Source organism: Collinsella aerofaciens (genome assembly GCF_039836695.1).
In the GTDB taxonomy this organism is placed as follows: domain Bacteria; phylum Actinomycetota; class Coriobacteriia; order Coriobacteriales; family Coriobacteriaceae; genus Collinsella; species Collinsella aerofaciens_BD.
Genome location: NZ_JBDPAC010000018.1, coordinates 1 through 50,282, shown reverse-complemented (window position 1 = coordinate 50,282; position 50,282 = coordinate 1). Strand labels below are relative to the sequence as shown.

The 50,282-nt window shown below is 57.1% G+C and carries 45 protein-coding genes and 1 riboswitch; of the genes, 31 read left to right on the top strand and 14 right to left on the bottom strand.

Features of this window, described 5'->3' with window-relative positions:
- The 6 genes from ABG996_RS08485 to ABG996_RS08460 form a co-directional block, all read left to right on the top strand.
- A partial coding sequence (locus ABG996_RS08485; RefSeq protein ID WP_347500979.1) for an aldo/keto reductase occupies positions 1-1,211 on the top strand: 1,211 nt, incomplete at its 5' end.
- 91 nt (positions 1,212-1,302) lie between these two features.
- On the top strand, positions 1,303-2,322 hold the full coding sequence (locus ABG996_RS08480; protein WP_347478591.1) for a Gfo/Idh/MocA family protein: 1,020 nt from the start codon (positions 1,303-1,305) through the stop codon (positions 2,320-2,322).
- A gap of 151 nt (positions 2,323-2,473) precedes the next feature.
- Positions 2,474-3,340: a deoxyribonuclease IV gene (locus ABG996_RS08475; protein WP_347478590.1), complete on the top strand. Its 867-nt coding sequence runs from the start codon at positions 2,474-2,476 to the stop codon at positions 3,338-3,340.
- Between the two features lie 147 nt (positions 3,341-3,487).
- On the top strand, positions 3,488-4,348 hold the full coding sequence (locus tag ABG996_RS08470; RefSeq protein ID WP_347478589.1) for an ABC transporter substrate-binding protein: 861 nt from the start codon (positions 3,488-3,490) through the stop codon (positions 4,346-4,348).
- A 117-nt stretch (positions 4,349-4,465) separates the two neighbouring features.
- Positions 4,466-5,827 (top strand): ABC transporter permease subunit, encoded by a 1,362-nt coding sequence (locus ABG996_RS08465; RefSeq protein WP_347478588.1) that lies wholly within the window; start codon positions 4,466-4,468, stop codon positions 5,825-5,827.
- A 12-nt stretch (positions 5,828-5,839) separates the two neighbouring features.
- Positions 5,840-6,589 carry an amino acid ABC transporter ATP-binding protein gene (locus ABG996_RS08460; protein ID WP_347478587.1) on the top strand — a complete coding sequence of 250 codons (750 nt, stop codon included), beginning with the start codon at positions 5,840-5,842 and terminating at the stop codon, positions 6,587-6,589.
- 117 nt (positions 6,590-6,706) lie between these two features.
- On the opposite strand, the gene ABG996_RS08455 is transcribed toward ABG996_RS08460, so the two are convergent.
- Positions 6,707-7,126: a flavodoxin gene (locus ABG996_RS08455; protein ID WP_347478586.1), complete on the bottom strand. Its 420-nt coding sequence runs from the start codon at positions 7,124-7,126 to the stop codon at positions 6,707-6,709.
- A gap of 46 nt (positions 7,127-7,172) precedes the next feature.
- Positions 7,173-7,877 (bottom strand): DUF3793 family protein, encoded by a 705-nt coding sequence (locus ABG996_RS08450; protein ID WP_347478585.1) that lies wholly within the window; start codon positions 7,875-7,877, stop codon positions 7,173-7,175.
- Between the two features lie 173 nt (positions 7,878-8,050).
- On the opposite strand from ABG996_RS08450, the gene ABG996_RS08445 reads away from it, so the two are divergent.
- Positions 8,051-8,434, top strand: coding sequence for a heavy-metal-associated domain-containing protein (locus tag ABG996_RS08445; protein ID WP_347478584.1), 384 nt, complete (start codon positions 8,051-8,053; stop codon positions 8,432-8,434).
- A gap of 26 nt (positions 8,435-8,460) precedes the next feature.
- Here ABG996_RS08445 and ABG996_RS08440 read toward each other — a convergent pair whose 3' ends face one another.
- Positions 8,461-8,886, bottom strand: coding sequence for a hypothetical protein (locus tag ABG996_RS08440; protein WP_347478583.1), 426 nt, complete (start codon positions 8,884-8,886; stop codon positions 8,461-8,463).
- Positions 8,879-10,405, bottom strand: coding sequence for a Y-family DNA polymerase (locus ABG996_RS08435; protein WP_347478632.1), 1,527 nt, complete (start codon positions 10,403-10,405; stop codon positions 8,879-8,881). Before ABG996_RS08435 ends, ABG996_RS08440 begins: the two co-directional genes overlap by 8 nt.
- Before the next feature lie 234 nt (positions 10,406-10,639).
- On the opposite strand from ABG996_RS08435, the gene ABG996_RS08430 reads away from it, so the two are divergent.
- Both ABG996_RS08430 and pgi read left to right on the top strand, forming a co-directional pair.
- The gene (locus tag ABG996_RS08430) at positions 10,640-11,143 is read left to right on the top strand and encodes an iron-containing alcohol dehydrogenase (protein WP_347478581.1); all 504 of its coding nucleotides are present in this window, start codon (positions 10,640-10,642) and stop codon (positions 11,141-11,143) included.
- A gap of 199 nt (positions 11,144-11,342) precedes the next feature.
- Complete coding sequence (gene pgi / locus ABG996_RS08425) at positions 11,343-13,037, top strand: glucose-6-phosphate isomerase (RefSeq protein ID WP_347478580.1); 1,695 nt, start codon at positions 11,343-11,345, stop codon at positions 13,035-13,037.
- 141 nt (positions 13,038-13,178) lie between these two features.
- Here pgi and ABG996_RS08420 read toward each other — a convergent pair whose 3' ends face one another.
- From ABG996_RS08420 to ABG996_RS08410, 3 genes are all read right to left on the bottom strand, one after another.
- Positions 13,179-14,483: a VirD4-like conjugal transfer protein, CD1115 family gene (locus ABG996_RS08420; RefSeq protein WP_347478579.1), complete on the bottom strand. Its 1,305-nt coding sequence runs from the start codon at positions 14,481-14,483 to the stop codon at positions 13,179-13,181.
- Positions 14,476-15,093 (bottom strand): ATP-dependent Clp protease proteolytic subunit, encoded by a 618-nt coding sequence (locus tag ABG996_RS08415; RefSeq protein ID WP_347478577.1) that lies wholly within the window; start codon positions 15,091-15,093, stop codon positions 14,476-14,478. The genes ABG996_RS08420 and ABG996_RS08415 overlap by 8 nt, the downstream gene beginning before the upstream one ends.
- Positions 15,094-15,156: 63 nt before the next feature.
- Positions 15,157-16,047: a hypothetical protein gene (locus ABG996_RS08410; RefSeq protein ID WP_347478576.1), complete on the bottom strand. Its 891-nt coding sequence runs from the start codon at positions 16,045-16,047 to the stop codon at positions 15,157-15,159.
- A gap of 490 nt (positions 16,048-16,537) precedes the next feature.
- Here ABG996_RS08410 and ABG996_RS08405 point away from each other — a divergent pair, with 490 nt between their 5' ends.
- The 8 genes from ABG996_RS08405 (at position 16,538) to ABG996_RS08370 (ending at position 25,034) form a co-directional block, all read left to right on the top strand.
- A complete protein-coding gene (locus ABG996_RS08405; RefSeq protein WP_347478575.1) occupies positions 16,538-17,380 on the top strand; it encodes a Cof-type HAD-IIB family hydrolase in 843 nt (280 codons plus the stop codon).
- A 63-nt stretch (positions 17,381-17,443) separates the two neighbouring features.
- Complete coding sequence (locus tag ABG996_RS08400; RefSeq protein ID WP_347478574.1) at positions 17,444-18,103, top strand: HAD family hydrolase; 660 nt, start codon at positions 17,444-17,446, stop codon at positions 18,101-18,103.
- Positions 18,104-18,253: 150 nt separating this feature from the next.
- Positions 18,254-18,997, top strand: coding sequence for a GntR family transcriptional regulator (locus ABG996_RS08395; protein WP_035138851.1), 744 nt, complete (start codon positions 18,254-18,256; stop codon positions 18,995-18,997).
- A 218-nt stretch (positions 18,998-19,215) separates the two neighbouring features.
- On the top strand, positions 19,216-20,679 hold the full coding sequence (locus ABG996_RS08390; RefSeq protein ID WP_347478573.1) for a YfcC family protein: 1,464 nt from the start codon (positions 19,216-19,218) through the stop codon (positions 20,677-20,679).
- Between the two features lie 9 nt (positions 20,680-20,688).
- Positions 20,689-22,272: an amidohydrolase gene (locus ABG996_RS08385; protein ID WP_347478572.1), complete on the top strand. Its 1,584-nt coding sequence runs from the start codon at positions 20,689-20,691 to the stop codon at positions 22,270-22,272.
- A 1-nt stretch (position 22,273) separates the two neighbouring features.
- Positions 22,274-23,125: a sugar phosphate isomerase/epimerase family protein gene (locus tag ABG996_RS08380; RefSeq protein ID WP_117745875.1), complete on the top strand. Its 852-nt coding sequence runs from the start codon at positions 22,274-22,276 to the stop codon at positions 23,123-23,125.
- Positions 23,126-23,187: 62 nt separating this feature from the next.
- On the top strand, positions 23,188-24,156 hold the full coding sequence (locus ABG996_RS08375) for an SIS domain-containing protein (protein WP_238022805.1): 969 nt from the start codon (positions 23,188-23,190) through the stop codon (positions 24,154-24,156).
- Positions 24,157-24,170: 14 nt separating this feature from the next.
- Positions 24,171-25,034 (top strand): PfkB family carbohydrate kinase, encoded by an 864-nt coding sequence (locus ABG996_RS08370; protein WP_347478571.1) that lies wholly within the window; start codon positions 24,171-24,173, stop codon positions 25,032-25,034.
- Positions 25,035-25,313: 279 nt separating this feature from the next.
- Here the strand turns inward: ABG996_RS08370 and ABG996_RS08365 are convergent, their stop codons facing one another.
- Together ABG996_RS08365 and ABG996_RS08360 are read right to left on the bottom strand one after the other, a co-directional pair.
- Positions 25,314-26,096, bottom strand: a complete 783-nt coding sequence (locus ABG996_RS08365; protein ID WP_347478569.1) for a TatD family hydrolase — start codon at positions 26,094-26,096, stop codon at positions 25,314-25,316.
- Between the two features lie 14 nt (positions 26,097-26,110).
- On the bottom strand, positions 26,111-26,908 hold the full coding sequence (locus ABG996_RS08360; protein ID WP_347478567.1) for a tRNA threonylcarbamoyladenosine dehydratase: 798 nt from the start codon (positions 26,906-26,908) through the stop codon (positions 26,111-26,113).
- Between the two features lie 459 nt (positions 26,909-27,367).
- Here ABG996_RS08360 and ABG996_RS08355 point away from each other — a divergent pair, with 459 nt between their 5' ends.
- From ABG996_RS08355 to ABG996_RS08335, 5 genes are all read left to right on the top strand, one after another.
- Complete coding sequence (locus tag ABG996_RS08355) at positions 27,368-27,646, top strand: autorepressor SdpR family transcription factor (RefSeq protein ID WP_022094448.1); 279 nt, start codon at positions 27,368-27,370, stop codon at positions 27,644-27,646.
- Positions 27,639-28,343 carry an SdpI family protein gene (locus ABG996_RS08350; protein WP_347478566.1) on the top strand — a complete coding sequence of 235 codons (705 nt, stop codon included), beginning with the start codon at positions 27,639-27,641 and terminating at the stop codon, positions 28,341-28,343. Before ABG996_RS08355 ends, ABG996_RS08350 begins: the two co-directional genes overlap by 8 nt.
- 185 nt (positions 28,344-28,528) lie before the next feature.
- The gene (gene ettA / locus ABG996_RS08345) at positions 28,529-30,208 is read left to right on the top strand and encodes an energy-dependent translational throttle protein EttA (protein WP_347478564.1); all 1,680 of its coding nucleotides are present in this window, start codon (positions 28,529-28,531) and stop codon (positions 30,206-30,208) included.
- Between the two features lie 280 nt (positions 30,209-30,488).
- The gene (locus ABG996_RS08340) at positions 30,489-31,616 is read left to right on the top strand and encodes a hypothetical protein (RefSeq protein WP_148345610.1); all 1,128 of its coding nucleotides are present in this window, start codon (positions 30,489-30,491) and stop codon (positions 31,614-31,616) included.
- The gene (locus tag ABG996_RS08335) at positions 31,594-31,986 is read left to right on the top strand and encodes a hypothetical protein (RefSeq protein WP_347478562.1); all 393 of its coding nucleotides are present in this window, start codon (positions 31,594-31,596) and stop codon (positions 31,984-31,986) included. Before ABG996_RS08340 ends, ABG996_RS08335 begins: the two co-directional genes overlap by 23 nt.
- A gap of 53 nt (positions 31,987-32,039) precedes the next feature.
- Here ABG996_RS08335 and ABG996_RS08330 read toward each other — a convergent pair whose 3' ends face one another.
- Together ABG996_RS08330 and ABG996_RS08325 are read right to left on the bottom strand one after the other, a co-directional pair.
- On the bottom strand, positions 32,040-33,347 hold the full coding sequence (locus ABG996_RS08330; RefSeq protein ID WP_347478560.1) for a hypothetical protein: 1,308 nt from the start codon (positions 33,345-33,347) through the stop codon (positions 32,040-32,042).
- 140 nt (positions 33,348-33,487) lie between these two features.
- Complete coding sequence (locus ABG996_RS08325) at positions 33,488-34,441, bottom strand: hypothetical protein (RefSeq protein WP_347478559.1); 954 nt, start codon at positions 34,439-34,441, stop codon at positions 33,488-33,490.
- A 494-nt stretch (positions 34,442-34,935) separates the two neighbouring features.
- Here ABG996_RS08325 and ABG996_RS08320 point away from each other — a divergent pair, with 494 nt between their 5' ends.
- From ABG996_RS08320 to ABG996_RS08280, 9 genes are all read left to right on the top strand, one after another.
- On the top strand, positions 34,936-35,217 hold the full coding sequence (locus ABG996_RS08320; protein WP_055251466.1) for a DUF2087 domain-containing protein: 282 nt from the start codon (positions 34,936-34,938) through the stop codon (positions 35,215-35,217).
- Positions 35,195-36,379 (top strand): MFS transporter, encoded by a 1,185-nt coding sequence (locus ABG996_RS08315; protein WP_229055561.1) that lies wholly within the window; start codon positions 35,195-35,197, stop codon positions 36,377-36,379. Before ABG996_RS08320 ends, ABG996_RS08315 begins: the two co-directional genes overlap by 23 nt.
- Before the next feature lie 7 nt (positions 36,380-36,386).
- Positions 36,387-36,929 (top strand): hypothetical protein, encoded by a 543-nt coding sequence (locus ABG996_RS08310; RefSeq protein ID WP_196022590.1) that lies wholly within the window; start codon positions 36,387-36,389, stop codon positions 36,927-36,929.
- Positions 36,926-38,707, top strand: coding sequence for a B12-binding domain-containing radical SAM protein (locus ABG996_RS08305; RefSeq protein WP_347478557.1), 1,782 nt, complete (start codon positions 36,926-36,928; stop codon positions 38,705-38,707). The genes ABG996_RS08310 and ABG996_RS08305 overlap by 4 nt, the downstream gene beginning before the upstream one ends.
- Before the next feature lie 312 nt (positions 38,708-39,019).
- Positions 39,020-41,020, top strand: a complete 2,001-nt coding sequence (locus tag ABG996_RS08300; RefSeq protein ID WP_347478556.1) for an NAD(+) synthase — start codon at positions 39,020-39,022, stop codon at positions 41,018-41,020.
- 118 nt (positions 41,021-41,138) lie between these two features.
- Positions 41,139-42,302: a pyridoxal phosphate-dependent aminotransferase gene (locus tag ABG996_RS08295; RefSeq protein WP_347478555.1), complete on the top strand. Its 1,164-nt coding sequence runs from the start codon at positions 41,139-41,141 to the stop codon at positions 42,300-42,302.
- 201 nt (positions 42,303-42,503) lie between these two features.
- The gene (locus tag ABG996_RS08290) at positions 42,504-43,454 is read left to right on the top strand and encodes an L-lactate dehydrogenase (RefSeq protein ID WP_022094138.1); all 951 of its coding nucleotides are present in this window, start codon (positions 42,504-42,506) and stop codon (positions 43,452-43,454) included.
- A gap of 114 nt (positions 43,455-43,568) precedes the next feature.
- Positions 43,569-44,729, top strand: coding sequence for an Mbeg1-like protein (locus ABG996_RS08285; protein WP_347478553.1), 1,161 nt, complete (start codon positions 43,569-43,571; stop codon positions 44,727-44,729).
- Positions 44,730-44,840: 111 nt separating this feature from the next.
- On the top strand, positions 44,841-45,845 hold the full coding sequence (locus ABG996_RS08280; RefSeq protein WP_022094136.1) for a nucleoid-associated protein: 1,005 nt from the start codon (positions 44,841-44,843) through the stop codon (positions 45,843-45,845).
- Between the two features lie 254 nt (positions 45,846-46,099).
- On the opposite strand, the gene dapD is transcribed toward ABG996_RS08280, so the two are convergent.
- From dapD to dapA, 3 genes are read right to left on the bottom strand one after another with little or no spacing between them, the layout of a single operon-like run.
- Positions 46,100-46,819: a 2,3,4,5-tetrahydropyridine-2,6-dicarboxylate N-acetyltransferase gene (dapD, locus tag ABG996_RS08275; RefSeq protein WP_271741649.1), complete on the bottom strand. Its 720-nt coding sequence runs from the start codon at positions 46,817-46,819 to the stop codon at positions 46,100-46,102.
- A gap of 39 nt (positions 46,820-46,858) precedes the next feature.
- Positions 46,859-47,599: a 4-hydroxy-tetrahydrodipicolinate reductase gene (gene dapB, locus ABG996_RS08270; RefSeq protein WP_347478552.1), complete on the bottom strand. Its 741-nt coding sequence runs from the start codon at positions 47,597-47,599 to the stop codon at positions 46,859-46,861.
- Complete coding sequence (dapA, locus tag ABG996_RS08265) at positions 47,592-49,901, bottom strand: 4-hydroxy-tetrahydrodipicolinate synthase (protein WP_347478551.1); 2,310 nt, start codon at positions 49,899-49,901, stop codon at positions 47,592-47,594. Before dapA ends, dapB begins: the two co-directional genes overlap by 8 nt.
- 65 nt (positions 49,902-49,966) lie before the next feature.
- Positions 49,967-50,135: riboswitch (Lysine riboswitch) on the bottom strand.
- Between the last annotated feature and the right edge of the window lie 147 nt (positions 50,136-50,282).

Here is a 50,282-nt window from a genome sequence, read left to right as displayed (position 1 = left end):
TGATGGCGAAGGGAGGGGCCGTGCAATATCGCGTTGACCCCAAAAGCGGCAACCGTATCTCGGCGTTGGGTCTGGGCTGCATGAGGTTTCCCGGTGCGCCGGGACGTCCGGATGCGAAGACAGCCGATGCCATCATTTCCCGTGCGGTGGAGCAGGGGATTAATTATCTGGACACCGCGTATCTCTATCCCGGTAACGAGGCGTGCGTGGGCGCCTCGCTTGAGCGCTTGGGGCTGCGTGACCGGGTGTTGCTGGCGACCAAGTTGCCGCATGCTTCGTGCAAGTGCGCGGAGGATTTCGACCGGTTCTTCGATGAGCAACTGCGGCGCCTGCGGACCGACCATATCGACTATTACCTCATGCATAACATTACCTCGCCCGCCCAGTGGGAACGTGTGGTGGCGTTGGGCATTGAGGACTGGATCGCTCGTCAAAAGGCGGTGGGGCGCATTCGCCAGATCGGTTTTTCGTACCACGGCAGCGCGGCGGACTTCCTCACGATGCTCGATGCGTATGAGTGGGACTTTTGCCAGATCCAGTACAATTACGCTGGAGAGCGATATCAGGCGGGAACAGCGGGGCTCATGGCCGCCGCCGAGCGAGGCCTCGCGGTGTTTGTGATGGAGCCGCTTTTGGGCGGACGCTTGGCAGGCAAATTGCCTCCGCGGGCGCGCGCTGTTCTCGACGGTGCATGCGACCGGCATTTGCATACGCCTGCCGCTTGGGGGCTCTCGTGGGTGTGGAATCATCCCCAGGTGACCATGTTGCTTTCTGGTATGACCGATACCACGCAGGTGGATGAGAATTCGTCACTGGCAGACCTCGCGTTGCCGAATTCGATGACTGCCAACCAGCTCGACACGATCGCGCACGTGCTGGATGAGTTTGAAAAATCGAATCGCGTGCCCTGCACGGGATGCGGCTACTGCATGCCATGTCCCAAGGGTATCAACATTCCCGGCTGCTTTGCCGCCTACAACGCGAGCTATGCGCACAGCTGGTTTACGGGGCTGTCGCAATACTTTACGGCGAGTGCGGTGCGCACGAGCGAGCCCAAGCTGGTGAGCAATTGCGTCAAGTGCGGCAAATGCGCGCGTCACTGCCCGCAGCATATCGATATCCCCGAGCGTCTCGATGACGTGCGCCGACGCTTCCAGCCGGGCCCCGTAACGGCCATGCTTAAAGTCTTCGGCAAAACACGCTCCTCATGACCCTTTTATATCTTGTGATGGAATAGTTCCTGTTTGCGGCAGAATAGGGCGGTAGCAGGAACTATTTCGCCGCAACTGATGGGAGGCTATCGTGGGTGACCGAGGTTTACGTAATGATTCGCGTGAGGTTCGTTGGGGCATTTTGGGCGCTGGGCACATTTCTCATCGATTTGCATCGTCTCTCAAGAAGGTCGATGGGGCACGGCTGGTGGCTGCGGCCGGCCGCACTCCTGCACATGTCGAGGAATTTTGCCGAGCGTTTTCGATCGATGCTGCGCATGGCCATGCCTCGGTCGACGATAACGGCGATGCGGCTTATGACGCGCTGATTGCCGACCCCGATGTCGACGCAATCTACTTGGCTCTTCCGCATGGCATGCATACGCGTTGGGCCTGTCGCGCGCTGTGCGCCGGAAAGGCCGTGCTGTGCGAAAAGCCGGCCGTTTTGAGTGAGGAAGAGGCTCTCTCGATTGCCTCCACCTCTCGCGAGCGCGGCGTGCTGTTTATGGAGGCGATGAAGAATCGGTTTTGCCCGATGCACACTCGCGTGAAAGACTTGCTTGCGTCGGGTGAGCTTGGCCGTATTGTCTCGATTGAAAGCGTGCAAAAGCTCGATTACGGCGAGTCTCCTTCGGGCTATCTGCTTGATCCGTTGCAGGGCGGCTGTCTATATGACATGGGCTGTTATGCGGTCGGTTGGTTTGAGGATTTGCTCGCGGGCGCGTGCGAGGTTTCGTCCCGTGAAGTTCGCTGGCGTGACGTATCGGGCGGCCGCGTCGATTGGGCCGACGAGATCCGTATGAGCGTCGGCGGTATACCCATTCATATGGTGTGCGACGGCAAAGCAACATATGAAAGCCGCTTAACGATTGCCTGTGAGCGAGGCTCGTTGGAAATCGAGCGTCTCCATCGCCCCGAGCTCGCCCATGTGAAGTATTCCGACGGTCGAACGCTAGAAATAAATGCCCCGTTTGAGATCGATGATTTCTACGGCGAAATCCAGCATGCGACGCGGCTCATTCAGGCGGGGAAACTCGAGAGTCCCGTCATGCCCCTTGCCGCCACGCAGCGCTGTGCACACATCATCGATGCGATTCGCTTGAAACTTTAGGGCGTGGGGGCATGGCGCCAGCGCTTGGAATGCCTGGAGGCCTTTGCTCCTGATGCCCCTTTTATAACTTGCGGTGGAATACGGTCTGTTTGCGCCAAAATAAGGCACCAATAGACCGTATTTCACCGCAACTGATGAAGGGGAGTTGGAGATGCTGACGATCGGATGTCATCTTTCGACGACGAAGGGCTATCGGGCAATGGGGGAGACGGCGTTGTCCATTGGCGCCAATACCTTTGCGTTCTTTACGCGCAACCCGCGCGGTGGCAAGGCAAAAGACCTTGACATGGATGACGTGGCGGCTCTGCGCGAGCTTATGGCGCAAAACGACTTTGGACCGCTGGTGGCGCATGCCCCGTATACCTATAACCCCTGCTCCGCTAAGGAGCGGGCGCGAGAGTTTGCCTTGGAGGCTATGGCGGAAGATTTGCAGCGTCTGGAAGCACTGCCCGGCAACTACTACAACTTCCACCCCGGTGCGCATGTGGGACAGGGGGCAGACGCCGGCATTCAGATGATTGTCGACACGCTGTGCCAGGTGATGTTTGAGGGACAGCAGACGACGGTATTGCTCGAGACCATGGCGGGCAAGGGCACCGAGGTGGGCCGTAGCTTTGAAGAACTGGCGTGCATTATCGAGGGCGTTGCCGCCAAGCGCCCAGAGCTGTCCGATAAGCTGGGCGTTTGTTTGGACACCTGCCATGTGAGCGATGCCGGCTACGACATCATCCATGATCTGGACGGCGTACTCGACGAGTTCGACCGCGTGGTGGGTACCGATCGCTTGCATGCCGTACACATCAACGATTCGAAGAACCCTTGTGGCGCCCATAAAGATCGTCACGAGTGCATCGGCAAGGGATGCCTTGGCAGCGAGGAATTTGGTGGCGGTATGCAGGTTATGCAGAATATTGTATCGAATGGCCGTTTGCGTTCGCTGCCGTTTATTTTGGAGACTCCGAACGAACTTGCAGGTTATGCAGCTGAAATTAGACTATTAAGGTCATTGCAGCAGTAACGACTGTCACAAAGTAGAGTATTCAATTCACGTTTTGGGTTTGTTTCAATCAGTTTTCTCATTGCAGATTCGTAATTCCGGGTGCATAATAACCCTCAGTTTTTGCAGACCTCTGAATCACGTGGGGTCATTGGAAGGAGACTGATTATGAAGCTGAAGAAGCTTGGCGCATTTGCCGCCACGGGTGCTATGGCGCTCGCCCTTGCTCTGACGGGCTGTGGTTCGTCCAACGCCACATCTGGTTCTGATGCCGGTTCCAGCAGCTCTGACGACGCTAAGGTCGAGAAGGTTGACGGCTCCAAGGAGTACGCGCTCGTCAAGGACGGTACGCTGACCGTCGGCACCTCTGCCGAGTACGCGCCGTTTGAGTACAAGGATGACAACGGCGATTATCAGGGCTTTGACCTTGAACTCATCAAGGCTGTCGGCGACAAGCTGGGCCTGGATGTCGAGTATGTCAACAATGACTTTGACACGCTCGTCCCCGGCGTTGCTTCGGGCGCCAAGTATGACGTCGCCATCGCGGCTATCACCGACACGCCCGAGCGTGAGAAGGAAGTCACTTTCTCCGATTCCTACTACATGGACGATCAGGCTATCGTGACCAAGGTCGATAACACCGACATCACGGCCGACAACTACAGCGAGAAGCTCAACAACGCCGACGCTACCATCATCGTCCAGTCTGGCTCGACCGCCGAGGCCTTTGCCCAGGAGAACTTCCCCAAGGCCAAAATCGTCCCCTACAAGGACGCCACCGAGTGCTTCAGCGCCCTGCAGTCCGATAAGGGCGACGCCGTAGTCACCAACCGCTCCGTTGCCAGCCAGCTGACCGCCGAGCAGTTCAACACCTGCCATACGGTTAAGCAGGTCAGCACCGGCGAGGAGTATGCCATCGCCATCAACCAGGGCAACACCAAGCTCAAGGACGACATCAACCAGGCCATCAAGGACCTGACCGACGACGGTACCGTTGACGCCCTCATGGCTAAGTACAACATCAAGTAAAATAGCTACTTGATTGCGCGCGGGCCCTTTCCGTTTTGCGGAGAGGGCCTTTCCGCTTCTCTTGACGGAGAGCGTTTCCGTCTCGTTTTGCCGGCAACTTCTACGATAGGAGCCACCTTGTCTCGACTGAACAAAGGGGCCGCAGAGCAGCGTTTTCCACTGCCTGCCTTGCTCCAAAAGCTGGCCTGCGTCATGGCCGTGGCGCTCGCGCTGGTGTGCGCGGGGGCATATGCGCCCACGACCGCCCAGGCGCTTGAGACCGCAAAGATTACCGCCCGACCCAACACCGGTTCGGGTAGCGCTGTGGTCGGCGGCACCGAGACGCGTATTACCTGGGAAGTTCAGGCCGATGCCGACGAGGAGCTGAGCGGTCTTTCGCTGACGTTTGTCGACGGCACGACGTTTGGCACCGATGACACGCGATTGACGATGCTCTCGGGCGAGGACCTCATGGATCGTACGCCCATGAAACCCACGTGCACGGCTGATGGCCAGACGCTCAAGATCGACTTTGGCGAGACGGCGCCTGCCGGCGGCTTTTTCCGTGTCGAGGTTTACGGCGTGACGTTTCCCGTCGAGGGCGGCGACGAGGCCTTTAGCGGAACCTACACCTTGGCTGACGGCTCGACCAAGAAGATCTCCAAGATTCCCTCGGTGGAGATTAAAGGCGTCACGGCTTTTGATAACTTCTTGGCCGACCTTAAAGAGCAGCCGTGGGTCGAGGCTTGGAACTCCAATATGTTCCTCCGCCTGTTCTTGAACCCGGTCATTTTGGTCCAGAGCCTGCCGATCGTCTTTAAGGGCTTCCTTATGTCGCTCTCGATCGTGCTCGTGGCATTTCCGTTGGCTATTCCCTTTGGCTTTGCGCTGTCGCTCATGCGCATTTCCAAGTCGCGCATCCTTCGTTGTCTTGCCGGCATCTATGTGAATATCATCCGCGGCACGCCGGCGTTCTTGCAGATTTACATTGCGTTCTTTGGCTTGCCGCTGGCCGGTGTCAAAGTGGACGACTATGTGCTGGGCGTTATCGTCATGGCCATGAACTCGTCTGCGTACCTGTGCGAGATCTTCCGTGCCGGTATTCAGTCGATCCCCAAGGGCCAAAACGAGGCTGCTCGCTCCCTGGGCATGAATGCCTTCCAGACGCTGCTCTACGTTATGATTCCGCAGACGTTCCGCAATGTCCTGCCTACGCTGACCAGCGAGTTTATCCTGCTTTACAAGGATACGTCGCTGCTCGCCGCCGTTGGCGTGGTCGAGATCGTCATGAACGCCCGCACCATCGTGGCCACGACGGGCTCCATCACGCCGTATGTGGTTGCCGCCCTGTTCTATCTGGTCATTACCCTGCCGCTTGCTCGCTTGGTGAGCGGTCTTGAGGCGAAGCTGCTGGGTACGGCCGAGACCAAGAAGAAGCGTCCCGCCAAGAGCGCCGGACAGGTTGTCGCGACGCCCGCCGATCATATCGCCGGTCTGTAAGGAGGTCCTGTCATGAGTGAAACGAATTCCAACGAGGTCGTTGTCAGCATCAAGAACCTCCAAAAGGCTTTTGGCGATAACGTGGTTCTGCGCGATATCGATCTGGACGTGCACAAGGGTGAGGTCGTTGTCGTTCTGGGGCCCTCGGGCTCGGGTAAATCGACGATGCTTCGTTGCATTAACCGTCTCGAGGAGCCCACGAGTGGTTCGATTGTTGTCGAGGGCGTGGATGTGTGCGCCAAGGGCGTTGACCTCAATAAAGTGCGTACGCACTTGGGCATGGTCTTTCAGCAGTTCAATCTGTTCCCGCACCTGTCAGTCAAAAAGAACGTCATGCTTGCGCAACAAAAGGTGCTCAAGCGCAGTAAGGAAGAGGCCGAGAAGATTGCCGTCGAGGAGTTGACCAAGGTCGGCCTTGCCGAGCGTATCGACTTTATGCCGAGCCAGCTCTCGGGCGGCCAGCAGCAGCGTGTGGCCATCGCCCGCGCCCTGTCGATGAACCCGCACGTGATGCTCTTTGACGAGGCCACGTCGGCGCTCGACCCCGAGCTTGTCCGCGACGTCCTTGGCGTTATGCGCGATCTGGCACGTGACGGCATGACCATGATCGTTGTGACGCACGAGATGGGCTTCGCCCGCGACGTCGCCGACCGCGTCGTCTTTATGGACGGCGGCGTTATCGTGGAGGATGGCACGCCGAGCGAGGTCTTCGACCATCCTAAGAGCGAGCGCACCAAGGCGTTCTTGGGCAATATTTCGTAGCCGCTTTATATGACTGACATAGCAGAAAACGGGAGCCGGATGTGATCCGGCTCCCGTTTTTGTTGGGACGCGAATGTGTTTTGGTGCAGAGCGCGTTACGGGCGGAGCTCATTGCCACTAGGCGAGCTCGGCTCCAAGGGCGCGGCAGGCCGCCTCGCCCTCATCGTCGGGGGCGTCGTAGCAAATGACGGAATCGACGACGTTGACACCTGCCTCATCGGCGTCCGCCTTCCAGTTTTCCATCCATTCGCCTTCGGCCCACGAATAAGAGCCAAAGAGGACGACCTTCTTGTCGCCGAGGGTTTCCTTGACTTCGTCCCACATCGGCTGGAACTCATCGTACTCGAGCTCCTCGGAGCCCATGGCGGGGCAGCCGAAGGCGAAGGCGTCATAGCCGGCGGCCTTGTCGGCAGGGAAGTCGGCGCAGGAGATGACCTCTGCCTCGGCGCCGACTGACGCCGCGCCTTCGGCAACGAAGTTTGCCATGGCTTCGGTGTTGCCTGTGCCGCTCCAGTAGACGACTGCGATCTTGCTCATGTTGAGTCCTTTCGCTTGTGCGGCGTGCGGCCGCGGTTTGTATGCTCTATCGGGTTGCCTGGGCAAGTTTTGCTAGGCTGTGGCCCTGCTGATAGACATGGGTGAGGTGCTGCGTGCAAGCGCGGTAGGATTCGAACGTCAAAAGTGCTTGCCCGACATTCGTGTAGACCTTCCAAGGTCCAAAGACCTTGTAGTTCTCGCCATGCTGGACGATGAACTCGTGGACGTCGTCGTAGGGATATCCCAGGAAATAACCAATTTCGTGTGGGAACTCACAGGTGCAGCCGTCGCCGCAGTTGGCTTGATGGTCCAATGCGCATCGGGTTTGGCCGCACGCGCATTCTGCAGCGTTATTGCTTGCGAGCGTGATACGCGATGCCAGGTGCGCTAGGCATAATGGCAGATTGTCGGTGTCGTAGCCCTCCTTGGCGAGTGTCGTTTTGGCGCGGGGGTCAGCAAGGTAAGTGGTGAGGCTATTGGGCCGATATGCGTATACGAGCGCCCCGCAGGGGCGCCAGACCAAAACGCTCAGATGGATGCCGAACGGATTAAGCTCGTGATTGCACCGGGCGATAACGTTGAGCAGGCGTACTCGGCGATCTGTGATTGGCGCGGTCGCGCTCGAACCATCCTGATGGGCGTAGACGCCGGGATAGGTAAAGAGCGATGCCGGTTTGATGCCCGCGAGCGTGGGGGAGCAGTTGCGCACGACTGCCGCCTGAAACGTTGGGATGTCTATGGTTCGAGTCATGGTGCCCTACTATCCTTTTGAGTTAGCCTAGGAAAACATATACCTGAAAGTAAGCCAAGGTCAACAAAAAAGTATGAAGAGGGAAACTAATTGACTGAACCGACACGAGTTTGGAGTAAGATGGGAACACCCCATGGGGGTATAGGCATCAGTATTTGGAGAAAGGGGAGCGCATGGAAGATTTGCTTAACCCCGCGAATGCCATCGTGCTTGCCGTGATTGTCGTTGGCATGTTCTTTGGCCTGCGTCGTATTGTCGCTTCGACACACGGAAAGAGCTGCTGCAGCGATGGCGCGAGCGGCAAGAAGGCCAAAAAGGTTGTTGTGGTGGATACCGATGCGTCGCACTATCCCTATAGCGATGAGCTGCTCATTGGCGGCATGAGTTGCGACGGCTGCGCTCAGAGCGTGGCCAATGCCCTCAATGCGCTGGATGGTGTGTGGGCAACGGTGACGTACGCGGACCACACGGCCCGCGTACGCTCCAAGCGGCCGATCGATCGCGGTGTCCTTGAGGCGGCCGTGAGAGATGCGGGTTACTACGTCATGACGCTGTAAGCGCCGCCCTGGATTCGCTTCCTTGGCTAGGCCCGTCCGCGCAGTTCGATGTCTTGGATGTCGTCGAAGTCGATGGCGATATCCCTGAGTTTGAGCAGCTTGAATGTGGGTAACACTTCGTCGAGAATGCCCGTGCGGCTACGATAACCGTATGTATCGTAATAGGTGACACGCACCAAGTCGCCGCGTTTGAGGCCCTCGAGCTTTTCCGAAAGCTCGAGGGCTTTTTCTTCCGTGAGTTCGCATTTTGGTTCGACGGTGATCTCTTGTTTGCGCACGAGTTCGTAGTATCCCGTGAGGGCGGCGAAGGGCATAAACTGCGCGGCACGGCCGGCGCGGACGGCGCCGTTGGCGGTGAGCTTGGGGTCGGCGGAGCGACGTCTTCCCTCGGGGTCCGCTAGGCGTTCAAAAGGTGTCGGTGGCCGCATCGGCTGTTGCTGGGACTTAGGCACGATGTCCTCCTACCTGATCGTTGCGTTCGCGCGCGGTGGCGCCAGTGGTAAAGCTTAATCCCTTGAGCAGGGCGTTCTTGCCGTACTTGCCCTTTACGGCCAGGACGGCGCGCGCCAGGTCGCGCTCGCGCTCATCCGCCTCGATATCGCTGAACAGATCGATGGTGACAAATTCCTCAGGCATGAGGTTGCCAAAGCCCAGATTGATACGCTTGACCGGTCGTTTGGGATCGACAGTCTGCGCCCAGAGCTCATCGAAATAGCCCATGATCTTCTTAAACGAATTGGTGCGCTCGGGCAGCTTTCGCGAAGCGTTGGAGTGCGCAAAGAGTGCGGCATAGCCACCGCGCGGTTTGCCGCCATGCTCTCCCACAAAGATGCCATCGATTGCCTGCGCCTCGCGCACCAGGCGGCGCCGTTCGTCATCGCGCTGGACGGGCTTGGGCGCACGGGGTGCGAGCTCAGGGCCGGTGGTTGCGGTGGGCTCGATGCTCGACGTGCTCGAGCGCAGGTGCCCGCATCCGTCCACATATTGCGCTGTGCCGCTGGCGTCGAGGCGGCGTATGTCGGCTCGTTCGCTCGCATAACCCACAAAGAGCGAGATGCTGTCGCACACCACGTGCTTATCGATCAAGTCCAGCACGGCGTTGTCGACCATCTCACGCAAGACGGTGTAGGCCTGTTCATAGGCATAGCCTTTCGAGAGCACCTGTCCTGTGGTAGTCGAGGTTGCCTGCGGGCGATAGGCTTGGATATCGGCGATAGTTGTCGGCTCGCGCCCAAAGGCGTGGTCGATAAGATACTCGGCATTGACGCCGAGCTCGTCGTAAAGCAGGTTTTCGTCGAGCGCGGCGACACCCATCAGATCGTAGACACCGTACTTTTCGAGGCGGGCTGCCACGCCGGGGCCAATGCCCCAGATATCGGTGATGGGACGATGGGGCCAGATCTCCTTGCGAAAGGTCTCGTCGTTGAGTATGCCGATGCGGCTGGGTACGTGTTTGGCGGTAATGTCGAGCGCTACCTTGGCCTGGAATAGGTTGGGGCCGATGCCGACCGTCGCCGTGATGCCGGTGCGTGCGAGGACCTCGTCGCGCAACATGCAGGCAAAGCCTTTGGCATCGGTATGATAGAGGTCTAGATAGGGCGTCACGTCGATAAAGCATTCGTCGATGGAATAGACGTGCACGTCTTGCGGACTGACGTATTCCAGGTAGATACCGTAGATCTGCGCCGACACCTCCATGTAGTGCTGCATGCGCGGTACGGCCTTGATGTAGTCGATGCCGTCGGGAATCTCGAACAGGCGACAGCGGTTATGGATTCCGAGGTCCTTCATGGCCTGGGTAATGGCGAGGCAGATGGTCGTACGCCCGCGTGATTCGTCGGCAACGACCAGGTTGGTGGTGAGCGGGTCGAGCCCACGGTCGACGCACTCGACGCTAGCGTAAAACGTCTTGAGGTCGATGCAGATGTAGGTGTGCTGCTCGTGTGCCACGCGGCCTCCCATCAAACACATGTTCTTATCGAATGCATGTTCGATAATACCCGCTCGTCCGGACATCGTCAAAACCTGCCAAAAAGGGACTGGTTTGTTTTGGCAGGTACGGTCGTGCGGCTGCATCGGGTTTTAACGCAGCTCTAAAGAGTGCGAAACAGCTCGGAAAACCTCGCTTCGTAGCATGGACCTAACGATTGATACCGCCTATACGCACGGAAGGTTGTGGAAAAGATGGTCAATTATGGGTTTGGTATGCCGACACGCTTGGTTGCGGATGGGGATGTGGCTCGCTGGTGCGGGCGATTGGTTGCCCACTATGGCGGCACTAAGGCACTGGTCGTGCTGGGAGGCGACAAGCACACGCGTGATGAGCTTGTCTCGGCGGCACTCGGCTCGCTTGATCGAGCTCTGCTCGAGCGCGTGCTTTTCCACTGCGGCTCGGTTGAGGGCGACGGGGGAGACGAGCTGATCGACGAAGCCGTGGCCCTGGCGACCGACGAAGGGGTTGACTTTGTATTGGCGATTGGCGATGCCGATACTGCCGGCTTTGCGCGCGAACTCGCGCGTCGCATGGCGGCGCTCGATGCCGGCGAAGACGGTTTTGTCCCTTATGGATGTATTGTCTCGGAGGGCAAAGTGCCTGCCGTCGTGGGGGCCGGTGAGGTTCCCGTTTTTGCCATCATCGCGCCCGAACTGCTGGAGGGCATTGGGTCTCCTCTGCGTGAGTTGCTCGGCAGTGTGTGCGCCGCGGCCTAATATCTGCCATAAAGGGATGGGTTATTTTTGGTAGGTAAAGCGTTTGACCTGCCAAAATAAACCTGTCCCTTTTTGGTCGGTTGCCGTTTGGGGGCGGATTGGCAACGCTCGCTGATTACGGTCTTGACCTGCGCTAGAATAGTGGCATCTGAATGTCCGGGCGCATGGAGGCATGCGCCCGTATGCTGAGGAGGACTTTATGGCAACTGTTGCCGCACCTATCGATGCTACGTCGACCGCCGCTTGGAAGGCGCTCGAGGCCCATCAGGAGAAGCTCGAGGCCGAAGGTATCGACCTCAAGGCCTGGTTCGCCGCCGATGCTGAGCGCGTGAACAAGCTGAGCTTTGACGCCGGTGACCTGCACTTCGATCTGTCGAAGAACCTGGTGACCGATGAGACCGTCAAGCTGCTATGCGATCTTGCTCGCGAGGTGAAGCTCGAGGAGCGCCGCGACGCCATGTTCTCCGGCGAGCACATCAACACCACCGAGGACCGCGCCGTCCTGCACACCGCGCTGCGCCGCCTGGCAACCGAGAAGGGCCAGCTCATCGTCGACGGCCAGGATGTCGTCGCCGACGTGCACGAGGTTCTCGATCGCATGTATGCCTTCGCCGAGCGCGTGCGCTCCGGTGAGTGGAAGGGCGTTACCGGCAAAAAGATCGAGCACCTGGTGTCCATCGGCATCGGCGGCTCCGACTTGGGCCCGGTCATGGCTTACGAGGCCCTGCGTCCCTATGCCGACGCCGGTATCGACTGCCGCTATATCTCCAACATCGACCCCAACGACCAGGCCGAGAAGCTCAAGGGTTTGGATCCCGAGACCACGCTCGTGATCATCGTCTCCAAGACCTTCACCACGCTCGAGACCCTCACCAACGCTCGCGAGGTCAAGACCTGGATGCTCGAGCAGCTCAAGGCTCAGGGCGCCATCGACGGCTCCGATGAGCAGAACGCCGAGGCCGTGGCCAAGCACTTCGTCGCTGTCTCCACCGCACTCGAGAAGGTCGAGGCCTTCGGTATCGACCCCGCTAACGCCTTTGGTTTCTGGAACTGGGTCGGCGGCCGCTATTCCGTTGACTCTGCCGTGGGCCTGTCGCTGATCGTCGTGCTCGGCCCCGAGCGCTTCCAGCAGTTCCTCGAGGGCTTCCACGCCATCGACGAGTACTTCTGCAACACGCCGCTCGAGAACAACGCCGTCGCGCTGATGGGCCTGCTCAACGTCTGGTACGTCAACTTCTTCGGTTCCAAGAGCCACGCCGTGCTTCCGTACTGCCAGTACCTGCACCGTTTCCCGGCCTACCTGCAGCAGCTCACCATGGAGTCCAACGGCAAGCACGTCCGCTGGGACGGCAGCGCTGTGACCTCCGATACCGGTGAGATCTTCTGGGGCGAGCCCGGCACCAACGGTCAGCACGCCTTCTACCAGCTGCTGCACCAGGGCACCGTGGTGGTCCCGGCCGACTTTATCGCTTTCGCCAATACCGCCAACCCTGCGACCGACAGCGGTCAGGACGTGCACGAGCTGTTCCTGGGCAACTTCCTGGCTCAGACCAAGGCGCTCGCCTTTGGTAAGACGGCCGATGAGGTGCGCGCCGAGGGCACGCCCGAGCAGATCGTCCCGGCCCGCTGCTTTGAGGGCAACCGTCCGACGACCTCGATCTTTGGCGACACGCTGACCCCGTTTGCGCTCGGCGAGCTCATCGCCCTGTACGAGCACATCACGTTTGTCGAGGGCACGGTCTGGGGCATCGACTCCTACGACCAGTGGGGCGTCGAGCTGGGCAAGCAGCTTGCCAAGCAGATTACCCCGGCCTTCCACGACGACGCCGCCAAGGCCGAGCAGGACGCTTCGACCCAGGCGCTCATCGAGTTCTACTGCGCTCACCGCAAGTAATCGCTGCTGTTAACGCATCGCGCCTTATAGTCAGGGGCCCGTATCCTATCGGATGCGGGCCCCTTTGCTTTGCCGTGGTCCCGGGGCGCACGGCCTTTGTGGAACATCGCCGGGGCGCCGCGCGCTGCGAGAACCCTGCGCCTAGATCTCGGCCTCCGTATGGCCTCGCTGCGCCTCGGGCAGCTCCCCGTAGAGCGGATGGTCTTCGAGCCTAAAGCGCTCGACCTGTTCGGGAGTGCGACCGCGTACAAAGAGCCACGAGCGATCGACCGGCGTCGCCATGAGCGTGCTGGGCAGCGCGTCGGCGCGGTCGGAAAACACCCGGGCACTCTCGGGATCCTGGAACGCCAGCACCAGATGCGTGTCGCAGTTGCCCATGATGGAGCGTGCGCGTGCCTCGCCATAGAGCGCATCGAGCTGGTTGGTCGACTGCAGCAGCAGCGTTGCCCAGATGTTGCGGCTTCGGATAATCGAGAGCACGTTGTCGATCTGGGGGATCTGCAGATTTGCGAAGTCATCGAGCATAAAGCGCACGGGCACGGGCAGGCAGCCGTCGGGCTGCCTATCGGCCTCACGAATGAGGCCTATAAACGCCTGCGAAATAAAGAGGCCGGTCAGCGGATCGAGATTGCGGTCAATATCGCTCACGGTTACAAACAGGGCGCAGGGGGTGTGTCCCATAGAAGCGAAGTCCACCTGATGGCACTCACGATAGAGCTGTGCCGCACCGTCGAATCCCAGACACATGACCTTTTCGGCAAGGATGCCGACGATGCTCGCGTGCATGCGCTCGGCATTTTGCGTAATGGCGTAGCGCCGCCATAGCGAGAGGGCATAGCTTTGGGGGTCGGTCGTGATCAGGTCGTCAAACAATCGACCCGTGGCACCGTCCTGCAGGTGCTCGATCAGCTTGATGACCGAGCTGATCGTCTGCTCGTCGGCGGGTAGCTGTTCGGTGACGTAGGCGATAAGACACGACAGCAGGTTTGCTGCTGCATGATCCCAAAAAGGCTGGTTGTTGTCCTCGATGGGGCAGATGGCCTTTGCCACCGAGAGGATGTCCTGCTGGTTGGGCCTGCCGTCCGCCTTGCGGCGAATGTGCCTCAGGGGGTTGTAGCCGCAGCGCTCGATGCCGGGCGCAAGGGCCGGGACGGTGTTGAGGTCGGCGAAGTTGAGACATTGCACGCGGTAACCATGGGCTGCCAGCACGGGTCCCACTTCGCGACAGAGCGTGCCTTTGGTGTCGAGCACGATGTAGCTTGCGTTCATTTGCAGCAGGTTGGGCTTGAGGACGTTTCGGGTCTTGCCGGCTCCCGAGGGGCCGATTACAAGTGCATTGTTGTTGAGTCCCGTTTGGCGGGTGTCGCAGGAAAGCGTTCGATCCTTGGCGAGGATGGTGGACGATGCGGACTCAGACGCGGCGAGACGGCTGGCGAGGTTAGACATGGGCGACCTCCTTGGTGGTCGAGAGGATTTCGTGGGCAAAGCCGAGCTCGACGGCGCGCTCGGCCGAAAGGTAGGTGTCTTTTGCAGTGAGGGACTGGATGCGCTTGGGCGTGAGGCCGCTGCGGTCCGAGAGGATTTGCGTGAGGGTCTTGCGGGTTTGCATGAGACGCCGGCTGGTTTCCTGCAGCGCAAGTGCCGAGCCGCCTGCCCCCTGGGGGATCAGCGGGTCGTGAATCATGAGCTCTGCATGGGGCGCCATACGGCGATTGTCGCCGCCCATAAAGATCACGGCGCCCATGGACGCGGCGAATTCCAGGCAGACGGTGCGGATGGGGCACGATGCGAGGCGCATGGCGTCATAGATCGCAAGACCCGATCGCACGCTTCCGCCGGCGCTGGCGACAAATATGGTGATGGGGCGGCCGGGGTCGGTGGCATCGAGCAGGCGGATCTGCTGGCATAGGTCGTGAGCCATCGGGGTTTCGATGTTTCCCATGACGGAGAGCTCGCGACGGGCGAGCATCTCATCGTAAATGCTGGTAAGCGTGATACCTCGGGCGGATTCACGCATGGTGAGGGGGCTGATGATGGGGGAATGATTGGTGTCCATGAGGACTCCTTTCTGTTGGTTGTGTTGTGGAATAGGATTGTTGCCCGCGGAGGGGCTGGCGGGCTACAGGGTTCGTCCGAGCCTGAGATCGAGCTCGGTTGTGGGGCAGGCTGCCTGTTCGTGCGGCTCGCAAGCGCCAAGGGCTCCAAAGCGATGGAGCGTTGCGACGGGCGTGGTGTAGGCGAGCCGCAGCTGATGCTCGACAGGGGCACATCCGTCATTTTTGTAATGAGCCGCGTAGTACTGCGCGATGCTGGCGTTCATCTCGCTGCCATTGCGATGGCGCTCAAACTGGCGTCTGCAGGTCTCGATGATCTTTGCTACCGACTTGGGTGCCGTCGCGGGAACAAGGGCGAGATAGCCCTCAAATAGCTCGTTGATGCTCAGGAGGCACAGCAGGTCGATCAGCGTCCTTATGGCTGCTCCCTCGGCGGAAAAGTGCGCGGTCATGCGGTTATATCGGTTGCGGTCGACGATGGCCGCATGGGGTCTTGGAGTCTTCTGCCCCGTGGTCCCAGGCTTTTGCCGCGCCTGTGTATTGAGCTCGACGTTGCAGCGCTTGAGGCCGTCCAACGGAAGGAACAGTGCGGTGCGCAGGGTGTTCCGCTTGCTTTCGAGTTCATGACGCTCGTCGGGTTCCCATTCGAGCTTGAGTTTCGTGTCGAGCGCCGTAAGCATATGGGCTAGGCAGCCTACGGTAAGAACGCACGAATCGTTGTCGCGTTTTGGGGCATAGGGGTCTGTCAGCTTGCGAATGTCGGGGTCGCCCATGATCTTTGTGCAGCGCTTCAGCAGTTGAGGGTGGTCGGCCAAGATCGTCGCGAGCGGTAGCGACGCGTAGTTCTTGATGGTCGCGGCGGCAAAGGCGGCGTCATATTCGTTTGCATATGCTCGCTCAATGCGGGCATCCAGAATGCTTTTCTTATCGCCGTCTTCAGCGTGGTGGTTTGTCATAGCTTCTCCAATCGGTTGATGTTCGTGCTGTTTGTTGATGTGTTGGTTGTCGTGAGTGATGTGCTTGCCGTGGGTGATGTGCTGACGTTGGGGTGCTATGCGGTTTTCAATGAGCCCGTGAGGCGGTTGCTGCAGGGGCGGGATGGAACGGCCCATGCAAGGCGGAAGGCATCGTGCTCAAAATCGAGACAGCAATGCCCTGGGCGCCTCACATGTGGCAGTTACCTCATTAAGTTGTCATTGCGTTTGGGGTTGTACTTTGCCGATCTTCCTTCTCTTACACGCTAAAACTCAAACTTCATATGCTCGATCTACTTAAAACCGCAACGGCGGTCTTTTATCAACTTATATGTCGGAACGCGTCTTTGCAAGTACTTTTTTTGCCTTTGTTTCAAATGGGGTGGTTTTGCAACCGTCATACGCGCGCTGTGCGAACGTGCCCCGGCTCGGATAAGATAGTGCGCGATAAAAACGATGCAAGGAGGCACATATGGCAATCAAAGCCATCGCGATGGATATCGACGGTACGCTCACCAACGACCAGAAAGTGATTAGCCCGCGTACGCGCGAGAAGCTGCTTGCGGCGCAGGAGTCGGGCATTAAGCTCATTTTGGCTTCGGGCCGTCCCGCATGGGGGCTGCACGCCTTGGCGCAGGAGCTCGACCTTCAAAACCATGACGGTCTGCTGGTGGCCTTTAACGGCGCGCATGTGGTCGACGCTCAGACCGACGAGGTGCTGTTCGATCAGGCTATGCCTGCCGACGAATTGCATCGCATGATTGATCACCTGCGTAATTTTGACGTGATCCCTATGATTTCGCTCGGTCGTGATTTGCATGTCGAGGACTCGTACCATTGCATGATCACGCTGCCTGACGGCTCGCAGAAGAATATCGTCAAGTATGAGCGCGACGCGTGCGATCTTAAGATTCGCGAGGTGGAGAGCCTGCATGAGGTCGCTGATGCTTATCCCGTGGACAAGCTACTCACTGCGGGCGACCCGGCATACCTGCAGGCGCATTACGAGGAGATGTATGCGCCCTTTAAGCAGACGCTTTCGGGCATGTTTACGGCCGACTGGTACTTTGAGTACACGGCGCCCGGTATCGACAAGGCCTGCGCGCTCGAGGGTGCCCTGCCCAAGCTCGGCATCGATGCCAGCGAGGTCGTATCGTTTGGCGACGGCCAGAACGACAAGTCCATGATTGAGTGGGCCGGCACCGGTGTTGCCATGGGCAACGCCGTCGATGAGGTTAAGGCTGTAGCCCAGATGGTGACCGCCAATAACAACGAAGACGGTATTGCGGTGGCGCTGGATAAGCTGCTGGGTTAGAATCGCCGATAGTGCATGGTTCGGGCGTCTGCTTGCGGGCGCCCTTTTGTTAGGGAGGGTGCCGTGTCCGCATTTCCGTTCGACGCCGTTATCTTTGACATGGACGGCGTGATTGTCGATACCGAGTATTACTACCTGGGCGAGACTGCCGCGTTTGCCAAGGAGCTTGGGCTTAACCTGACTCAAGAGGAGTTGAACGGGCAGGTCGGTACCTCGCATCAGTTCTTCCTGCGTATGCTGGTCGATTGGTTTGAGCGCGCCGGTAAGGGGCATTTAACTGGCGAGGAAGCGTTGGCCCGTTGGGACGAGTGGGCGCATAAGCGTCCGCGCGACTATCAGGCTTTGATTAACCCAGGCGCCGTGGATACGATTCGAGAGCTGCCGCGCCGTGGCGTTCGCGTGGCGCTTGCCAGCTCGTCTCCCATGGATAGCATCGAGGAAGTGCTCAACGCATGCGGGCTGTCGGATGCCTTTGAGCATGTGGTGAGTGGCGAGCAGTTTAAGGAGAGCAAGCCCGAGCCCGACATCTACCTGCATGCGCTGGACCTGCTGGGGCTGCCCGCGAATCGCTGCTGCTGCGTCGAGGATTCGGTGCCTGGCATCACTGCCGGCAAGCGAGCCGGCCTGACAGTCATTGCCAAGCGCGAGGAACGCTTTGGCTTTAGCCAGGATGCCGCGGACAAGATTATCGACCAGCTGCCGGAGCTGCTCACGCTTTCTTAGGAGCGCGGTAGTTGCGCGTTTTTCGGGTCAGATGAGTAAATACCCGACATTTTGGTGCGGCAGCAAGCATACTTAATGCTAATGCGGGCTTAAGGGCTTGCTGAATGCCCTTGGGCCCGCTTTAGACTTAATTGTGCTGGGAGAGGGTATATGCCACCGACTGAAGGGCTAACTGACGGTAAAGCAGCGATACCGCTGTACCAACAGGTTATCGATATCATTAAAAACGAAATTAACTCCGGTGCCTACAAGGCGGGCGCGCGGATACCCAACGAATTCGAATTGGCTGAGAGCTATAAAGTTGGCCGCGTTACCGTGCGACGCGCTATTGAGGAGCTCGTCCAGCAGGGCTATCTAACGAAACGGCAGGGGAAAGGCACGTTTGTCAATGCCCCCAAGCTTAAGCGCAAGATTCGCCAGAAGGATGACGTCCAGAGTTTTTCGGACGCATGCCGCGTTAACGGAATGGAGCCGGGGGCGTGCGTCATTTCGAGAAAGATACTGCCGGCGGATTCTACCGAAGCGCAGTTCTTTGGTGTTCCCGTTGGAACTGATTTGATTTGCGTTGAGCGTGTGCGTACTGCCGATGGAGTCCCCGTCATGCTCGAGAACAACATATACGTTTACGAGGACAACGCTTATCTATCAACGGCACCTCTATCTAACCAATCCATTTTTGAGTTTGTGCGCAACCGGACGGGCCGTACGCCCGCGTTTACCGACCCGTGCACACTCGAGATTGCGTGCGCGTCGCCCGAGGTCGCTCGGCTGTTGGCAGTTCCCGTTGGCGAACCCTTGTTTTATATGGAAGCCTTCTTTTTCGATGAGCAGCGGCGGCCGTTTATCATCGGTCGTCAGCGGATCGTTGGGTCTCGCTACGTTTTTGACATCTAGGACATTGCGAATGGAAGCGCCCGGTTGATCATCTCACCGGGCGTCTCCATACCGTTCACGGCGCGAACGCAACCGTTCAACCGCGTCGCGGCAATCAGTTTGAAATTATCTTGATGACAGGAAAAGCTGCTGGTAATCTATAGAACGTCATAGAACGTTTGCCTTGTGCAAGCGTTGAAGCGAGATGTGATGCATTCTCGAGTTCTTTGGAGGTATCTATGTCAGATACGAAGGCGAAGAAGACAAACAGACGTTTTAAGTTCAAATTACCGCATGTCTATACGATCATGTTCTTGCTGATCGTTGTCTTTGCGGTCCTGACCTGGATCGTTCCCTCTGGTCAGTATCAGCGCAAGACGATTTCGACAGCGGCGGGCGAGCGTGAAGTCGCCGTTGCTGGAACTTATGAACAGGTCGATAAGAACTACACCGATTCCGAGACCGGCGAGACCATCAATCTGGGCCAGGATATCTTCGCGGTTCTGCAAGCGCCCACCAAGGGTATCCAAGAGGCTGCCGACGTCGTTGCGTTCGTCTTATTGATTGGCGGATCGTTCGCGATCATCACCAAGACCAACGCTTTGAATGCCGGCATGAGCCGTGTGATTAAAAAGCTCAAGAACAAGGACATCCTCATCATTCCCATCACGATGACGTTGCTGTCCATTTGCGGCACTACGTTTGGTATGTCTGAGGAAGCCCTGCCGTTCTATGCCATCTTCATTCCCATCATGATGGGTATCGGGTATGACTCGATGACGGCATTCATCATCTGCTTCCTTGGTCCTAACCTGGGATATTGTGCTTCGACCATCGACCCGTTTAATGTTTTGATCGCCCAAGGCATCATTGGTATCGAGGGCAATCCTCAGCTGTGGCTGCGCGCCGTTTCTTGGGTCATCTTCACTGCCGTCGGTATCGCATGGGCCATGCGCTACGCCATGCGCGTCAAGAAAAATCCCGAGTCGTCCATTACGTACGAGGACGATAAGCTCAAGCGTGTTGAGTTTTCCGTGACCGATGCCTCCATCGAGGAAGAGTTCACTACCCGTCAGAAGCTCGTGCTTATCGATTTTGCCTGCGGCATGGGCATTATCGTCTGGGGTCTTGTTACCCAGGGCTGGTACATGAATGAGATTTCCGCCGTGTTCCTTGGTATGGGCTTGCTTGCCGGTATCCTGGGCGGCCTTGACCAGCAGACGATCGCAGAGGAGTTCGTTAAGGGTCTCGCCGACTTTGCGTACGCTGCCATCGTTATCGGTATCGCTCGTGGTATTCTGGTCATCGCCGAGGGCGGCATGATCATCGACACCATCCTCCAGGCGCTCGCTACCGCGCTTGCCGGTGCACCCGCTGCCGTCTACACCACGTTTATGTATATCGTCCTTGGCCTGCTCTCTTTGCTGGTTCCCTCGAGTTCTGGCCTGGCGGCGCTCACCATGCCCGTTATGGGCCCCCTGACCGAGCTTATGGGCCTCAATCCCGAAGCCGCCGTTACCGCGCTCCAGTTTGCTAATCAGACCATCAACACCATCAGTCCCGTGGCGGGCATGACGGTTGCCGGTCTTGCCGTGGCAAAGATCTCGTTTGGTCAATGGTGGAAGACCATTTGGAAGTTCTTCATTTTCATGGTCGTCTTTGGCCTGATCGTAACGGCAATCTCTGGCATGCTTCCGGCGTAGGTGGTTGTGATGTCTGATCGTTTGACGGTCCTGACGTCTAAGAGCGTCTTTACCGGTACGGGGGACCTGCCGTTTGAAGGTTTCGTAGCGGTCCGTGGCAATCGAATTGAGGCTGTTGGCACCAAGTGTGAGCTAGCTTCGTATTTGACCCAGGCGGACGAGGTAGTTGACCTGGGCGACCGCACCGTCATGCCTGGCCTGATCGATGTGCATACCTTCTATACAGGCTGGGCGCTGCGGACGTTGGGGCCTGATCTGTCCGGCATCGCTGATGCCAAAGAGGCCGTGTCGCTCTTGCGTGCATGGAAAGAAGATCGTCCGGATTGCGCGGCGGCTTTTGGCCACAACCTACCCGAAACGTTGGCATCGGATGCCGAGAACGCAAATACAGCAGCTGTGTTTGACGAGTGTTTTGGCGATATCCCCGTCGTCTGCTTTACACCGGGCGCGGATACCTGTGTTCTCAATGCTGCCGCCAGTGCGCGATACGGCTTCACACCCCAGGCGTGCTATGCCGAGAAGATCTGGCGCATGATGAGCGATTTCCTCGCGCTGCCCGAGGTGCGTGCAGGGTATTCGGACTACATGAGCATGCTTAACGAACGCGGCGTTACCGCCATCAAGGAGATGGCGTTTGATGACTACTACGGCTTTGCCGACGAAATGGCTCGCCGTGAGAAATCTGGTGAGCTGACGGTTCGCGTCTCTATGATGTCGCAGCCGGTGGGTGCCGGTGCAAATCTTGCATATGCCCGCGAGGCACGAGAGCGCTTCCGGGGACCGTTCGTTCGTTTTTCTGGCTTCAACCGTATGACCGATCGCGGCGTATGGGCGGGGCTTGCCGAGATGATAGAACCCTATGAGGACTCGGCCGATGCGGGCGCTGCCGGCAAGACGGTCGTCGAGGAGCCAGAGTGGGATCTGATTGAGAACGAGCTGCGTGCAATTGATGCTGACGGATTCCGATATTCCTTGCATTGCCAGGGCGATGGCGCCGTTCGTCGCACCGTGGCGCTCTATGCCTCGCTGCCTCGAGACGAGCATGGACGGATGCTTCGCCGCCATGCGATTACCGATCTCGAGAACTCTGACCCGACCGATCTTGCCGAGTTTGGCAAGTTAGGTGGAATTTGCGAGGTCTATCCGCAGATTCTGACGCTGGACCGACGCGAGGATTGCCTGTCGATGATGCGTCGACAAATTGGCGAGACGCGACTTTTGCACAGCTGGAATCGCCGCGGCATGGAAGATTCCGGATGCACAGTGTGCTGTGGAACGGATTTGCCGCTGCTGATTCCGAGCCTGGGCGAGTCAATCTACAGCGCGTGCGGCGGATTCTTCGCCGACGGACTGCCTGTGAATGAGGTCAACACGCTGACGCTTGTCGAGCTCTTGCGCGCTTGGACTGCCGGGGGCGCGTACGATCTGATGCGCGAAGACGAGCTGGGTACGCTCGAGGTCGGCAAGCTTGCCGATATCTGCGTGCTCGATCGGGATGTGTTTGACCTCGATTATCGCGACGCACGCGATCTTGCGGTTGATATGACGATGTCGGACGGACAAATCGTGTTCGATCGAAATAAGGAGGCATAAGATGTCTGAATCCAAACCGACGCTGCGCCGCGAGCAGATTGCGGGCATGAATATCCACTACATCATGTGGTCGCTCGATTACTTCCTTGATGTGCAGCAGCGTTTGGGCTTTGAGTCCATTGAGCTGTGGTGCGCAGAGCCGCATGTGACGCTCGACCATACGGGCTACTTTGAGGCTGAGGTCCTGGCGAAAAAGGCTGCAGACCGTGGGCTTAGGTATCGTACTCTGTGCCCCGAGAACGTTGTCTATCCTTGGCAGTACTGCGCACGCAAGCCGCTGCATGAACAGCGCAGTCTGGCGTACTTTAAACACGGCATTGAGCTTGCCGAGGTACTTGGGTGCGACCGTATGTCCATCAACTCGGGCTGGGGCGACTGGGACGAGGACCGCGAGGAAGCCTGGAAGCGCAGCCGCGAGCACTTGTCCATTCTGGCGGAGTATGCCGGCGAGCACGGTCTGGTGCTCACGATGGAAAGCCTGCGTCCCGAGGAGAGCAACCTTGTGACGACGGTTTCCGATGCGAAGCGCATGATTGACGAGGTCGCGAGCCCGTACTTACAGCCCATGGTTGATACAACCGCGATGGGCGTTGCAGGCGAGACGCTCGAGGACTGGTTTGCCGCCTTTGGTGATGGGGCAATTCACGAGATGCACTTTATCGACGGTGACCCGTATGGCCATCTGGTGTGGGGCGATGGCAAGCACGATATGGACGCCTTCGTTGCCACACTCAACGCCCATGGTTTCGACGGCATGCTGGGCCAGGAAATCACGGACGGTCGTTACTACGATGACCCGGCGGCGGCTGATGCCAAGAACATGGCCGCATTCGAGAAATATCTGATTGACTAAAACAACTATCGGCCACGCAACCAACGTCATTGATTGCGGCCCAAACAAGAAAGGAACTGGATATGAACGCACACGATCTGATCAAAGAGGCAATTGCCGAGAAGGGCAAGTTCGACAGCGTCTACTGGATTGCTTGTGGTGGCTCCATGATCGATTTGATCCCGGCTCACGAGCTTCTGCAGCGCGAGGCAACCACCTTCACTTCGTATATCTATACGGCTCGCGAGTTCGATATCATGCGTCCGCGTCGTCTGGGCGAGAAGTCCCTGGTCATCGCTTGCAGCCACAGCGGCAACACCCCGGAGGTCGTCGAGGGCTGCGAGATTGCCCTTGCCGCCGGCGCTACGGTGATCGCCCAGACCGACAACGCTGGATCTAAGATCGACTCCGGCAAGTGGACCACGTGGGTCTACCCATGGGGCGAGGGCGTGCCGCAGGCTGAGGTCCCCGCTGGCATTTCGCTGTCGCTTGCGGCCGAGCTGCTCGATCAGCAGGAGGGCTACGCCGATCTTGCCGATATGTATGCCGGTATCGCCGAGATGGATAAGATTCTTCCCCCGGCACGTGAGAAGGTAAATGCCGAGCTGGGCGATCGTTTTGCCAAGCTTTGCCAGGAGCACGAGTTCTTCTATATTCTGGGCAGCGGTCCCAACTTTAGCCAGACCTACGGTTTCGCTATCTGCTCTCTTATGGAGATGCAGTGGCAGCACTGCAGCTACATCCACTCTGCCGAGTACTTCCATGGCCCCTTCGAGGCTACTCAGGATGGCGTTTTTTACTTCCTGCAGATGGGCTCCAGCGAGTGCCGTGCTATGGACGAGCGCGCCCTGGCGTTCCTTAAGACGCATACCGATACGCTGATGGTGCTCGATGCCAAGGATTACGGTATGGAAGCCGTGCCGGCGAGCGTCCGTGCCTATCTGGACCCGGTGCTGTTCTACGCCATGAACTGCGAGCTGCGTGCTGCACGCGGCAAGGTGTTTGATCACGATCCCGATTTCCGTCGCTATATGGGTGTTGTCGAGTACTAGAAGGAGCAAAGGCCATGGCATTTAACGTTAACGCGCTCGGATTTGGCGACAACGTCGTCGATCGCTACGAGCATATCCACACCATGTATCCCGGCGGCAATGCGGTGAACTTCGCCGTTTATGCCAAGAAATGCGGTGCCGCACGCTGTGCATACATGGGCATTTTTGGCAATGATGCCGCTGCCGAGCATGTCATTGCAAGCCTCGAGGATGAGGGTATCGAGCTTGACAAGTGCGAGCAGATGATTGGCGAGAACGGAGCGGCTCGCGTGACCGTCGTTGACGGTGACCGTGTCTTCCTTGGCTCCAACGAGGGCGGTATCCGTGGCGATGCGCGCTATGTCCTCGATCGCTTTGACCTTGCGTACATGAAGCAGTTCGATGTGGTTCATTCGGGCAACTATTGCTTTACCGAGCGCGAGCTGCCCAAGTTGAAGGCTGCGGGCGTCACGGTCTCTTTTGACTTTTCGGACGACTCCACCGACGAGTACTACGAGCAGATTGCACCCTACGTCGATTTTGCTTTCTTTAGTGCGGCGGATGCCGCGAGCGAGGACGAGATTCGCGAGCGTCTGGCATGGGTGAAGGGCCTGGGTCCGCGTTTTGTGTCGGCTACGGCGGGCGCCGAGGGCTGCATTGCTTACGACGGCGAGCGTTATTACCGCCAGCTGGCTAAGCCGGTAACGGACATGAAGGACACCATGGGGGCGGGCGACTCGTTCCTCACTTCGTTTTTGATGTGCTATCTCGATTCCGCCAAGCGTGGTGAGGATGGTGCCGAGGCCATCGAGCGTGCGCTCGACTTTGCTGCCGGGTTTGCCTCGACCGTGTGCGGCATGGAAGGCTCTTGGGGCCACGGAGCACCAATCGTCGAATAGCCGAGCGGTCCCGGGGAGGTGCAGGCGCCTCCCCGGGACCCGGTGTGCAAAAAATGCCAAATATGAGTACTGTGACTAATTTAGTCGCAGCAAAATCAACCCCTTCAGACGTGATTTGAGCGTCTGGAGGGGTTTAAGATTTGCGAAAACGCAGGATGAATGACTGTAAAAGCTTTAATTAGCGGACAATCGAGGATTATTCTGGCGGTTGGAAAGTTAAAAGAAATGTATCCATTCCGGTAGCAGTACTCATATTTGGCATTTTTTGCACACCAGGGGTTAGCGAAGGTCAAAAACAGAGCGCGCATTTGTTAAAACTATCGACTCGATGCGCTTTGCGTCGCAGTTTTTGAGCGAGGTGATGCGTTCTGATGTCCTTGTGAGCGACCTGATGAGCGACTGCGCGCTTGTTTCTGTGTTTGACTCGGCCGGCGCATCGGTCTCGAGCAGTAGGCGGTCGAGTGGAATCTGTCGTGCGTATTCGCGACCGCGCTTGGTGGCGAGCATGTGTTCGTTGACGGAAAAATAGCAGCCCGCATTACGCGCGCGGACGAGTTCGTCCGAAGTGCCGCTAAACCAGTGGAAGATGATAACGGGGGAGTCGGAGTTTGGGATGAGTAGTCCATGCGATTCGAGGACGTCCAGTACGGCTCCTGCTGAACGAACGGCGTGAATTGATATCACGCGCCCGGTAAGAGGATGCTGCACGAGTGTATCGCAGAGCCGGTCAAATGCCTGTATTTGTAGCGGCTCACTTCCGGCAAAACGAGCGGAAAAGTCGAGCCCGACCTCGCCAACAAAACGCTCTTGCGCGGCAATTTGGCAGAGTAGGTCAATTTCTGCGTTGCCGCATCGCTCGTCGGCGAGCCACCAGGGATGGAGCCCAACGCCGGCGATGATGCCCGGGTGGCGACGAGCGCGCTCGTTTGCGGCCGAAAAGTCGCGTGGATCGATGCCGCAGTCAAATAGACCCAAGCCCAGCGCCGTCGCCTCATCAGCAACGGCGTCCGGGTGGGCCATTAAATCAAGATGGCAGTGTGCATCAAATAATCGGGGCTCCATCTCGGCGCGCTCCGCTAGTCCAAGCGCTGGCCATCGGCGCGCACGCGCTCGGTACCGCGGCCACTGATCTGGCGGATAACCTCGCCGGCGATCATCTGACCCATGATGGGCGGCATAAAGCTGGCGGTTCCCAGCTCGGTGCGCTCGTGGATGTTGGAAGGATCGCGGGGCTGTGTCTTAACCGATTCCTCGCAGCTAAACAGTACATGCAGGCTCTTGATTCCGCGCTTCTTGCATTCTTTGCGCATAATGCGGCTCATGGGGTCACGCACCGTATCGAAGATGTCGGCAAAGCGGAGGCACTCGGGATGGAGCTTGTTGGCCCCGCCCATGGAGCTAACCAAACGAATGCCGTGGTCCTGAGCGTATTTGGCAATGGTGAGCTTGGCCGAGATGGTGTCGATGGCGTCGACGACGTAGTCGAGCTTGCCGTCCGTCTGCTCCAAAACGCTCGCGAAGAAATCATCGATGTTGTCGCTCAGCAAGTATTCGGTGCGCTTGATGACGGTGGCGGCGGGATTGATGTCGTGGATCATGGCCTCCATCACGTCAACCTTGCGCTTGCCGACGGTGCTGTGAAAGGCGATGGCCTGGCGATTGATATTGCTGGGCGCGATGATGTCCTTATCCAGAATGACGAAATGACCAATGCCGCCGCGGGCGAGTGCCTCGCAGCAGTTGGAGCCCACGCCTCCGCAGCCGAGCACTAGCACCGTAGCATCGGCGAGCTTATCGAGTGCCTCGCGGCCCATGATAATCTCGAGCTTGGTGTCGCGTGTCTCGATGGCGGCTGCGGCTGTGGTCTCGGTCATAGATATCCTCCGATGGGGAGTCGGTCGTGTTTTAGCTATCGCCATTATAGGTATTATTGCGATTCCATTTGAGCCCTTGGGCTTGTTGAAATGGGGTCGGGATTCGCATAAGATTGAAGCAGATGGCACCCGTTGCAGCGGGTTGGCCAACTCCAAAACACGTTTGTAGCGTGAGAAGTGGCCGTCTTCGCATTACGCGGGGGCGGCTATTTCATTCGACCTCCAATGTGGATGCCGAGCTCCACAGCCGCGATTACAAGCAATAACAACGTCAGGACATCGTCAATACTCATAGTCCATCTCCTTCTCGGGTAGAGGGAGCTGGCCCATCTGCTTCAACTTCCATTGTAGCTAAATACGAACGAATGTTCTATAGATGTTCCTGTATTAGATAGTTAGACAAACATCTAAATATCGAGTATAGTGTGCGCGTCATGAGAGATGATGAAAGGGGGTCTTATGCCGGGAGAGGGTTTTAAGGCGCTTGCCGATCCAACGCGACGGCGCATTTTGGAGTTGCTGCGCGAGGGCAATTGCACGGCGGGGGAGCTTGCCGAGCATTTCGATATCAGTAAGCCGTCGCTGAGCCATCACTTGGCGACGCTCAAAAACGCCGGGTTGGTAACCGACGAACGTCATGGTCAAAACATCGTATACAGCTTAAACACTACCGTCATGCAGGACTTGATCGGTTGGTTTATGGGCTTTACAAACACGGAAGGTGATAAGGATGAATAACGAAAACAAGGGCATTCACCCCACGGGGGTATCGTCGCGCGTGTGGATTGCGCTGGTCGCTCTGTGCGTCGCCAATGTCGTAGCGCATCTCATGGTGATGCCGAGCTTGCCTGGGCAGATTCCCACGCACTGGGGCGCGAACGGCGCCGTCGACGGTTGGGGTCCCAGCTGGATGGCCTCCGCGCTCGGCGTGCTGCCTCTGGTGCTTCTCGCAATGTTCTGCGTGGTGCCGCGCATCGATCCCAAAGGTGAGGCATATCGAACCTCGGGCAAGTTCTATCAGGGCTTCGTAATCGCCTTCACCTTGTTCATGTGCGCCATAAGCTGGCTGGGAGAGCTTACGGTCTGGGGCGTGGTGCCGGCGGTCGGTTCGGTCAACGTGCTGATTTCCGGTGTTGTCGGTTTGCTGTTCATCGGCGCAGGCAACTACTTGCCGCGTGTGAAGCAGAACTATACGCTCGGTATCAAGACGCCTTGGGCGCTTGCCAATCCCGAGAACTGGCGCCGTACGCAGCGCTTTGGCGGTGCCTGCTTTATGGTGCTGGGCTTTGGCCTGATTGTGATGGGCGTGGCAGGCAGCGTGCTTTCGAGTGAAGTCGTCGCCGCGGTGATTGCGGTTCTGGCGTTTGGTTCGGTTGGAGCCGTCTACGTCTACTCGTATCTGCTGTGGCGCAAATCGCAGCGAGCCGCTCGCTAAGGTTGCGGAAAACTAGCGTACGCAGTTCATAGTATGTTCCGGGGGAACTTTTCCCAGGTAGTATTAGGGGGTATGGGCAACCATGCCCCTTTTTCGTTACGTTTCAGAGCTGGTTTTTCCATTTCGTTTCCACTTAGGCGAAACAAGAATAGAGAAACAGCAGGTAGAAAGGATAAAACAGGCAAATGGCGGAGTTTATCTACCAGATGTATCAGGCTCGCAAGGCCCATGGCGACAAGGTAATCCTTGACGACGTGACCCTGAGCTTCTACCCCGGTGCCAAGATCGGCGTCGTGGGCCCCAACGGTATGGGCAAGTCGACCCTGCTCAAGATCATGGCCGGCATCGAGGAGGTCTCCAACGGCGATGCCAGGCTTACCCCCGGCTACACCGTGGGCATCCTGCAGCAGGAGCCGCCGCTCGACGACGACAAGACCGTCATCGAGAACGTGCGCATGGCGTTTGGCGACATGATCGCCAAGGTCGATCGCTTCAATAAGATCGGCGAGGAGATGTGCGACCCGGATTGCGACATGGACGCCCTCATGGCCGAGATGGGCAAGCTCCAGGACGAGATCGACGCCGCCGATGGCTGGGATATCGATTCCAAGCTCGGCCAGGCCATGGACGCTCTGCAGCTGCCCGATTCCGACATGCCGGTCAACGTGCTCTCTGGCGGCGAGCGCCGTCGCGTGGCCCTGTGCAAGCTGCTGCTCGAGGCTCCTGACCTGCTGCTGCTCGACGAGCCCACGAACCACCTGGACGCCGAGTCGATCCTGTGGCTCGAGCACTTCCTGTATAACTACCAGGGCGCCGTTCTGGCCGTCACGCACGACCGCTACTTCCTGGATAACGTTGCCGAGTGGATTTGCGAGGTCGACCGCGGTCACCTTTATCCCTACAAGGGCAACTATTCCACGTATCTGGAGACTAAGGCCGCCCGTATCGAGGCTCAGGGAAACCGTGATGCCAAGCTCGCCAAGCGCATGGAAGCCGAGCTCGAGTGGGTACGCAGCTCGCCCAAGGCTCGCCAGGCCAAGAACAAGGCCCGTCTGGCTCGCTACGAGGAGATGGAGGCCGAGGCCCGCGCAAGCCAGAAGCTCGACTGGACCGACATCCGCATCCCTGTGGGCCCGCGTCTGGGCAACAAGGTGCTCGAGGCCCATCATCTGCACAAGGAGTTCGATGGCCGCGTGCTCATCGATGACCTTTCGTTCACCCTGCCGCGCAACGGCATCGTGGGCGTCATCGGCCCCAACGGTGTCGGTAAGACCACGCTGTTCAAGACGATTGTGGGTCTGGAGCCGCTGACTTCGGGCGAGCTCGAGGTGGGCGAGACCGTCAAGATCTCTTACGTCGACCAGAACCGTTCCGGCATCGATCCCGATAAGAACCTGTGGGAGGTCGTCTCGGACGGCCTGGACCACATGATGGTCGGCGAGACCGAGGTTCCGAGCCGCGCTTATGTGGCGAGCTTTGGCTTTAAGGGCCAGGACCAGCAGAAGCGCGCTGGCGTGCTCTCCGGCGGCGAGCGCAACCGTCTGAACTTGGCGCTTACGCTCAAGCAGGGCGGCAACCTGCTGCTTCTCGACGAGCCCACGAATGACCTCGACGTCGAGACGCTGTCCTCGCTCGAAGCGGCGCTGCTCGAGTTCCCGGGCTGCTCGGTGGTCATTAGCCACGACCGTATGTTCCTGGACCGCGTCGCCACGCACATTCTAGCGTGGGAGGGCACCGACGAGAATCCGGGCAACTGGTATTGGTTCGAGGGCAACTTCGAGGCCTATCAGGCCAACCGCATCGAGCGCCTGGGCGAGGACGCAGCCCAGCCGCATCGTATTCACAGGAAGCTCACGCGCGACTAGTAGCAAGTAGAAAGGCCGCCACCAAGGGCGGCCTTTCTTGTAGCAATTGCACTGCAGCTATGCCCTGGCTGCTGGTTTGATTCATAATCAAAGTTATCTCTTTGGGATTAAAGACCGTTTTTGCTATGAGTGATTTTCTAATTCCGTTTAAAACGTAAAGACGCATTGGGTTGCAAGGACATAAGCAAATCGAATTGAAATATAACCAGTGCTGTAACGTTACAAAAAAGATTATAGAATAGGAGTACCTTATAAGTCGCTTCTCTAGAAAGAAGAACATATGCTTTCGCGTCGTCGTTTTCTGCAACTTGTCGCGTCTTCAATTGTCGCCTTAGCCGCACGTCCGAAAGAGGTTTTTGCTTCGACGGGCAATATTGATGGTGAGCAGATACAATTTACTTCTGAAATTGCGCAAGAGCTTGCCGATAAATATATAAAGGGACTCCTCGGCTATTCGTATACGCCTTCTGACCCTATTCCTTTTGTAGATGTTGATGGGTCCCCGCTTGGTTACATTGTTCCGGTTGTGACATCCAATAGAGCCGCGGGCTATTTGGTTTTAGATGCTTCAGATGATGAAATACTTACGGGATATCGTTTTGGAGACGGCTTAGTCAGCCCTATGGATCGGGGAGGAGATCTTGGTGTCGAGTCTTATTCTTTCAATAACCCAGTCGTAATGATCAATCCATTCGAATTCGGCGTGCAATCTTTGGACGGTTCAATAACAACAAATTGCGGAAGAACAATCCCGGCTGTTTCCATAGAAGGACGGCCTGTCGTTTTATCGAATAAACCTTCAAGCTGGAACGATGTTGTAATTTACGCAACTCAAATGCAGGATTACACAGTATCTGGATTTCGTTCCATTTCTCAGTTTATGTCATATGATGAAAGCGAGATTAAGAGGCTTACCGCCCACTATGCTTGTATGGTGACAGCTTTTTCGAACGTTGCGGAACTGTATGGCATTGCCAATTTATATAGCGACCCTTCGCAATATATGCAGATATGGAATTACACCAATACCCATGCTCTTTCCGATGAAGAACAGACTGTTCCCGGCGTTGTTTTGGGTGGAACGCCGATATCAACCTGTGCAACGGGGTTTACAAATTACTGCGCAAGCAGAGGAAGTACTCTTATCGCCCGCACTGTCTCCTCTCCGGCTATCGCGAGCATTCAAAATGAGATTAACTCTAATAGACCGAATGTTTTACATGCGAGTTTGTACAACGGATCAGCCCATTCTGTAACAGCGGAGGCTTACGCCACACTTACTGGTAAGAAAACTGGAGAGACAAGGCAGATGATTGGCATAGCGGACGGCTGGAATTCATCTTTATCCTTCCTGAAGTATGATCAGAGCTATTATGCGTGGACTTATGGAACGACTTTTTCGAAGTAGGGCGATTCGTCTAGCCCTGTCTTTGGTGCTGATGGCTTCATTGGTGGGCTGTTCAACAAAGGAAGAGATATCGCGCGGAGGTTCCGGAGAAGTGACTGCGACAGACTCAGGTTCATTAGAAATAGCTGGCGGGCATGCCGATGTGATGTTACAAGGAAAAGGCGTGCTTAGGTCGATTGATGCTGAAGACGCTGTCTGCTCAATAGAGGATTTGAAGACAGGTGAAACTGCACCGTACCGAGTCTCAGATAATGCTGCGAATATGATTGAGTCGATACCGACTGGAGCGCAGGTTTCTTTTAGATACTTTGCTCCGCAACTTGAGGATGAGCTTGCTTCTCTGGTGTCTATATGCACCGATGACAACTAAAAGGCCTGAATTCAAAAGGCCTCGGATGGTCAATTGGCTATCCGAGGCCTTTTTTACTCGACCGGGGCTTCGACCTTGTCGATGGCCCAGGCGGCTCCGAGACCGCCGGTGGTGTTGCGGCGGATGCGCACGGTAACCACGCGGCGCTCGCCGGCCTGCGTGTAGCACAGGGGGAAGCTTGCGCGGTTTCGCGCGGCCTCGATGGTACCGCGCTCGCGGGCGATCCAGTAGTACTCGCCGACAATGCCGAGCGTGTCGGCGCCGTAGGGGAGATAGGTCGACAACTGGTGCAGAAGCGGGCCGGGGCAGAAGACCTCGGTTGCGAAATCGACGGGGAAGTCCTCGGGGATGGTCGGTGCTGCGGGTGCGGGGGCTGGGGCCGCTGCGGGTGCCGAAGCCGGTGCCGGTGCGGGAATTTGTTTGCAAGCAGAGGTGGGCACGGATTTGATGACGGGTGCGGGCTCCGGCGTCGCTTCCGGCTTGATCGTGGAATCTGCGGGCTCCACGGTGGCGGGCGCGTCTGCAGCTGCAGTTTCAACCTCAACCTGCGTCGCGTTCTCGTCCTCGACGCTCGACTTTGCCTCGACCGGAGTGGACGCCATGGTGGTGATGCCGGCGTTGGCGTTCTCGGGGTCATAGACGACCGTGAGTGAGATGGCAGGCTGCGGTGCCTCGGGCTCCGATTCCACCTCGGTAGCGTCCTGTTCTGCGGGCCCTTCGGGCTGATCGTCCTCAGCCTCGTCGCCAAAGGCATCGCTGTTTTGGAGCGCAGGCGCCTCAGGTTGGCTAGCGGCTTCTTCGGGTGTCGGCTTGGGAGCCTCGTTGAGCTCCGTAGTGGCTTCCTGCTTGGATATGACTTCGGGATCGGTCGTGGCGGTGATTTCGGTTTCGGCTTCTGCCGTTACCTCAATAGCGACTTCGATCTCGGGCTCGGGCTCGGGCTCCGGAGCGACTTCGGCCACGGGCTCGGGCTCGGGACGCTTAACGTGCTTGGGACGCACAGCCTTGAGGTCCTTCTCACCGCGCTTTTTCTTTTTGTAGGACTGCTTGGCTCCCTTGGCTGCCTTGGGCTTGTCCTCGCCCTTGGCAAGGGCGGCATCCCAGGCCTCGTTGGCGATGACGGTGGCATACAGGCGGCCGCCCTTAAAGACGGTGAGCTTAACGCAGTCGTTGAGCTCCTCGAGCAGCTCGCGCGTGGACTCGAAGCCCAGGTCATAAGCGGTCATGTCGCCAGCGGCGAGCGCCTCCTCGACCTGCGTCATAAATGTTTGCTTGCCGCATCCAATCGCATCGCGCAGCAGGCGATACAGATAGATGTGGTTGCCCAGCGAAAGCGTGGGCCTAACTATTGTCTTGCTCATGGCAAATCTCCTCTTTACACATGTAAAGCATCTTACCATCGTATGGCGTTCGCCATGGCGGCGCCCAAGGCAAACGGGCGCGAACCGCTTTCGATTCGCGCCCGTTGTATAGGTCGGTTATCTATGAGAGGCAAATGTGCTTAGTTGCCCGATGCCGTGCCTTGGCTCGAGTTGTCAGATGCCGTGCCGGACGCGGTTCCGCTCGAGCTGTTGGTGTTGCTACTGTCTGCTGCACCCGTTCCCGACGTGGTGTCGCTCGTCTGGCCTCCCGTGTTCGGCTGTGAACCGTCAGTCGTTTGGCTTGAGTCGGTCGTGTCGGACGGCGTGCCACTGTTGGCCGTAGATGAATCGGTGCCCTGCGATTGGTTTTGGGTGTTCGAGGACGAATCGGCAGAGGTAGAACTGTCTTGCGTGCCGTCCGTCTGTGCCTGCTGATCTTGCGACTGGGTGTTGCCATTTGCATCGCTCTCGGTCGTGCGCGACGAAAGGATTGGCTCGGGGCGCTCGCCCAGACCCTCACCGGCGGTGGTGATAAGGATGGCGCCGGCGCAGGCGATGACCGCGACGATGGCGATGGCGATCGAGAAGATGATGACCTTCTTTTGCGTCTGGCTGCGCTCTGCCGCCGCCTTGGCGCGCAGGCTGTTGGGGGCGACACGCGCCGTGGTCGCGCGTCCCGCAACCTGGCGCATCTCCTGCGTGGTCGCGGCGCCACCTAGGTGCTCCTCGGCATCAAACTCAACGGGCTTATAGGCGCCGGCGGGGTAGTCGACGTCGGCGTGCGTACCTTTGAGGGCTTTGGCGCTGGCAGAGATAAAGTGGCGGTAGACCTGCGAGGACACAACGGTGATGACCGAGCTCACGGCGGCGCCAATTACTGAACCCGCGATACCGATCTTGGAGGCAAGTGCAACGCTCGTGGCGGCAGCTGCGGCGCCGGCGATGATCTGGGGAATGGAAATGTCGTCAAACAGGCCCTTTTTGGGCGCGATGGCCATGGTCTGTCCGATGGAATGGTTCTCGTGCACGCCGTTGTTGAGCGATGCCGGCGTCATGACGCGCGTGCGCGGCGCGTCGGTGTACTTGGTTGTCATACGGGGTCCTCCCGGTGTAAATCTGCTTCGTTTCGTGTAGCCATCAGGGTACCCACCAGATGTGAATCGTACGTGACATTTAACAGATACCATCAACTCATCAAGGGGGGCTTGCTGTCTTTGGTGCAATAGCTTGATGCTAAACTGGATTTACGATTGCGAGGTGGTTTACGTGATGTACCCATATATGACATTCGAAGACGGTACCGAGGTCGTTCATTCTGACCTGATAACAGATGGGGACATCGAAAAGGTTATCGTGCATTTTGAACGACCGACGGCAGAGGGCTTCGACTCCGCTCGTTGTGAGTTGCCTTCCTGTTCGTGGACTGACTGGGAAGGGCATTTTACTCAGAGTGAAAAACGAGCTTTCGAAGAGTGTTTGAGCAAATCACTTAGATTAGTTCGAGTTTAGTTCGAATATAGAAGCCGAATGAGATGACCTAAAGCGTATGCATTTTTAGTATTAGATGCGTATGAAATGGAGGATGTGAATGGATGAGCTAATAGACTTTAAAAAACGATTTCTCAAGAATGGCGAGCTGGTTTCAATTCCAAAAAAGGAAAGCTATAAAAGAATCATGCTGCTATGGGCCGTCTCTTTCTTTGAATTAAATACAAGTTATACGGAGCTTCAGGTTAATCGTGTGCTGTCACAGCTCTATCCTGATTATGCCGTGTTGAGGCGGTACTTGGTTGATTATGGATTCCTATTAAGGGATGAACGAGGCCTGAAATACGAGGTTAATCGTGATGTTCACGGTATTGAGAGCTAGCCATCCGGTTCGGGTCCTATATATTGCTAGAGGGATAAGCGAAATAGGCAATTGGTGTGCGAATATTGCTTTGCCAATGCTGATTTACGAGGTAACTCACGATGTTTCTGCAACTGCTTTGATGGTCTGCTGCAGATTTGCCCCCTCTCTGTTTTCAGTTGCGCTCGCGCAGCTGCCTCAGAAGATGGGTATCGGGACACTGCAGGCCATGAGATTGGCAGACTTAATTCGCGCGGGATTATTCGTTTGCTATATTTTTGTTGATAGTAAATGGAGTATGTTTGCTATTACGTGCGCGGTATCGCTTTGCCGAACGGTTGAAATGCCCTGCTTTTACTCGTTGTTAAGAGCCAATACGAATAGTATCAATCGCGACGTAATTAATAATTCGTTTGGGTTTCTGCAGAATTTGATGATGGTTCTGGGGCCAGTTGCCGGCGGTTTTGTTGTCGCTCAATTTGGGGCGGAGGCTGTTCTTGCATTAGACGCGCTTTCTTTTGCCGCGTCGTTCTGGTTGCTGCGAGATGTTCCGTCGGTTATCGAGGTTAATGATAAAGAGGGGATAAGCAAAAATGAAAAAAACAGGACTGCATTTAGTGATCTTAGCGCGAAGCACTTGGCAATTGGTTTCCTATTAATCGATATTTCTAGTGGCGTGGCATTCGGCTCTCTGAATTCTCTTTTGCCAGCTATAGCGCAATTGCAATTTGACTCGTCATCGATACAATACGGATTCCTTCAGAGTAGTCTTACAATCGGACTGTTGTTCGGAAATACAATATATGGTCGTTTAATCAGTGGTTCCGATTGCGTTAAATCATATTGTTTTGTGACGTATCTTGCGCTCGGTGCGTATCTGGCGTTTGGCTATCGCTATGCGTCTGGGATATCGTTTATTTTCCTTTTTATCGTCGGTGCCGGAAACGCCATTCAAGATGTGCTTCTCATAACATCGCTGCAGGATTTGGCGAGAGACGGATCTGAATCGATAAGCCTGTTTTCAATTAGGGAGTCTTTGCAATCGGTTGCTGTTGTTATTTCAACACTCCTTGTTTCGCTGTTCACGAGCATCGCGATGTTCTCAATTCTCGTTACAGGACTTGGTGTATTTTCAATTATGATGGTAGTTGTGTTTCAATTGAATTATTTGCGAAAGATGTGACGTTGATATGCCTAAAACGCTTTTAGTATTTCCCCCAGGATGGAGTCCAGTGGGGCCGTATCTTGCCTTGCCTGTTTTGAAGTCATATCTTCAAGAGGTTGAACAATACAAAGTTGACATTGTTGACTTAAACGTGGAATTTTACGATGACCTCCTATCTTTTAGACATGTCGAAGAGTGCTGTAAAAGGTATCGGGAATCAAAGGATTCGTTTAGTTCGAATGTTCAATTAACAATCGAGTTGATACAAAAGTCAGCACTTAATGTTGACGAAGCAAAAGATATTTTCAGATCAAAGAGATACTTTAATCTAAAAGAAAGACAATATGCTGAAAACATTTTTAGAAATGCACTCTATATCATAAATCACGTCTCATATGGAGTTAAATACACGTTCAACTCCATAGATCTGCCCTATGATTATTATTCGACACCAGAAATAATGAAATCGCTTGCGGATACCTTGCATAATCCGTTTATTTCCTTCTATGAAACTGCCTTTCTTAAGCGTATTCAGAGGGAAAAATCGAGTTTATTGGGATTTCGGTGAGCGGCTGTTTCCAATTGATTTCCGCAGTTACGTTAGCGAAACTGATTAAAGAAGAATGTCCATCTGTTAAACACGTCTCATTGGGCGGCAATTACATTACTCGTTTAGCAGATGACTGCATGAAAGAATGGCATCCCTTTTTTGAATACATTGATTCGATAATGATGTATGACGGCGAAGAGCCGCTTGCACGTCTTCTTGAGGCTCTTGACTCTGGTGATGACAATCTCGACTGTGTTCCAAACCTTTGCCATGCTAAAGGTGGAAAGATATATAAAAACCATCGGATTGAGCAAACATTTATCAACGATACAGTTCCCGATTTCGATGGCTTCGCCCTTTCTAAATACTTCATGCCTGAGTTAATATTGCCGGTTTATTCCTCTAGGCAGTGTTTTAATCATTGCGCCTTCTGCACCATTCCCGGTGCTACTGGTGGTTGTTACCGAAAGATGCCCATATCGAGAGTATTTGAAATAATGTGTCGGTTAAATGAAAAATACGGCACGAGAGTTTTCTCTTTTGTGGATGAAACATTCGAAGGCAAAAGAATGGAGCAACTCGCGGATGAAATAAACGCATCGGGAAAAACGTTTTTCTGGCATGGAGAAACGAGGTTCTCTCCAACCCTAAGTACAGACGTTTTCAACAAGATATACCAAAGTGGATGTAGGCAGATTCAGTTTGGCCTCGAGTCATACAACCAAAGAGTTCTTGATCTAATGAAGAAGAACACGAGAGTTGATTGGATTGATCGCAATATCCATGATTGTCTTAATGCGGGTATTCCTGTTCATCTATTCTTTATGATTGGCTTTCCGACCGAAACTAAAGAAGAGGCTCTGAACACCTTAGCTTATACAGAGAATGTTTTGAATTATTCAAAACAGGTATGTGGTGTTCCATATTCCACGAGAGGATTTACGAATTTTGGTCTCGTTATGGGGTCGGATGTTTGGAATCATCCCGATAAGTATGGTGTCTCTGTAATGCCGAAGTCCCAATATGAGGATTTGCGCCTCGAAGTGGATTATGTTTCAGGCACTGGTTTAACTTTAAATGAAGCAAAATCCTTATCTGATGAGCATCATATTGATTTTTATATGCAAGAGGTCATAAACGGTAGCGACACAATTGACTTGCCCCAGCGGCTTCATATTTCAGAGGTGACCTGGATCCTAGATTCTATTCACGCTGTCAGGTATAAGGGACATTTGACCAAAGTAAAGCGACGGCTAACTAGTCTAAATCCAGCTGATCGAATCTGGCTGGATTCCAAGACCTCTGTCGTGCTCGTTGAGCCATTTGCCTACTTCTATAATTCTGAATACCATCATGTCTATGCTGTTTCCCAGTTGGTATACCTTAAGTTGGCCCGTTTATTGGAGGCTGATTGTAGCATTTCTCTTATCCTTGATCAGGGCGATCTCGAGCTGACAAGGGCGATAGAAGAACTGTTGCATTATGGATTGCTGAATACAAATATCGATGCCGATTATGTAATGCACGATAATGGTTTTAAATTGGTTAAAAGTTCGTTTGTGAAAGAAGTCGGACGCTCAAAAGAGGGGTTAAGAGTACTGCTGAGTTGTGCCACCCATAGAATGTGTGCGGTTAATGATTTTTCGTTCGCTTTGCTTTCGCTGTTTGAAAAGCCGATTACTAAGAACGAGGTGCGCGACATTTTGAAAAAAGAGGGACTATCGGCAAACGAGGAGCAATTAAACAAGTTGGTTGATAATTGCATGAAAGCAGATATACTACAATTGATTAGATAGAGGAGGTTTCTGCATGGACATTATTAACAAAGATCTCTTGGAGCAACTGAAAGAGTTTCAGGAAGAGGGCGTCGTGGTAGAAGTGTTCGACTTTGAGGACTACATGGATAAATTCTGCCATTAGTTTCGGAATTTACTCGCCTCGCTTAAAGGAGAAGTCGATTATCGATTTCTCCTTTTTTAATTAAAGATATTTTTGAAATACATGCTCTTAGCACAGGTTGGCCTCTCAGTAAACTGGGAGGTTGCTTTGGCTAGTTAGAGGTATGTGAACGTTCGTTAGACTGAATCTCAGGGTAGAAGGGGCCTCCAGTGTCCAGATCAACAAGGCAATGCTGCGTTTCGGCTAATAAGAACGATGGCTTTTTGCGTGTGGCGGCGGCGTCGCCGCGGATTCGCGTTGCCGATGTCGAGGGCAATGCCGAGGTTGCGCTGGCGGCTGTTCGCGAAGCTGCCGGGCATGGCGTTCGTGCGTTGGTGTTGCCCGAGCTTAATCTGACTGGCTATACCGCGGCCGATCTGTTCCATAACCGCACATTGCTGCATGCTTGCGAGACTGCACTGGCACATATTCTCGATGAAACCCGCGAGCTGCCGATTGTCTTTACCGTCGGTCTTCCCGTTGCGGTTGCCGAGAATATCTACAACTGCGCCGCCGTGTGCTGCGCGGGCGAGCTTTTGGGCCTCACGGCCAAGAAATATTTGCCCAACTATGGCGAGTTCTATGAGCGCCGTTGGTTTGCTCCGGCGCCTGCGGATCCCGTGTGGGTTGAATTTGCCGGTCAGGGTCCGGTCCCGCTGGGCTCGGGGCTTATCTACCGCTGCTGTGATGAGGGAGCCGAGGACCTGGTGCTGGGCGTTGAGGTCTGTGAGGACCTGTGGGTGCCGGCGCCTCCTTCGACCGAGATGGCGCTTGCCGGCGCGACGGTGATTCTCAACCCGTCGGCCTCGGACGAGATTATCGGTAAGGCAGATTACCGCCGCAGCCTTATCTCTAATCAAAGCGCGCGCCTGTACTGTGCCTATGCCTATGCGGACGCGAGCGAGGGCGAGTCCACGACCGATATGGTCTTTGCGGGCGAGAACCTCGTCTACGAAAACGGCTCTAAGCTGGCGGCGACGAAGCTCCTTACCTGCGATATGGCGGTTGCCGATGTTGACCTCGACCGTCTGGTTGCCGAGCGCCGTCGCTCGACGACGTGGACGCGCGCGGACGATGCGCCGGACGCCACGACCGTTGAGTTTTCGTTTGAGGGCGTGCTGGTAGACGAGCCTGTCCTGCGCGATGCACTCGACATTGACCGTGTCTTCCCCCGCGCGCCCTTTGTGCCGGCCGACCATGGTGACCTGGCCGAGCGTTGCGAGACCATCCTCGACCTGCAGACTGCGGGCCTCAAGACCCGCCTTGCCCACACGGGTACCAAGGCTGCGGTCATCGGCCTTTCGGGCGGCTTGGACTCCACGCTGGCACTGCTCGTGACAGTTCGCGCCTTCGATGCACTGGGGCTGCCGCGCACCGGTATCACGGCCGTGTCCATGCCCGGCTTTGGCACGACGCATCGTACCAAGTCGAACGCCGAGTCGCTCGCTCGCGACCTGGGTGTGAGCTTCCGCGAGGTTTCGATCCACGCGGCTGTGGAACAGCACTTCAAGGACATTGAGCACGATTCGGCCGTGCAGGACGTGACCTACGAGAACAGCCAGGCCCGCGAGCGTACGCAGATTCTGATGGACCTGGCCAACCAGGCTGGCGGCTTTGTCATCGGTACCGGCGACCTGTCGGAGCTGGCGCTCGGCTGGGCTACCTATAACGGCGACCACATGAGCATGTACGCCGTCAACGCGAGCGTGCCCAAGACGCTTGTGCGCCATCTGGTGCGCTATGCGGCTGATGTCTTTGGCGGGCGTATTGCCGAGGTCTTGCTCGATATCCTCGATACGCCGGTGTCCCCCGAGCTTCTGCCGCCCACGGGCGATGGCGAGATCGCACAGAAGACCGAGGATTTGGTGGGCCCGTACGAGCTGCACGACTACTTCCTCTACTACCTGCTGCGTTTTGGCTTTGAGCCGGGCAAGATCTACCGCATGGCGCTCAAGAGTTTCGAGGGCGTCTACGACGTCAAGACCGTCCACACGTGGCTGCGTACGTTCTATCGTCGCTTCTTTGCCCAGCAGTTTAAGCGCAGCTGCCTGCCCGATGGTCCCAAGGTGGGCTCGGTGACGCTCAGCCCGCGCGGCGATTGGCGTATGCCGAGTGACGCCAGTTCGCGTTTGTGGCTTGCGCAGATCGACGCGCTCAATCCAATTGACTAAGGTTGGCTAAAATGAACCAATGCGGGGGTTGCAAGCGTTACACTTTTGCAATCTGATGGCCCGTATCGCGCGGCGCTCTTGTCGGAGCGCCGCGTTTTTTATATCGAAAGGTGGCACCATGCAGGCATCGCAGCGTCTCGACCGATTTGGCGCGGAGGTCTTCGCTTCGCTCAACAACAAGCTTCTCGCGCTGAAGGCTCAGGGCAAGACCATTTACAACATGAGCGTGGGCACGCCCGACTTTAAGCCGTACGACCATGTGGTCGAGGCGCTCACGCAAGCAGCCCAAGATCCCGAGATGTGGAAGTATGCCCTGCGCGACCTGCCCGAACTCAAGCAAGCCGTGTGCGATTACTATGAGCGCCGCTTTGGCGTATCGGGCATTACGCCGTCCATGGTGCAGTCGTGCAACGGCACGCAGGAGGGCGTGGGTCATTTGGGCCTGGCCCTGCTCGATCCGGGTGACACCATTCTGGTTCCCGATCCGTGCTACCCGGTCTTTGAGGCGGGTGCCAAGATTGCCGATGCCAAGCTCGAGTACTATCCGCTGGTTGCCGAGCACAATTACCTGCCCTATGTGGCGGGTATCGATCCCGAGGTGGCCGATCGTGCCAAGTACATGATCGTGTCGCTGCCCGCGAACCCGGTGGGTTCGGTGGGCACGCCCGAGGTCTACGAGGAGATCATCGCTTTCGCCCGCGAGCACGACCTACTCATCGTCCATGACAACGCGTACTCCGACATCGTGTTTGACGGCGAGCCCGGCGGCAGCTTCTTGCAGTATCCCGGTGCGCTCGAGGTGGGCGTGGAGTTCTTCTCGCTTTCCAAGTCGTTTAACGTCACCGGTGCCCGCATTGGCTTTTTGGTCGGTCGCGAGGACGTGGTCTCGGCCTTTGCCAAGCTGCGCAGCCAGATTGACTTCGGTATGTTCCTCCCGATCCAGAAGGCTGCTATCGCGTGCCTTAATGGCCCGCGCGATGAGGTCGAGGCACAGCGTCTGAAGTACCAGGAGCGCCGCGATGTCCTGTGCGACGGTCTTGAGGGCCTGGGCTGGGAGCGTCCCAACGCGCATGGCTCTATGTTTGTGTGGGCCAAGCTCCCCGGTGGCCGCACCGATTCGATGGCGTTTTGCGAGGAGCTCATGGAGAAGGCCGGCGTTGTGGTGACGCCGGGCGCGAGCTTTGGTCCTTCGGGCGAGGGACACGTGCGCATGGCGCTGGTCTTGCCGCCCGACCAGATCGCTTTGGCTGTCGAGGCCATTCGCGAGGCGGGCCTGTATTAGAAAGCTATTTCGCCTCGTCAATATATCGAAACCGATTTCGTGCAGTTATTTTACGAATCCTGCAAACAATTTCGGTAAACGGTCGATTTTTGGCTGCGAATAGGAGCATAATCAAAGTCCCGATTGGATGTATTGGGATTACGACAAGCCGCTCGGGTCGTTCCCGGGCGGCTTGTTTGTGGAGTGAGATGGGAGTTTCTAATGGTTAACGAGAAGAAGGTCGCTATTGTCGGCTGCGGTTTCGTCGGTTCGTCTTCGGCGTTCGCGCTGATGCAGAGCGGTCTGTTCTCCGAAATGGTCCTCATCGACGTGGACAAGAACCGCGCCGAGGGTGAGGCCCTGGATATCGCGCACGGCATGACGTTTGCCGAGCCGATGAAGATCTACGCCGGCGATTATTCCGATGTCGCCGACGCCGCCATGATTGTTGTCACCGCTGGCGCTGCCCAGAAGCCCGGTGAGACCCGCCTGGACCTGGTCAACAAGAACGTCAGCATCTTCAAGTCCATTATTCCCGAGATTAAGAAGTCCGGCTTCGACGGCATTCTGCTAATCGTCTCCAACCCGGTTGATGTTCTGACCTATGCTGCCATCAAGATGTCTGGCCTGCCCGAGGGCCATGTCATCGGCTCCGGCACCGTGCTCGACACCGGCCGCCTGCAGCAGATGCTTGGTGCCCACGTCGAGGTTGACCCGCGCGATGTCCAGGCCTATGTCATGGGCGAGCACGGCGACTCCGAGTTTGTCGCTTGGTCCAGCGCTCAGGTTGCCGGCGTTCCGCTGAACACCTTCTGTGAGCTTCACGGCCACTTGGAGCATGAGGCTGCCGAGAAGCGCATCGCCGAGGACGTCAAGAACTCCGCCTACACCATCATCGAGAAGAAGCACGCCACCTACTATGGCGTCGCCATGGCCGTCAAGCGCATCTGCACCGCCGTTATGCGCGATGAGCAGACCGTTCTGCCTGTCTCCTCGCTCATGGTGGGCGAGTATGGCCTGTCCGATCTTGCCATCTCCATGCCGACCGTCGTTGGCCGCGACGGCGTTGTCTGCCGCGTCCCCGTGCCGCTGAACGACGACGAGCAGCATGAGCTCACCGTCTCCGCCAAGGCCCTCAAGGACATCATCGACAGCGTCGACTTCTCCTGCTAAATCAAGCTCGCTAGAGCGAAAAGCTACAATGAAGGCGTCCGGGTCCACACGGCCCGGGCGCCTTTTTGGTGCAAAGTAACCTGACTCCAATGCACCATAGTTGATGGGAGGGCCATGTCGGATTCGCCTAATTTTTTGACCTATGTCCAGACGGCGTTTGATCCCTTTGAGGAGCGGCCGTTCTGCGCGGTGGATAGCCTGGTCTTTGCGTGGTTGTCCTATTTGCGCTTGCCGGGTGATATGGCGGGGCTGACGAACTGGCAGGGCCTAGACGTACGCGAACTGCTGCGTGCCGAGTGCTACCGGGACATGATTGACGACTTGTGGGACCCAGAGGGAAGCAGGGCCTTGTTGGAGGCCGTGGCAGCAAATCCCAGATACCGCGGCGTGCACGTTTGCGGCTATCGTGCCGTGAGCGATGTGGTGGCGACGGAGCAGTTTGCAGCCATGGCGTTCCGGTTTCCGGCGGGGTTTAGCTATCTTTCCTTCCGGGGGACCGACAGCACGATTGTGGGCTGGAAAGAGGACTTTAACATGGCGTTCCGGTGTCCTGTGCCGGCCCAGGAATCCGCGGCGCGTTATGTGGACGAGGCGGCGGATGCGATCGACGGGCCGCTTTTGTGCGGAGGTCATTCCAAGGGCGGAAACCTTGCGGTGTACGGTGCGGCGATGTGCTCCGATGTCGCCCGTGAGCGAATCGAACGGGCGTATTCCCATGATGGTCCAGGGTTCGTCGAGGAGTTTCTGAACGGCAACGCCTTTGCCGATCTTTCCGGTCGAATCGACAAGACGCTACCTCGGTCGTCGATCTTCGGCATGATGTTCGAGACACAAGAGGACTATGCCATCGTTGAGAGCACCGAGTTCAGCCTGCTGCAGCACAATCCCTTTAGCTGGGTGGTTGATGGTTGCGACTTCGTATACTGTGAGCGCCTGTCCGCCGGTGCTCGATACGTTGATGGCTCCATTCGCGAGATGCTGCTTGCAGTGTCACCTAGCGAGCGCGAGCGTTTTGTAGATACGTTGTTCTCCGTGTTTGAGGCTACGGACGCCGAACGGTTTGCGGATATCGCAGGAAATCTGCGTGAGAGTCTGCCCGTGATGCTCCAGGCTGCGCAAGGCTTTGACAAAGATACGCGACGCTTTATCTCGCAGACCATCGTGGCGATCCTTAAATGCGCACTGTTGCCCAAACGACCCCAGATCGACGTGCCCGCTGCCGGCAAGAGTTTGGCAGAACAGCTCGAGGCTTGGCAGTCCGAGCTCCTGCGCTAGCCATTGATACAAAGCAACCTGTCCCCGATGCGCCAATCTTCGATGCGCCTGGGGCGGGCTCGACCGCTATACTGGTTCGTGCCGAAATCGATCTAGAACGGAATGCCGTATATGAAAATCAATCACGCGATTCTGCATATCCTGGACTTTGACTCTGCCGTCAACGTCATGAGCCAGCGAGAGCTCGATATCGAGAGCCGTACCGTGCGCAACTTCGTGACCACGCATCTGCGCCGCGCACGCACCTCGGCCGACAATAAACGCGCCACGTTTGCCGAGAACTCCGCATTCGGCGGCGAGCTCAAGGGCTATTTCTTTGGTGAGCGTGAGTTCGTGGACCTGTCTCAGCAGATTGCGGAGTTCATCTCTTCCGAACTTACCAAGGCCGAGAAAGCCGAGTCCACTGACGTGCTTGTGGCGGACTTTGATGACGATGAGGATGCCCGCTGGTTTGCCGTGATGCTGCTGGGCTCCAAGCAGGCTTTTATGCACGAAGTGGGCCGCGAGGAGGGGGAGGTGCGCAACGACATCGCGCGCCATTACGCCATTTTGCCAAATCCCTCGCAGAAGGTGCCGAGCTATGCCATCGTGCGCGCGAGCACCATGGAGATTGGCTATGTGGACAAGAAACGCAAGATTGCCGGTGAGGACCGTATGCTTATCCCCGATGGCCTGCTGCAGTGCGACACGGGCGTGTCGGGCAAGGAAGTCATCGATACCGTGACGCGTGTGGTCGAGGAAGTCGCCGAGGAGCACGGCGCCAACACGGCCGTGGCGCTCGCCAAGGTTAAGGCCGCTGTGGCCGAGAAGGTTGAAGATGACGAGGAGCTGCCGCCTTGGGATATCGTCGATGAGGTCTTTGAGGACGAGCCGGTCATCAAGGAAAGCGTGCGCGCGGCACTGACCGAGGAGAAAGTTCCCGAACGCGTTCCCGTGGAGCGCAAGCAAGTTGAGCGCGCGGCCGTGCGTAATCACAAGATCCGTACCGACACGGGTATCGAGATCAGCTTCCCGGCCGAGATGGGTTCGAACTCCGAGTACATCGAGTTCGTCAACGAGCCCAACGGCCTCATCTCCATCGAGCTCAAGAACATCGGAAGTATTGAGAATCGATAAACTGCTCTTGGACGTTGCAAAAAACAAAGGCCGAAGCCTTTTGGGACTTCGGCCTTTTTTGTTTTCGGCTTGGTTGCTGACATTGCGCCGCAGGTTGAGCGTACGTCAGCGGAAACGCCCCTAGGCGAGCAAGGTGACGTGAAAGAGGAGGGAAGCGTACTTCGGTACGCGACCGACGATTGAACGTCAGATTGCTCGCCTAGGGGCGTTTGCAGCGTCGAGCTGTTACGCGGTTTGGCAAAACCGCGTAACTTCTACAGCTGGCGCAGGCCCTCTTCCAGGCCGGTCTTGCTGTCGGTCTTCTCGTCGCGCATCTTGATGACGCGGGCGGGGACACCGGCCACGACGGCACCGGCGGGGACATCCTCGACGCACACGGCGCCGGCGGCAACAACAGCGCCCCTGCCCACGCGCACGCCCTCCAGGACCACGGCGTTGGCGCCAATCATAACGTCGTCCTCGATGATGACGGGCGTGGCGCTGGCGGGCTCCACGACGCCTGCCAGCACGGTGCCGGCGCCGATGTGGCAGTTCTTGCCCACGGTGGCGCGGCCGCCCAGCACGGCGCCCATATCGATCATGGAACCCTCACCAATGACGGAGCCGATGTTGATGATGGCGCCCATCATGATGACGGCGCGATCGCCGATCTCGACGCGGTCGCGGATGATCGCGCCCGGCTCGATGCGAGCGTTGATGCCCTTAAGGTCGAGCATGGGCACGGCGGAGTTGCGGCAGTCATTCTCGACATCGTAGTAGTCGATGGAGTCGGCATTGGCATCGAGGATGGCCTTGAGCTCATCCCAGTCGCCAAAGACGGTCTTGCCGCGACGGCCGCCGTAGACATGTGCGTCGCCCCAGGCAACCTTCATGCCGGGCTTCTCGCGCACGTACAGCTTGACAGGTGTCTTTTTGGGCGCGGTGGCGATGTAGTTGATAATCTCCTGGGCATCCATCTCGGCTGCGTTACTCATATGCTGTTTCTCCTTTTCGTGGATACGGTTGATACCTGGTTAGGCAAACATGACCTGGTCGAAGGTGTAGAAGCCGGGGTCGCGGGTGACGAGCTTCTGCGCGGCTGCCAGGGCGCCGTTGACAAAGATCTGACGGCTCGTGGCGCGGTGGGTGAGCGTGACCTCCTCGTCCTGGCCAAAGAAACCCACCTCGTGCACGCCGGCGACGGTGCCGCCGCGCAGCGAGTGCATGCCGATCTCCTTGGGATCGCGCGCGCCGCACATGCCCTCACGGCCATAGACGGGGTGGTAGCCTGCCTCGGGTTCAGCTTCGACGACGGCGTCGAGCAGTAGCTTGGCAGTGCCGCTCGGGGCGTCGACCTTTTGGTTGTGGTGCGTCTCGACGATTTCGCAGTCAAAGCCGGGCAGCTCGCGTGTAGCCTGCGCTACCAGATGGCGCAGGGCTGCGATACCGATGGAGTAATTGCCCGAGTGCATAACGCGGGTGTTCTGGCCCAGCTCACGCAGGCGGTCCATCTGCTCGGGCGTATAGCCCGTGGTGCCCGAGACCAACGCGGCGCCCGTGCGCTCGACATAGGCGACGACGGCATCGAAGGTCACGACGTTCGAGAAGTCGATGATAACGTCGGCCGCCGGGGCGCTCTCGAGCTCGGACAGATCAAAACCGATCTGGGCGACGATATCAAAAACGGGCTGACCGGCGGCATCAACGGTGCCCTCGGCGGTGGTGCGGATGAGCGAGCCCGTGCGGCCCGTTCCCATAATGACGGTCTTAATCAAGCAGACCAGCTCCCTTCAGAGCATCGGTAAGTGCGGCTCGCGTGTCGTCTGCCATGGGGCACAGCGGCATACGGTAGTTTGCCTCGATCATGCCCATCTGGGCGAGCGCTTCCTTGACGGGGATGGGGTTGACCTCGCTAAAGAGGGCATTGATGAGCGGCTGGCCGGCAATCTGGATATCGCGGGCGCGTGCCACGTCACCGTCCAGATAGGCGCGGCACATGTCGTGCACGAGCTGCGGCTGAACATCGGCCCACACGCTGATGGTGCCCGAGGCGCCCAGGCTCATGAGCGGTACGGTAAGCGCGTCCTCGCCCGAGTACATGCGGAAGTCGTCTGACAGCAGGTGGGCGATCTTGGCCGCGTAGGCGACGTTGCCCGAGGCCTCCTTAATACCCATGATGTTGGGGTGCGCGGCCAGGCGTTCTACGTTGCGCTCGCTGATGCCGCAGCCACAGCGGCCGGGGATGTTGTACAGGATGCAGGGGATGTCCACGGCATCGGCGACGGTCTTAAGGTGCTGATAGATACCCTCTTCATTGGACTTGTTGTAGTAGGGGGTGATGAGCAGCAGACCGTCGGCGCCCAGGCCCTGATAGGTGAGCGACTTGGTGAGCATGGTCTGCGTGGAGTTGGAGCCCGAGCCGGCAATAACGGGGACGCGTCCTGCAACATGCTTGACCACAGCGGCGACGACGGAGTTGTCCTCGTCGTCGGTCATCGTGGCGCTCTCGCCGGTGGTGCCCAGGGTGAGGATGGCGTCGGTGCCGTTTTGCAGGTGGAAATCGATAAGGCGCTCGAGTGCGTCAAAGTCGACACTGCCATCCTTTTTAAACGGCGTGACGAGGGCGACGATTGAGCCCTCGAGGTTGCGGATGTCCATGTTCTTCTCCTTCGCCTCCGCGATCTGGATGCGTTTGTTCCATTGAGCTGCGACTGCCAGGCGCTCGTCTTCGGCGCGACGGCGGGCACTTTCGGCGCGCGACTTGGCCAGCAGCTCTCGGCCGCACGGCAGCACGTCGAGCGTGGCAAAGTAATCGCCCGGGCGCTCGGCGCGGCGGATGAGGTCGGCCGCGCCATCGGGGCGCAGCAGGACCTCGGCCGAGCGCAGCCGTCCGTTGTAGTTGTAGCCCATGGAGTAGCCATGCGCACCGGTATCGTGGATTACAAGCAGGTCACCCATGTCGATATGCGGCAGCTTGCGATCGATAGCAAACTTGTCGTTGTTCTCGCATAGGTTGCCCGTGATGTCATAGGTGTTCGTGACGGGCGCCGTGGCCTTGTCGGCGCCGCCCGGCTGACCCATCACCGTAATGTGGTGGTAGGCGCCATACATGGCAGGGCGAATCAAATCGACGGCGCTTGCATCGACACCGATATAGTCCTTGTAGATCTGCTTCTCGTGGATAGCCTTGGTGACCAGGCAGCCGTAGGGGCCCATCATAAAGCGGCCCATCTCAGTGCAGATGGCCACATCGCCCATGCCGGCGGGAACCAGGATCTCGTCGTATGCCGCGTGTACTCCCTCGCCGATGGCGTGAATGTCGTTGGCCTGCTGCTCGGGCAGGTAGGGGATGCCGACGCCGCCGGACAGATTGATGAAGGCGACGTGTGCGCCGGTCTCGCGCTCCAGGCGTACGGCAAGCTCAAAGAGGATGCGCGCGAGCTTGGGGTAGTAGTCGTTGGTGACGGTGTTGCTGGCAAGGAATGCGTGGATGCCAAAGTCCTCGGCGCCCTTGGCCTTGAGCATGCGGAAGGCCTCAAAGAGCTGCTCGGTGGTCATGCCATATTTGGAGTCGCCCGGGTTGTCCATGATGCCGTTGGAGAGCTGGAACAGGCCGCCTGGATTAAAGCGGCAGCTGACCGTCTTGGGGATGGGCCCCGCAACGCGCTCAAAGAACCCGATGTGGCTGATGTCGTCAAAGTTGACGATGGCACCCAGCTTGTCGGCGAGCTCAAAGTCGGCAGCCGGTGTGTCGTTGGACGAGAACATGATGTCGTGTCCCGTGATACCCAGTGAGCGGGCGATCATGAGCTCGGTATAGCTCGAGCAATCGCAGCCGCAGCCGTATTCGTTGAGAATGGAGATGAGCGCCGGGTTGGGGTTGGCCTTGACGGCAAAGTATTCCTTAAAGCCCGGGTTCCATGCAAAGGCGTCGCGTACTTCTTGCATGTTGCGGCGGATGCCCGCCTCGTCGTATAGATGAAACGGCGTGGGGAACTGCTCGACGATATGCTCGAGTGTCTCCTTGTCCACAAACGGCTGCTTGGCCGCATATGCCTCGTTGGGGGTCAATGCCATGTCCCGTAAACCTCGCTATCCAGACGGCGCCATCTGCGCATCGAATCCGCATAGCGTGGACCCAATGTCCGGATAGCGCTCCCGCATTGCTGCAGACAGTCCTGTGGGTGTTTCCCACAGGCCCACCAGGTTGTTCGTGCCCGAAAAACCCAGTTCGGCGGGTTTCGCCTCCCCACGGGGTCAAAGTCTGCCGACTCGCCCGTGGCTCTTCGTGCCCGCGCCTCTATCAAGTGGTAAAGACCCTATCACGTTGCACTTTACCAAACAAGAGTATTCGTATATAACGTTTAAAAAATGCAGTAATCCTTGATTATCAACTTTATCCGAACACCTCCCACATTCATCCGCACATGTGCGGATGAATGTGGGAACCCGATACCT

What these genes read in the sequence shown, in the direction of transcription:
- ABG996_RS08475 (WP_347478590.1), top strand. Translation starts at nt 2,474, where the DNA reads ATGCTGACGATCGGATGTCATCTTTCGACGACGAAGGGCTATCGGGCA.
- ABG996_RS08470 (WP_347478589.1), top strand. Translation starts at nt 3,488, where the DNA reads ATGAAGCTGAAGAAGCTTGGCGCATTTGCCGCCACGGGTGCTATGGCG.
- ABG996_RS08460 (WP_347478587.1), top strand. Translation starts at nt 5,840, where the DNA reads ATGAGTGAAACGAATTCCAACGAGGTCGTTGTCAGCATCAAGAACCTC.
- ABG996_RS08455 (WP_347478586.1), bottom strand. Translation starts at nt 7,126, where the DNA reads ATGAGCAAGATCGCAGTCGTCTACTGGAGCGGCACAGGCAACACCGAA.
- ABG996_RS08450 (WP_347478585.1), bottom strand. Translation starts at nt 7,877, where the DNA reads ATGACTCGAACCATAGACATCCCAACGTTTCAGGCGGCAGTCGTGCGC.
- ABG996_RS08445 (WP_347478584.1), top strand. Translation starts at nt 8,051, where the DNA reads ATGGAAGATTTGCTTAACCCCGCGAATGCCATCGTGCTTGCCGTGATT.
- ABG996_RS08435 (WP_347478632.1), bottom strand. Translation starts at nt 10,405, where the DNA reads ATGTGTTTGATGGGAGGCCGCGTGGCACACGAGCAGCACACCTACATC.
- ABG996_RS08430 (WP_347478581.1), top strand. Translation starts at nt 10,640, where the DNA reads ATGCCGACACGCTTGGTTGCGGATGGGGATGTGGCTCGCTGGTGCGGG.
- pgi (WP_347478580.1), top strand. Translation starts at nt 11,343, where the DNA reads ATGGCAACTGTTGCCGCACCTATCGATGCTACGTCGACCGCCGCTTGG.
- ABG996_RS08420 (WP_347478579.1), bottom strand. Translation starts at nt 14,483, where the DNA reads ATGTCTAACCTCGCCAGCCGTCTCGCCGCGTCTGAGTCCGCATCGTCC.
- ABG996_RS08415 (WP_347478577.1), bottom strand. Translation starts at nt 15,093, where the DNA reads ATGGACACCAATCATTCCCCCATCATCAGCCCCCTCACCATGCGTGAA.
- ABG996_RS08410 (WP_347478576.1), bottom strand. Translation starts at nt 16,047, where the DNA reads ATGACAAACCACCACGCTGAAGACGGCGATAAGAAAAGCATTCTGGAT.
- ABG996_RS08405 (WP_347478575.1), top strand. Translation starts at nt 16,538, where the DNA reads ATGGCAATCAAAGCCATCGCGATGGATATCGACGGTACGCTCACCAAC.
- ABG996_RS08395 (WP_035138851.1), top strand. Translation starts at nt 18,254, where the DNA reads ATGCCACCGACTGAAGGGCTAACTGACGGTAAAGCAGCGATACCGCTG.
- ABG996_RS08390 (WP_347478573.1), top strand. Translation starts at nt 19,216, where the DNA reads ATGTCAGATACGAAGGCGAAGAAGACAAACAGACGTTTTAAGTTCAAA.
- ABG996_RS08385 (WP_347478572.1), top strand. Translation starts at nt 20,689, where the DNA reads ATGTCTGATCGTTTGACGGTCCTGACGTCTAAGAGCGTCTTTACCGGT.
- ABG996_RS08380 (WP_117745875.1), top strand. Translation starts at nt 22,274, where the DNA reads ATGTCTGAATCCAAACCGACGCTGCGCCGCGAGCAGATTGCGGGCATG.
- ABG996_RS08375 (WP_238022805.1), top strand. Translation starts at nt 23,188, where the DNA reads ATGAACGCACACGATCTGATCAAAGAGGCAATTGCCGAGAAGGGCAAG.
- ABG996_RS08370 (WP_347478571.1), top strand. Translation starts at nt 24,171, where the DNA reads ATGGCATTTAACGTTAACGCGCTCGGATTTGGCGACAACGTCGTCGAT.
- ABG996_RS08365 (WP_347478569.1), bottom strand. Translation starts at nt 26,096, where the DNA reads ATGGAGCCCCGATTATTTGATGCACACTGCCATCTTGATTTAATGGCC.
- ABG996_RS08360 (WP_347478567.1), bottom strand. Translation starts at nt 26,908, where the DNA reads ATGACCGAGACCACAGCCGCAGCCGCCATCGAGACACGCGACACCAAG.
- ABG996_RS08355 (WP_022094448.1), top strand. Translation starts at nt 27,368, where the DNA reads ATGCCGGGAGAGGGTTTTAAGGCGCTTGCCGATCCAACGCGACGGCGC.
- ABG996_RS08350 (WP_347478566.1), top strand. Translation starts at nt 27,639, where the DNA reads ATGAATAACGAAAACAAGGGCATTCACCCCACGGGGGTATCGTCGCGC.
- ettA (WP_347478564.1), top strand. Translation starts at nt 28,529, where the DNA reads ATGGCGGAGTTTATCTACCAGATGTATCAGGCTCGCAAGGCCCATGGC.
- ABG996_RS08340 (WP_148345610.1), top strand. Translation starts at nt 30,489, where the DNA reads ATGCTTTCGCGTCGTCGTTTTCTGCAACTTGTCGCGTCTTCAATTGTC.
- ABG996_RS08335 (WP_347478562.1), top strand. Translation starts at nt 31,594, where the DNA reads ATGGAACGACTTTTTCGAAGTAGGGCGATTCGTCTAGCCCTGTCTTTG.
- ABG996_RS08330 (WP_347478560.1), bottom strand. Translation starts at nt 33,347, where the DNA reads ATGAGCAAGACAATAGTTAGGCCCACGCTTTCGCTGGGCAACCACATC.
- ABG996_RS08325 (WP_347478559.1), bottom strand. Translation starts at nt 34,441, where the DNA reads ATGACAACCAAGTACACCGACGCGCCGCGCACGCGCGTCATGACGCCG.
- ABG996_RS08320 (WP_055251466.1), top strand. Translation starts at nt 34,936, where the DNA reads ATGGATGAGCTAATAGACTTTAAAAAACGATTTCTCAAGAATGGCGAG.
- ABG996_RS08315 (WP_229055561.1), top strand. Translation starts at nt 35,195, where the DNA reads ATGTTCACGGTATTGAGAGCTAGCCATCCGGTTCGGGTCCTATATATT.
- ABG996_RS08310 (WP_196022590.1), top strand. Translation starts at nt 36,387, where the DNA reads ATGCCTAAAACGCTTTTAGTATTTCCCCCAGGATGGAGTCCAGTGGGG.
- ABG996_RS08295 (WP_347478555.1), top strand. Translation starts at nt 41,139, where the DNA reads ATGCAGGCATCGCAGCGTCTCGACCGATTTGGCGCGGAGGTCTTCGCT.
- ABG996_RS08290 (WP_022094138.1), top strand. Translation starts at nt 42,504, where the DNA reads ATGGTTAACGAGAAGAAGGTCGCTATTGTCGGCTGCGGTTTCGTCGGT.
- ABG996_RS08285 (WP_347478553.1), top strand. Translation starts at nt 43,569, where the DNA reads ATGTCGGATTCGCCTAATTTTTTGACCTATGTCCAGACGGCGTTTGAT.
- ABG996_RS08280 (WP_022094136.1), top strand. Translation starts at nt 44,841, where the DNA reads ATGAAAATCAATCACGCGATTCTGCATATCCTGGACTTTGACTCTGCC.
- dapD (WP_271741649.1), bottom strand. Translation starts at nt 46,819, where the DNA reads ATGAGTAACGCAGCCGAGATGGATGCCCAGGAGATTATCAACTACATC.
- dapA (WP_347478551.1), bottom strand. Translation starts at nt 49,901, where the DNA reads ATGGCATTGACCCCCAACGAGGCATATGCGGCCAAGCAGCCGTTTGTG.